The following is a 45,022-nucleotide window of genomic DNA, read 5'->3' on the forward strand; positions in this document are numbered from 1 at the left end:
TAACAACTGCGTCATTGGCCCGCGGTTCGCGGGCCTTTACGCATGCGGGACGATGGACTTATCGAAGCCGTAGCCCCAGATAATGTCCGGTGTCCGGTATAATGTAGCCCGGCCGCGGGCATAACGGCGCAATAGGCGGCGGGAGAAAGTCCAAGATGGCCTCTGCAGCGGAACAACTGGCAGCCAATCTCAATTTCGGTGCGTTTGCCAAGGCCGACGAACTGAAGAAGCGCATCTGGTTCACCCTGGGTGCGCTGCTAGTTTATCGGCTCGGGACCTATATCCCGCTGCCCGGCATCGACCCCAACATCTGGGAGCAGGTGTTCCGCTCCCAGGCGGGCGGCATCCTCGGCATGTTCAACATGTTCGCCGGCGGCGGCATTCACCGCATGGCGATCTTTGCGTTGAACATCATGCCGTACATCTCGGCCTCGATCATCATTCAGCTTCTGACCACCGTCTCGCCCCAGCTCGAGGCGCTGAAGAAGGAAGGCGAGTCCGGCCGCAAGCTGCTGAACCAGTACACCCGTTATCTCACGGTGATTCTCGCGGCGTTCCAGTCCTACGGCATCGCGGTGGGCCTCGAAGGCGCCGGCAACGTCGTCAGCGACCCCGGCATGTTCTTCCGCCTGTCCACGGCGATCACGCTGACCGGCGGCACCATGTTCCTGATGTGGCTGGGCGAGCAGATCACCTCGCGCGGTATCGGCAACGGCATCTCCCTGATCATTCTCGCCGGCATCGTCGCCGAGCTGCCCGCGGCGCTCGCCAACATGCTCGAGCTCGGCCGTCAGGGTGCGATGTCGACCGGCCTGATCCTGGTTGTCATCATCATGGCGGTCGCCGTGATCGCCTTCATCGTGTTCATGGAGCGCGCCCAGCGCCGGCTCTTGATCCAGTATCCGAAGCGCCAGGTCGGCAACAAGATGTTCGAGGGCCAGTCCTCGCATCTGCCGCTCAAGCTCAACACCTCGGGCGTGATTCCCCCGATCTTCGCCTCCTCGCTGCTGCTGCTGCCGACCACGGTTGCGAACTTCAACGCGGGCAGCGGGCCGGAATGGTTCCAGTGGATCACCACCCAGCTCGGCCACGGCCGTCCGCTGTTCCTGATCATGTATCTGGCGCTGATCGTGTTCTTCGCCTTCTTCTACACAGCGATCGTGTTCAATCCGACCGAGACCGCGGACAATCTGAAAAAGCACGGCGGCTTCATTCCGGGCATTCGTCCCGGCGAGCGCACCGCGGAATATATCGATTACGTGCTGTCGCGCGTCACCGTGCTTGGCGCGGTCTATCTGGCGATCGTCTGCTTGATCCCGGAAATCCTGATCTCCTACGCCTCGGTGCCGTTCTATTTCGGCGGCACCTCGCTGCTGATCGTCGTCAGCGTCACCATGGACACGGTGGCGCAGGTGCAGGGCTATCTGCTGGCGCATCAGTACGAAGGCCTGATCCGGAAGTCGAAGCTGCGCGGCCGCCGCCGTTAAGCGCGGCGTCCTCTCGGGCGGCGCGACTGCGCCCCCGATTCGCCGCGCGAGCAACGCGCGGCGCCTGCAGGGATGGCCAGCGAGCCATTCGGTCGCATCGGCAGAGCGGGCTCTCCCTGTAGCGCAAACACTGATCTCAAAGGCCTTCTTGGCGTCCGGCCATTTGCTCCCCTATGATATGGGTAGCGGTGCGGCGGCGATTATGATTTGCACTGTAGTTGGACTTCAAAACACGGGTGCGCGACGTATCGCTCACCAATGCGGGGGGCGTACGCCGATGAGAATCATACTTCTGGGACCGCCGGGATCGGGCAAGGGGACCCAGGCGCAACTGCTGGTGCAGCGCTATGGCATCGTCCAGCTCTCGACCGGCGAGATGTTGCGCGCGGCCGTTGCGGCCGGAACGCCGGTCGGACTCAAGGCCAAGGAGATCATGGCCAGCGGCGGCCTCGTGCCCGACGATGTCGTGGTCGGAATCATCTCCGACCGGATTGATCAGCCGGACGCCAGAAACGGTTTCATCCTCGACGGTTTCCCGCGTACCGTGCCGCAGGCCGAGGCGCTGGATGAGCTGCTCAAGCATAAGCACCTCAAGCTCGACGCCGTGATCGAGCTCCGCGTCAACGAGAGCGCGCTCCTGAGTCGTGTCGAAACTCGCGTCGCCCAGATGCGGGAGCGCGGGGAGGAGGTCCGACTCGACGACACTCCGGAGGTTCTGACCAAGCGACTCGCCAGCTATCGCAACCAGACGGAACCGCTGATTCACTACTATTCCGAGCGGCGGAAGCTTTCGACCATCGACGGCATGATGGCCATCGACGAGGTCACCCGCGCCATTCATCGCCAGCTCCTGGCGCTCGGGGCGGTCGAGCCCAAGACGCATGGCAGGACCCGCGCCCGGAGCGCGGCCAAGGCGACCCTGGCCAAAAAGGCGAGAGCGGCGAAGAAATCGGCCAAAAAGCCGACCAGAACAGCCAAAAAGGCTGCGAAATCCGCCAAAAAGGCCAGCAAGAAGGCCGTGATGGGTGCCAAGAAGGCGGTCAAGAAAGCCGGCAAGAAGGCGACCAACAAAAAGACGACCAAAAAGACTGCCAAGAAGGCTGTCAAAAAGGGTGCCAAAAAGACTGCAAAAAAGGTCACGAAAAAGCGAGCCAAGCGCTAGCGGCGGTTGACGAAAGCCCCCTGAATCCCCTAATAAGCCCCGCATCCAAGTCGGATAGTTTAAAACGATGCCGGGCCCCAAAGACCAGGGGTGGGCGTCGTGTTCGCGTTTGTGAACACCTGCCCGAGAAACCAAGCACTTAAAGCCAGATTCCTGACGAGGGATCGGCGACAGGAGAGAAGGCCGTGGCCCGTATTGCCGGCGTGAACATTCCGACCAACAAGCGCGTTCTGATCGCGCTCCAGTACATCCATGGCATCGGCCAGAAGATTGCCGGTGAGATCATCGAGAAGGTGAAGATCCCCGAGGATCGTCGCGTCAATCAGCTCAGCGACGCCGAAGTGCTCCAGATCCGCGAAGTGATCGACCGCGACTATCTCGTCGAGGGCGACCTGCGTCGTGAGGTCGGCATCAACATCAAGCGTCTGATGGACCTCGGCTGCTATCGCGGCCTGCGCCATCGTCGCGGCCTGCCGGTGCGCGGCCAGCGTACCCACACCAATGCGCGCACGCGCAAGGGCCCGGCCAAGGCCATCGCCGGCAAGAAGAAGTAAGTTTTCGAATCCAGATCGCGGCGTGTGGCGAAAGGGGATGACCCGTTCGCCACACGCCTTTCGTTCCATCAGGTGTAGCCGCTGGCACTACGGCGGCGTTTGAGATCTCCAGGAAAGGTACTCTATGGGCAAGGAAGCCACCCGCGTTCGTCGTCGTGAGCGCAAGAACATCGCCTCCGGCGTCGCGCACGTGAACTCGTCGTTCAACAACACGACCATCACCATCACCGACGCGCAGGGCAACACGATTGCCTGGTCTTCCGCCGGCACGATGGGCTTCAAGGGCTCGCGCAAGTCGACCCCGTATGCCGCGCAGGTTGCCGCCGAGGACGTGTCGAAGAAGGCGCAGGAGCACGGCATGCGCACGCTGGAAGTCGAAGTCGCGGGTCCCGGTTCGGGCCGTGAATCGGCGCTCCGCGCGCTCCAGGCCGCAGGCTTCACCGTCACCTCGATCCGTGACGTGACCACGATCCCGCACAACGGTTGCCGTCCCCGCAAGCGTCGGCGCGTTTGATACCAAATTGCGGGCGCTCTGACGCCCGCAATGACTTTTTGCAAAGCCGTGGGAATGATCTGCGGCCTTTCTCCAACGCCAGTGTCTGCAGCAGCAGTTTGACTGGCCTGTATGGGTGAAACAGTGACAATCCAGAAAAATTGGCAAGAATTGATTCGGCCGAACAAGCTCCAGGTGCAGCCCGGCAGCGATCCGACCCGTTTCGCGACCATCGTCGCCGAGCCGCTCGAGCGCGGATTCGGCCAGACGCTCGGCAACGCGCTGCGCCGCATTCTGCTGTCCTCGCTCCAGGGCGCAGCGGTTCAGTCGGTGCATATCGACGGCGTGCTGCACGAGTTCTCCTCGATCGCGGGCGTCCGTGAGGACGTCACCGACATCGTGCTCAACATCAAGGACATCGCGATCAGGATGCAGGGCGAAGGCCCCAAGCGCATGGTCGTCAAGAAGTCCGGCCCGGGCGCTGTCACCGCTGGCGACATCCAGACCGTCGGCGACGTGGTCGTGCTCAACCCGGACCTGCAGATCTGCACCCTGGACGAGGGCGCCGAGATCCGCATGGAGTTCACGGTCGCCACCGGCAAGGGCTACGTGCCCGCCGAGCGCAACCGTCCCGAGGATGCGCCGATCGGCCTGATTCCGGTCGACAGCCTGTACTCGCCGGTCCGCAAGGTCTCCTACAAGGTCGAGAACACCCGCGAGGGCCAGATCCTCGACTACGACAAGCTGACCATGACGATCGAGACCAACGGCGCGCTGACGCCGGATGACTCCGTGGCCTACGCCGCGCGCATCCTGCAGGATCAGCTCAACGTGTTCGTCAACTTCGAAGAGCCGCGCAAGGAAGTCGCCCAGGAGATCATCCCGGACCTCGCCTTCAATCCGGCCTTCCTCAAGAAGGTGGACGAGCTCGAGCTGTCGGTGCGTTCGGCCAACTGCTTGAAGAACGACAACATCGTCTACATCGGCGACCTCGTGCAGAAGAGCGAAGCGGAAATGCTCCGCACTCCGAACTTCGGCCGCAAGTCGCTGAACGAGATCAAGGAAGTGCTGGCCCAGATGGGTCTGCATCTCGGCATGGAAGTGCCGGGCTGGCCGCCGGAGAACATCGACGAGCTCGCCAAGCGCTTCGAGGATCACTACTGATCTGAACTACAACAGGCAAAGGCGCGAATTCATCGCGCCTTTGCGGGCGAACGCAGGCAGCCCACCTGAGCAACAAGTCCGACGAACCGTCGCGACGAATGAAATTCAAGGAATAGAAAAATGCGTCACGGCAAGGTTCATCGCAAGCTCAACCGCACCGCGGAGCATCGCCGCGCGATGTTCGCCAACATGTGCGCCGCGCTGATCAAGCACGAGCAGATCGTCACCACGCTGCCGAAGGCGAAGGAATTGCGCCCGATCGTCGAGAAGCTGATCACTCTCGGCAAGAAGGGCGGGCTGGCCATGCGCCGCCAGGCCATCTCCGAGATGCGCGACAAGGATCAGGTCAGGAAGCTGTTCGACACGCTCGCGCCCCGCTACAAGGATCGCCAGGGTGGCTACACCCGTATCATCAAGGCCGGCTTCCGCTACGGCGACAACGCCCCGATGGCCGTGATCGAGTTCGTCGATCGCGACGTCGATGCCAAGGGCCAGGACTCCGGTCCGGTGCAGGAAAAGGAAGCCGAGGCGGCGTAAGCCGACCGGTAGCGAGTTTTCAGAAAGCGGCGCCCTTGGGCGCCGCTTTTTTGTATGACGCGGCGACGTCTCATGGCGCGCATCGTTTCGACGCCATGGTCGCGTTTCTCAGGACGCTTCCGCCTCGCAACTGAATCCTCACGCGTCGGTGAGGGGCGATTGCGGCCGCCCTTGCAGCGCACGATATCTCCGTCAGCATCAATGGAGACATCGCATGAACATCGACCTTTCCGGAAAGACCGCCCTCGTGACCGGCTCGACCGCCGGCATCGGCCACGCCATCGCCAAGGGTCTTGCCGGCTCGGGAGCTAGCGTCGTGATCAACGGACGCGGCCAGGAGAAGGTCGATGCGGTCGTGCGCAAGCTGCAAGGTGTGGGCGGGAAGGTCCGCGGCATCGCCGCCGATGTCTCGACCGCTGCGGGCTGCAAGGCACTCGTGGCGGCGCTGCCTGAGGTCGATATCCTCATCAACAACGCCGGCATCTTCGAGCCGAAAGACTTTTTCGACATTCCGGACGAGGACTGGAGCCGCTTCTTCGAGGTCAACGTCATGAGCGGCGTGCGTCTCTCGCGCGCGTATTTGAAGGGCATGCTTGGGCGTAACTGGGGCCGCGTCGTCTTCATCTCCTCGGAGTCCGGGCTCAACATTCCCGTCGAGATGATCCACTATGGAATGAGCAAGACGGCCCAGCTTTCGGTCGCGCGGGGCTTGGCGCAGCTAACCCGCGGCACCGGCGTCACCGTCAATTCCGTGCTGCCGGGCCCGACCATGTCTGAAGGCGTCGAGACGTTTGTAAAGGATCTTGCCAAGCAGAACGGCCAGTCACTCGACGAGGCCGCGGCCAATTTCGTCAAACAGCATCGCCCAAGCTCGCTGCTCCAGCGCTTCGCCAGCGTCGACGAAATCGCCAACATGGTGGTTTATGCGGCTTCGAAGGAAGCCTCCGCGACCAACGGCGCGGCGTTGCGTGCCGAGGGCGGCATCGTCAACACGATTGCGTAAAGGCTGCAGTGCAGCGTCAAGCGCGGAATCGCAGGGTGGGTTGCGCCGTGCGAACTGTGCTTCGCGCAGTCGCAAGGCTAAGCCACCCTACGCAGCATTATCTACCACCCCTCCAGCACGATCTTGCCGCGCGACTTGCCGCTCTCGAGCAGCGCATGCGCGCGCTTGAGGTTGGCGGCGTTGATCGTGCCAAAGGTCTGGTCGAGCGTGGTGCGCAGCACGCCCTTGTCGATGAGGTCGGCGACATCGCCCAGCAGATGATGCTGCGCGATCATGTCGGCGGTCTGGAACGAGGAGCGCGTGAACATCGATTCCCAGTGCACCGAGATCGCCTTGCCCTTGAACGCGCTCACGGTGAATTCCGGGGGATCGTCGATCAGGCCGAACTTGCCCTGTGGTGCCATCACGTCCGCGATCGCCTTGTAGTGCTGGTCGGTGAAGGTGAGGCTCGCGACCAGCGCGACCGGCGGCAGCTTCAGCTTCTCGATCTGCTCCTTCATTGGCTGGCCGTGGTCGATCACCGCATGCGCGCCGAGATCGAGGCACCATTTTTGCGATTCGGGCCGCGTCGCGGTCGCGACCACCGTCAGCCCGGTGAGGCGGCGGGCGAGCTGGATCAGGATCGAGCCGACGCCGCCGGCGCCGCCCGTGATCAGCAGCGTGCGCGGATCGACACTCTTGCCGGGCACCGCACCGAGCCGATCGAACAACAGCTCCCAGGCGGTGATGGAGGTGAGGGGAAGGGCGGCGGCTTGCGCGAACGACAGGCTTTTCGGCTTGTTGCCGACGATACGCTCGTCGACCAGATGGAATTCGGAGTTGGTGCCCTGGCGCAGGATCGAGCCGGCGTAAAACACCTCGTCGCCCGGCTTGAACAGCGTGACGTCGGGACCGACGGCGTCGACCACGCCGGCCGCGTCATAGCCCAGAATCTTCGTCTCGCCCTCGGGCGGGGCGGCGCGCTTGCGCACCTTGTAATCGACCGGATTGGCCGAGATCGCCTTCACGGCCACGCGGATGTCGCGCCCCTTGGGTTCGGGCTTGGTGGTCTCGAAATCGATCAGCGCGTCCTGATCCTCGATCGGAAGCGACTTTTTGTAGCCGACGGCCTTCATGGCTTGTCTCCATCAGATGGCGTGCTCGCCTGCCGTCCTAACTGTCGCTCTGGCTCTAATTTGGCAAGTACTGTAAATTCGGGGATATAGTCCCTGTTTGGATACTATTGGGAAAACACACATGAAACGGCGCGACTTCGCCCGTCGTCCCGGATGCTCGGTCGAGGCGACGCTCGATCTCATCGACGGCAAGTGGAAGGGCGTGATCCTCTACCACTTGCAGGACGGCACCCAGCGTTTCGGCGAATTACGCCGCCGGGTGCCCGGCATCACCCAGCGCATGCTGACCAAGCAGCTTCGTGCGCTGGAGGAGGACAAGCTCGTCATTCGCAAGGTCTACGCCGAGGTGCCGCCGCGCGTGGAATATTCTCTCTCCGAGCTCGGCGAGAGCCTCAAGCCCGTGATCGACATCCTGAAGGCCTGGGGCGAGAGCCATCAGCAGCGGCTGTCCTGCGCGCCGGCGCCGGTCGTCGTGAAGAAACCGAAGCGCGCCGCGTAGATTTCCGGGAGCGGACGGTGTCGCTCCCGGCAGAGATCATCTCAAAACGCGAACTGCGTGCGCATCGCGACAGCGTCGAACTTCGAGCCGACATCGGCGGCCGAGACCGGTGAGGCCTGTTTCGATACCGTGCCATGCAGATAGTCGAGCATGAAGCGAACGTTGCCGTTGACGTACCAGTTCAGGGCCGCCGTGTAGACGGTCTGCCGGCCGCCTGCGATGCCGGTGGCCGTTCCGAATTGATCATTGAGGTCGATGGTCGAGAAGCGCCCCGCGATTTCCCATGCGCCCCAGCCGCCGCCATCGAGCGAGAACGGGTGCGCCGGCTTGACGCCGCCATAGGCCGCGTTCGCCGCGTTGTAGCTGCGGCCCTCGCCCGTCAGCACGTAGCCGGCCTGTGCATAGCCGCCCTGGAATTTGAGGCTCGGCGCACCCAGCGGCGGCAGGCCGGTATTGGCGCTGCGGTCGATGTTGTACCAGAAATACTCGCCCTGCAGGATCAGCGGTCCGTAGGTGGCGGCCGCTTCGACGCTGTAGACCTGCGCGCCGGAGGCATTGGCGATCGCACCGGTGGTAGCCAGTGCCGTCGGATCGATGCGCAGTTCCGGGCGGTCGCTGAGCGTGACCGTCTGCGCACCCGTCACCATGTTGCGCGGCGGCTGGATCAGCCATTCGGCGTTTCCGCCGAGATGGAGCGAGTAATCCTTGCCGCTGACGACCTGGCCGGCAACGCGGGCGACGGCGCCATACTGCTCGGAGGCACCGTTCGGTGCCACGCTGGACGCGGAATGGATCGCACCGGTCGAGGGTCCCGTGACATAGCCGCCGATCCAGAGCTGGTCGTTGTACCAGCGCGTGCCGACGGCGGAGCGGAAGTCGCCCGCGGCGATGCTGGTCGCGACGATGCCCGCTGAGGCGCGCTCCATGAACATGATGTCGTTGGAGCTCGTGGCCTCATCGAGGGTGTAGGGCAGGTCCATGATGCCGCCTTCGATGGCCATCTTGCCGCCGAACGGTTTCAAGCCGGTGTAACTGAGATAGGCGTTCTCGACGCCTGAGACGCCGCCGCCGGGTAGCGAGCCGGGCGCAGAGCCGCCAAATCCGTCGGAGGAACCGCCGAAGTCGTAGACCAGCGCGAAATTCCAGTCGTTGAAGAATTTGCCGGCGAGACCGATGCGCGCGCGACGGACGTTCTCGCCGCTGTCGAGCTTTTGCGGCACGGTCGCCGCCGTGTTGGGCCGATAGTCATAGCCGCCGACATCCCAATGCACGCGGCCGGTGATCCCCACACAGTTCGCCCCATCGGCGGTGCAGATGGTCGGCCGGTTATTCGGCATCGTCACCACGACGCCGGACGCTGGCGCCGGTCCCTTGAGCGGGATCGCCGCGTTGGCATTGGCAACGACGGCCTTCGCTTCGGAACGCGCTTCGGCTTTCGCCTCCGCCTTCGCTTCGGTCCTGGCCTTGGCCGCAGCCGCGGTGTTCGCGGCGGTCTGGCTCTGGAGCTTGTCGAGCTTCTGCTCCAGCATCTTCAACTGCTGCTTCAGGAGCGTGATCTCCTGATCGCTGCTGCTCGCCGATTGGGCCTGGGCCTGCGAGGCCGCCAGCGCGCCGGCGAGACCGATCGCCGTGGCTGCAATTCTGATCCTGCTCACGTCATGACTCCATCGGTTGACGAACTTCCTCAAGTCGCAACGGAGAGCCTAGGTATGATCGATGACTGCCCCGCGACTCTGCGCCCGGTTGCGCGGTTCCCACTGATGTAAATTCGCCGCAACCGAATCCGCCTTGCACCACCATGCAAGATGACGTGCATCATGCCAATCCACAGCCCCGGCAAATTGCTATTTCGCACGCAGGGCTTGCAGGCCGGACACACCAAAAGGGGGCTGAATATGCCGCGGGGCACCCTTCTATTAGCGGGCGAACGCGCCTATATTCCGGCGTCTTTTCCGAGAGGTAGGAATGTTTCGATCGACCTGGGCCGCCGTCGTCACGGCACTGTGCATAGCCTTTTCGGCCAACTTCAATCCGGCCGCCGCGCAGGACCGCCGTGTCCCGTCCTCGCCCGCCGAACTGCGGCTGTCCTATGCGCCGATCGTGCAGCGGGTGCAGCCGGCGGTCGTCAACGTCTATGCCGCCAAGGTAGTGCAGAACCGCAACCCGCTGCTCGACGATCCGATTTTCCGCCGCTTCTTCGGCGCGCCCGGCCAGCAGCAGGAGCAGGTGCAGCGCTCACTTGGTTCGGGCGTGATCGTCGATGCGTCCGGGCTCGTCGTCACCAACGTCCATGTCATCGAAGGCGCCGACCAGGTCAAGGTGTCGCTGTCGGACAAGCGTGAGTTCGAGGCCGAGATCGTGCTGAAGGACTCTCGCAGCGATCTCGCGGTGTTGCGTCTCAAGGACACCAAAGAGAAGTTTCCGGCTCTCGAATTCACCAATTCGGACGAGCTGATGGTAGGCGACGTCGTGATGGCCATCGGCAATCCCTTTGGCGTCGGCCAGACCGTGACCCACGGCATCATCTCGGCGCTGGCGCGTACGCAGGTCGGTATCACCGACTACCAGTTCTTCATCCAGACCGACGCGGCGATCAATCCCGGCAATTCCGGCGGCGCGTTGGTCGACATGAACGGCAGGCTCGCGGGCATCAACACCGCGATCTATTCGCGCTCCGGCGGCTCGCAGGGCATCGGCTTCGCAATCCCCGCCAACATGGTGCGCGTCGTCGTCGCCTCCGCAAAGGGCGGCGGCAAGGCGGTGAAGCGGCCGTGGCTTGGCGCGAAATTGCAGGCGGTGACGCCCGAGATCGCCGAAAGCCTCGGCCTGCGTTCGCCCACCGGCGCGCTGGTCGCAAGCGTCGTTCCGAACGGACCGGCGGCCAAGGCCGGGCTAAAATCCTCCGACCTGATCGTCTCCATCGACGGCCAGACCGTGGATGATCCCAACGCCTTCGACTATCGCTTCGCCACACGGCCGCTCGGCGGCACGGCGCAGATCGACGTGCAGCGCGGCGGCAAGCCGGTCAGGCTGACGGTCGCGCTGGACGCCGCGCCCGATACCGGCCGCAACGAGCTCGTCATCACCGCGCGCTCGCCTCTCCAGGGCGCGAAGGTCTCGACCATCACCCCGGCACTCGCCGACGAGCTGCATCTGGACGCCGACACCGAAGGCGTCGTGGTCACCGATCTCGGCGGCGACAGCGCGGCCGCGAATGTCGGCTTCCAGAAGGGCGACGTGATCCTGGCGGTCAACAACCAGAAGATCAGCAAGACCAGCGACCTCGAAAAGGCGGCGGCCGAGCGCCAGCGCATCTGGCGCATCACGCTGGTGCGCGGCGGGCAGCAAATCAACGTCACGCTGGGCGGATGAGTCCGAAGCGACCACAGGAGACGCCAACTCTCTTTGCCGCGGCGGGGCTCGATCACGAGGCTCCGCATCCGCTGCCGGATCGGCTGCGGCCGCGCGCGCTCTCGGAGGTCGTCGGCCAGGATCACATCCTGGGTCCCGACGGCGCGCTGACGCGCATGCTGGAGACGCGCACGCTGGGGTCGCTGGTATTCTGGGGCCCGCCCGGCACCGGCAAGACCACGGTAGCGCGGCTGCTCGCGGACGCCACCGATTTGCATTTCGAGCAGATCTCCGCGGTGTTCTCCGGCGTCGCCGATTTGAAGAAAGCCTTTGAGGCCGCGCGTGCCCGCCGCGAGATGGGCAAGGGCACGTTGCTGTTCGTCGACGAGGTGCATCGTTTTAACCGCGCCCAGCAGGATTCGTTTCTGCCCGTCATGGAAGACGGCACGGTGGTGATGGTCGGCGCCACTACCGAAAACCCGTCCTTCGAGCTCAACGCGGCGCTTCTGTCCCGGGCGCGCGTGCTGGTGTTTCGCTCGCTCGATGCGGCCGCGATCGAAAAGCTGTTCGCGCATGCCGAGGAGGTCGAGGGCCGCAAGCTGCCGCTCGACGAGGAAGCGCGCGCCGTGCTGGTTCGCATGGCCGATGGCGACGGCCGTGCGTCGCTGACGCTCGTCGAGGAAGTCTGGCGCGCTGCGCGCAAGGACGAGATTTTCGACGCCACGCAGTTGCAGGAGATTTTGCAGCGTCGCGCGCCCATCTACGACAAGTCGGCCGATGGCCATTACAATTTGATCTCGGCGCTGCATAAGTCGGTGCGGGGCTCCGATCCCGATGCCGCGCTGTATTATCTCGCACGCATGCTCGATGCCGGCGAGGACCCGCTGTTCCTGGCCCGGCGCGTCGTGCGCATGGCAGTGGAGGACATCGGCCTTGCCGATCCGCAGGCGCTCGTCATTGCTAACGCCGCCAAGGATGCCTTCGACTTCCTCGGCCATCCCGAGGGCGAGCTCGCCATCGCGCAGGCCGTGGTCTATCTCGCCACCGCGCCGAAATCGAACGCCGTCTACACCGCCTTCGGCACGGCGATGCAGGTCGCAAAGCAGGCCGGCTCACTGCTGCCGCCGAAGCACATCCTGAATTCCCCGACCAAGCTGATGAAATCGGAAGGCTACGGCGCATCTTACGAATACGACCACGACACCCCGGACGCGTTCTCCGGCCAGGACTACTTTCCGGAAGCCCTGGGCCGCCAGACCTTCTACGACCCGCCCGAGCGCGGTTTTGAACGCGAGATCCGCAAGCGGCTGGATTATTGGGCCAAGTTGCGGAAGGAGCGGGGTGGCTGAGGCCAGAAGCGCCATTTCGTCGTGACGAAAGGGCACTTTTGGGCTAGGCAGGCACCATGAGCCGCCGCATCAAAAGAACCGATCCAAAGCCCCGTTCGCGCGATGAGCGCAAGGAAACACGCCCGTTCAAGGCGCGCAGCGCGAAGACAGCTGGGCCGCGGCCGGGCGGCAAGCCCGGCGCGAAGCCACCGCGCTTTGCGGCCGAGCGCATTGAGCGGCGTGTGTCGGAGCCTGCGCTGGAACAGGCTGCGCCGCCAAAGCCGGTCGAGGCGCTGCTGCCAACCAAGGTGGAGACCGTCAAGGTTACGGCCGACGAGAACAACATGCGCGTCGATCGTTTCCTCGAAGCGCGCTTTCCCGGCCTGTCGTTCTCCCACATCCAGCGCGTCGTCCGCAAAGGTGAGCTGCGGGTCGACGGCAAGCGCGTCGACAGCAAGGACCGGCTGGAGGAGGGCCAGAGCGTCCGCATTCCGCCGCTGAAGCTCGACACGCCGAAGGCGCCCAATCCGCAGTCGGAGGCAGCGCAAAAGACGCTTGCCGCGCTGAAGGAAATGACGATCTACGAGGACGACGACGTTCTCGTCCTGAACAAGCCGGCCGGCCTCGCCGTGCAGGGCGGCTCTGGCATGACGCGGCACATCGACCAGATGCTCGAGGTGATGCGCGATTCCAAGGGTCAGAAGCCGCGCCTCGTGCACCGCATCGACAGGGAGACATCGGGCTGCCTCCTGGTCGCGAAGACCCGCTTCGCCGCCTCGCATCTGACCGGTGCGTTCCGCTCGCGGTCGGCACGAAAAACCTATTGGGCGCTGGTGCCGGGCCTGCCGAAGCCGAAGCAGGGCCGCATCTCGACCTTCCTTGCGAAGGAAGAAAGCGAGGACGACACCATCATGCGCATCGCCCAGCATGGCGACGAGGGCGCAAGCCACGCGGTGACATACTATGCGGTGGTCGAGACTGCCGGCAACAAGCTGACCTGGGTGTCGCTGAAGCCGGTGACGGGGCGCACCCACCAGCTGCGCGCCCACATGGAACATATCGGCCACCCCATCGTCGGCGATCCCAAATATTTCAACATCGAGAACTGGCAACTGCCGGGCGGCCTGCAAAACCGGCTGCATCTGCTGGCGCGCCGTATCGTCATTCCGCATCCGCGCGGCGGCGTGATCGACGCCACCGCGCCATTGCCGCAGCACATGCAGCAGTCGTGGAATTTGCTCGGGCTCGATGCAACCAGATTTGATCCGATCGAGAACGCGCCGGAAGAGTAGTTGGGCTGTCTTATTGGCTCGCAAGTTGGCGGGCTAGGTTCATTCTGATCAATTTGCGAAACCGGTCGGACGCCACTACGGGATCCTGGCGACGAAACATCGCGAGAATGTTGAATACTAAAAAGAATGGGGTAGTGAGCATTCCTCTTGGAGACCACCATCCCGCCAAGAGGCAACACAATAGATCCTCCTTCTGCCGCTGATGAGCACATGTCTGGCAAGCAACGAAAGAACTCGTTTGCCACGATGAATATACGAAGAAGGACTGTATTTTGTGAGACTCGTAGATGTCGACATTACGGTTCTGACCGCAATTCGGGCAAGGTCCCGCGTGCTCCCGCGCAATAATTGCATCCAACTTGTCGGAGGGAAAACCGTCGAGGCAGCTGAGCAACGCCTTTCCTCTTGAGTGACAAAGCCCATTACAATAGCGATACGATCCGTCCTTTATTGCCCAGCCTCTATAAGTCCCACCGCAATAGTCGCATGTAGCCATTGCTTGCCCCCATGAATGCATGGCCGGCGAACAGAACGCCAGATAGGCTAGACTACCTCAATTCCGAAACTGCTCGAGAAATATCGGCAAGCTGTCATCCGGGCTCTCGATACCAGTGATCAGCCAACCCTCGGGCCCGTTGACCAGGATGAAGTTCAGCGTGACCGGCCGGCCGCGGTTGTCGAAATTCGCCGCGACATAGGTCGTGTCGTATTGCATGCGAATGATCGCGATCGCGACGGGGCCGAGCTTCCAGCTCGGGCTCTGCACCAGGAAATCGTAGGGCTCGACCCGCGGCATGGACCACACGTTGCGTAAGGAGGGTCGAAGAATTGCGGGGCGGTGGCGGCATCCCGTGGCAGGCCTTTCGAACGCTCCGGCGCGCCCTGGCCGTAATGAGCGTAGACGTTGCGGACCACCGATTCCGGAGTCCGAAAGCCGGCCTCCGCCGTGGCCTGCCAAAACCCGGCGAGCAGAGACACAATGCCCGCAAGTTCCCTCATACCTCCCGCTCGCTTTATCGGCGGCCGGTCTTACCTTACAAGCCTAGCATTGAGTGATCGGGACCGAAAACGAGATGCGCGAATTGTTCGATGAAGCTGCGGGGCGCCCCCCGCTTGATCCGCAGGAATCGGTCCGCCAGGCCGCGCGCGCGCCGCAGCGCAAGCGCTTCTACAAGGAGGCCGGCGTTGCTGAGGCCGAGGGCGGCTTCGCCATCACGCTCGACGGCAAGCCGATCCGTACGCCGTCCGGCCGCCAGGTCGTGATCCCGTCGCGCGCGCTGGCCGATGCGGTCGCCGCGGAATGGGCGGCTCAGGGCGAGACGATCAATCCCATGACCATGCCGCTGACCCGGATCGCCAACAGCGTGGTCGAGGGCGTCGTGGATCGCGTCGATCTCGTCAGCGACGATCTCGCGAAATACCTTCGGACTGATCTGCTGTTCTATCGCGCCGGCGATCCGGAGGGGCTGGTTGCCCGCGAGGCCGCACATTGGGACCCCGTGCTGTTCTGGGCCGCGGAGGCGTTGGGCGCGCATTTCATCCTGTCCGAGGGCATCATGCATGTGAAGCAGCCGGACGAGGCGGTCCAGGCCGCGCGCGCTGCGCTGCCGCGGGATGCCTGGTCGGTCGCGGCGCTCCATGTGGTGACGACCCTGACCGGCTCGGCGCTGCTGGCGCTGGCGCTGGCCCACGGCGTCCGCGATGCCGGCCAGGTCTGGGCGGCCGCTCATGTCGACGAGGACTGGAACGTCGAGAAGTGGGGCGCGGACGAGGAGGCGGCCGGCCGCCGGGTCGCCCGCCTGCGGGATTTCGAGGCTGCCGTGGCGGTTTTGACTGCGGTGAAGCCGCCCACGGCCGAAGGTCCTTAACGAGAGGTTTACGAGGCGTCCCTTAGGATGGGCGTTCCCTGGGCCGCCCCAAGATGCCGACGCCGATAAGCTCGATTGTTCCCGTCAGCACTGCCAGCCCTGTTGCTGATGCGGCGACGCCTGATCTTGTGCTGCAGGCCGGCAGCGTAGTGGACGCAAAAGTCGTCAGCGTGCTCGCCGCCAATCTGGTGCGGATCGCGATCGCCAACCTCTCGATGGATGTGATGTCCGAGGTGGCGCTGTCGCCCGGGCAAAATCTCCAGCTCGCGATGTCGCAGAACGACGGCACCATCCGGCTCGCCATTATGGGCGGGGCAGGCGAGGCGACGGCCGATCAGGTCACGCTGACGCCGGCTGCGGCCTCGCTGGTGGACAGCCCGTCGCTGGTGCCGTCGGCGGGCGCGGCCCGCAATACCCTGAGCTCGTCCGAACAGGTCGCCGTCACAACGGCCTCGGCCGAGGCCGTTACCAAGCAGGGCAGTCAGGCGCCGCTGTTCGCCAATCTGGCAGCGGTCGTCACGGGCAGCGATCTGCCGGGAGGGCTGAAGCAGGCGGTGCTGGGCGTGCTGGCGCAGCAGACGCCGCTCGACACCGGGCTCGATGGCGGCGACATCGAATCCGCCTTCCAGAAGTCCGGCCTGTTCCTCGAGGCGTCGCTGGCCTCCGGCGCGACGCCGTCCTCTGGCACGATGCCCGACCTGAAGGCGGCATTGCTGGTGCTGCGACAGACGCTGACGACGCTCGATACCGCGACCCCACAGGGTGCCGCGACTCCTGCCGGCAGCCCAGGGACACCGCAGGCCGCTGTCGCGCCGGCTCCGGCATCAGGTGAGGCCGCGCCGACCGCATTGCCGTCAACCGAACTCGACATCGCCCAACCACCGCGCGGCGCCAATCTCGCGGCTACCATACTGGCCGATATCGCCGGCAACTCTCCGCAGGCCGCGATGCCACGAACCATGACCGCAGGCCTGGCCGCGAGCCTCCTGCAGGAGATCACGCAGAGCCTGCCGCGCATGACCGGCAACGTGCCGGGCTCAAACAAGGCCGTGCCTGACGGACATGTTTTCGAAGCCGCCTCGCGCGCGACGCCACCGCCGGTTCGCGGCGCGTTGCCGTCGCCGCAATCGATTGCCTCGCCATCACTCGCACCGGATACTCCGCTTGCTGCGACCGTGCATCGGCTGCTCGACGACACCGATGCCGCGATCGCGCGCCAGACCTTGCTCCAGGTTGCTTCGCTCCCTGATCGCATTGACGCCAGCGGTCACAGGATCGATCCGAGCGTGCCGCAGTGGAATTTCGAGATTCCCTTCGCAACGCCGCAGGGCACCGCAATGGCGCAGTTCGAAATCTCGCGCGACGGCGGCAATGAATCCGCCGATCCCGCCAAGCGCGCATGGCGCGCGCGCTTCACGCTCAATGTCGAGCCGGCCGGCCCCGTTCATGCTCTGATTACGCTCAACGGCGACAAGACTTTCGTGCGGATGTGGGCGGAGCGGCCGACGACGGCGCAGCAGCTCCGCGCAGGAATCGGCGAGCTCAACCAGGCCATGACCAGGGCCGAGCTCAAGCCCGGCGACATCCTGGTCCGCGATGGTACCCCGCCACAGCCCGCACCGGCCCGCGCCGGCCACTTCCTGGATCGCGCCACATGAGCGACCCGTCGAAGCTTGCGATTGCGCTACATTACGAGAAGGGCAGCAACGCGCCGGTCGTCGTCGCCAAGGGCAAGGGCACGATCGGCGAAAAGATCGTCGAGATCGCCAAGGCCAACGACATACCGATCGAGGAGAACGAGATCTTGGCTGGCGCGCTGTCCAAGGTCGAATTCGGCGAGGAGATCCCGCCCGATCTCTACAAGGCCGTCGCCGAAGTGCTGGTGTTCGTGCTGCGGCTGTCGGGCAGGCGGTAGAGCATGATCCGGACCCGAAGGGCCGCGTGAGCGCAAAGTGTGCAGCGGTTTTCCGAAGAGATCATGCTCAAGAAATAACCTGTCATCGTTTCACCACGATAGCGACCGCATGGTCGCGGCCATCTTCATCGCGTAACGGACACCGCCAGTGCTCACCCGCCGTTCCACCCTCGGCTTTCTCGCCGCAGCTGCCGCTTTGCCATCGCGTGCATTCGCCCATGTCGCGCCGCCACGCAACGAGATCCGTGACAGCCTCGCAAAGCGCTTCACCGACCTCGGCACGGCCGGGACGTTCGTCGGCTACAAGGTCGAGGACTATCTGATCGTCGCGAGCGACAAGGAACGTTCGGGCGAGGCGAAGCTGCCGGCCTCGACCTTCAAGATTCCGAACTCGCTGATCGCGCTCGAAACTGGCGTCGTCGCCGATCCCGACAAGGACGTATTTCCCTGGGATGGCGTGAAGCGTCCGATCGAGGCCTGGAATAAGGATCACACGCTACGCAGCGCGATCGCGGTGAGCGCGGTACCGGTCTATCAGGAGATCGCGCGCCGCATCGGGCAAGAGCGCATGCAAAAGTATGTCGATCTGTTCGACTACGGCAACCGCGACATCGGCGGCGGCATCGACCAGTTCTGGCTCACCGGCGCCTTGCGCATCGATCCGGTCGAGCAGGTCGATTTCGTCGACCGGCTGCGCCGCCGCGCGCTGCCGATTTCCAGGCGCAGCCAGGATCTCGTCGCGGACATCCTGCCGGTGACCAAGGTCGGCGATAGCGTCATCCGCGCAAAGTCCGGACTTCTCGGCGCCGAGCGCGGCGAGCCGTCGCTTGGCTGGATGGTGGGCTGGGCCGAGAAGGGTGCAGCGCACACCGTGTTCGCGCTCAACATGGATTGCAAAGAGCCGCGTCTGGTTGGTGAGCGCATGCCGCTGACGCAAGCCTGCCTTGCCGAGATTGGCGCGATCTAGCGCTACCGCGCTGAAGCGGCTCGACTAGCATCCCGCGGGTCAACAAAAAAACCGGGAGGACAAAATGAACTCAGCGCCACTCTGGCTGCCGTCGCTCACGCTTGCCGCAGCTGGCGGCTGGCTCGCCGCCACGATGTTTGCAGCGCCTGCCACCAGCAAGGAGCCACGCTTTCCGCAGCTCACGATGGACCAGCTCGACGCCAAGCAGAAGCCGCTCGGCGAGCAGATCATGAAGGTGTCGAGCGTCGGCATCGGCGGTCCGTACAATCCGATGATCCGCAGTCCCGTGCTCGGCCAGCGCCTGTTCGATCTGTTCTATTACCTGCGCTGGGAAACCTCGGTCCCGAGCAAGCTCAACGAGTTTGCGATTTTGATCATCGGGCGGCAGTGGCGCTCGCAGGTCGAGTGGTACGCCCATGCGCCGCTCGCGGCCAAGGCGGGTCTGTCGGCCGACATTATCGCGGAGCTGAAGGCCAACAAGCGGCCGTCGAAGATGGCCGAGGACGAGACCGTCGTCTACGACTTCGTCACCGAACTCACCACGACCAAGAAGGTCGGCGACGAAACCTATGCGCGCGCCAGGAAGGTCTTCAACGATCAGCAGATCGTCGACCTCACCGCGCTCGCAGGCAACTATGTGATGGTCGCCATGCTGCTGGCGATGGCGGAAGAGACGGTGCCGCCGGACAAGCAGGAGCCGTTCAAGGCGGGTGAGCCGTAGGCTCGTCATTGCGCGAGGAGTGGGTCAGGCGTCCTTCTGCCGGCCGATCCGGCCGAGATGGGTGAAGCCGAACCCGGCCGCATATTTCAGGCCATAGCCGAGCGCCCGGTCGAGGCCGATATGGGCGAGCCAGATCAAGGCGATGGACAGGGTGAGCGGCGAGGCGAAGCCAAAGCCAAGCGTCATCAGCGTGACCGGTGCCATGTAGCTGTGGGCGGCGTTGTAGACCAGCGCGCCGAATTTGGCGTCGGCAAGATAGGCGAGAAAACTCAGATCGGGGACTAGAAAGAGCAGGGCAAAGACTGCCCAAGAGCCGTCCCAGGTGCAGTAGAGCATCACCATCCCCACAAACAAGGTCAGGCCCTCCAGCCGCAGCAGGATGTTGACGCCGCCCGTCGCCGCGCCCGTCTCAGCCGTTCCTTCGGTCATGCTCGCCTCCCAGGCAAAACTTTGTAATTCCTTGCGCTTTGGCGCTGCGGCAAGGCAGCTCTGCGGCGCCGAAAGCGGCTTTCCGGCCCGCAAAATGCCGTGTTAGAACCCCCGGCAATCGCATTTAGGCTAAGAACTGGCGGGAGCAAATGAAGAATATCCTGGACGCCCTTGAAGACCGTCGCGCCGGCGCAAAGCTCGGCGGCGGGGAGAAGCGCATCGAGGCGCAGCACGCCCGCGGCAAGCTGACCGCGCGCGAGCGCATCGAGCTCTTGCTCGACAAGGGATCGTTCGAGGAATTCGACATGTTCGTCGAGCACCGCTCCATCGAGTTCGGCATGGAGAAGAACAAGGTGCCCGGCGACGGCGTTGTCACCGGCTGGGGCACTGTCAACGGCCGCAAGACGTTCGTCTTCGCCAAGGATTTTACGGTGTTCGGCGGGTCGCTCTCTGAAACGCACGCGCTGAAGATCACAAAACTTCAGGACATGGCGATGAAGGCGCGGGCGCCGATCATCGGCCTCTATGACGCGGGCGGCGCCCGCATCCAGGAGGGCGTAGCTGCCTTGGCCGGTTATTCCTACGTGTTCCGCCGCAACGTGCTCGCCTCGGGCGTGATCCCGCAGATCTCAGTCATCATGGGCCCGTGTGCCGGCGGCGACGTCTATTCGCCGGCCATGACCGATTTCATCTTCATGGTGAAGAACACCAGCTACATGTTCGTCACCGGCCCGGACGTGGTGAAGACCGTCACCAACGAGGTCGTCACCGCGGAAGAGCTCGGCGGCGCTTCGGTGCACGCGACGCGCTCCTCGATCGCGGACGGCGCCTTCGAGAACGACGTCGAGACGCTGCTGCAGATGCGACGCCTGATCGACTTCCTGCCGTCCAACAACACCGACGGCGTGCCGGAATGGCCGAGCTTCGACGACATCGGCCGCGTCGACATGTCCCTGGACACGCTGATCCCTGACAATCCGAACAAGCCCTACGACATGAAGGAGCTGATCCTGAAGGTCGTGGACGAGGGCGACTTCTTCGAGATCGCGGACGCCTTCGCCAAGAACATCGTCACCGGATTCGGCCGCATCGCCGGCCGCACGGTGGGCTTCGTCGCCAATCAGCCGATGGTGCTGGCCGGCGTGCTCGACAGCGATGCTTCGCGGAAAGCCGCGCGCTTCGTCCGCTTCTGCGACGCCTTCAACATCCCGATCGTCACCTTCGTGGATGTGCCAGGCTTCCTGCCGGGCACCGCGCAGGAATATGGCGGCTTGATCAAGCACGGCGCAAAGCTGCTGTTCGCCTATTCGCAGTGCACCGTGCCGCTGGTGACCATCATCACCCGCAAGGCCTATGGCGGCGCCTTCGACGTCATGGCCTCGAAGGAAATCGGTGCGGACATGAATTATGCATGGCCGACCGCCCAGATCGCCGTGATGGGCGCCAAGGGCGCGGTCGAGATCATCTTCCGCGCCGACATCGGCGACCCCGACAAGATCGCGGCCCGCACCAAGGAGTACGAAGACCGCTTCCTGTCGCCGTTCATCGCCGCCGAGCGCGGCTACATCGACGACGTCATCATGCCGCACTCGACGCGAAAACGGATTGCAAGGGCGTTGTCGATGCTGAAGGACAAGAAGGTGGAAACGCCTGCGAAGAAGCACGACAATTTGCCGTTGTGAGGAACTTACAGCGGCTATTCTGTACAAAATCGCGTGGTGCCCCTGAACGGACTCGACTATATTGGTGCGATGACTGACGCTCTCAAGAAACTAATCGAAGCTGCGAAGACCGCCAATCCGTCCCCCGAACACCGGGAGGAGCAGCGGCGCAGCTTCGTATATGGCAACACCCATTTCGAGAATTCGCTTATTACGCGCGAAATGGTGGACCGTGAGGCCGAAAAATTGGCCAAGGAAAAGAAATGACAAGCGAAGAGCGTGAACGGCGCGATAGCCGTGCTCGAACCTGAGTTAATTACAGATCCTCAGCAGAAGGCCGCTGCGGAAGCTCGGAACGGGTTCCGCCAATACGACGCAGCCATTGGTGCGATCCATACGGCCTTTGAGCGGGGCTCATTCAAGCTCCGCCCCTCACTCATCCTCGGTTTGCAGCGAGAAGCCTTAGCAGGCATCAGCTCCTATGCTGGAAACTATCGCCCCGGTGGCGTTGCCATCGAGGGAAGTAAGCATGAGCCCGTCGGTGCACATCTGGTCCCCGAACTTGTTGAGGACATGTGCGACTACGTCAATGATCACTGGGAAGCTAGCACGCCGATCCATCTCGCCGCTTACGTCATGTGGCGGCTAAACTGGATTCATCCGTTCGCGGATGGGAACGGTCGTACCTCCCGAATTGTCTCATATGTTGTGCTTTCGGTTCGCGCTGGTGCGGTTCTGCCAGGCACGCCAACGATACCAGATCAAATCATCGACAACCGAAAGCCCTATTTTGACGCGTTGGATGAAGCAGATTTGGTCTTTCGCGGCGGAGGCCGGACCGATGTTTCGAAGATGGAAGATTTGTTGGCCTCACTGTTAGCGAACCAACTTGCGGAATTCTATAAATCGGTTGGGGGCAAGCTACCTAGCTAAGCGAAGGACTTTGCCGCTAGGCTTTATTCGCAATCGAGCTTCCCAAATTTTGAAATCCGATGACCGAAGACGATCCGACCGACGAGATTTCAGACATTGAAGACCGGATCGCGGCGCTGGCCGAGATTGCCGAGCGATGCCGGAAGTATATTCTGGCGTCCAAGATCGCCATTGGTGGCGGGGCTGCACTGTTGCTGATCACGATCCTCGGTCTGTTCGGGACAGGTCAGACCGCCGCGCTGGGATCAGTAGCTCTCGTGCTCGGCGGGATCGTCTCGCTCGGCTCGAACGTCAGTACGCTGCGACAGACTGACGAGGCCATCGGTGCTGCGGAGGCGCGCCGTTCAGCTTTGATCAGCAGCTTCGACCTTCGCGTGGTCGCCGATACGCCGATGAAGCTCGTGTAACGAGCTGCCTTATGCCGCGGCCTTGTGCGTCAGCACCTGCAACTCCGTGCGGCATTCGGCTGCGAGCGCCTGAAGGCGTTGCGCGGTTTGTTGGTCGAGGATCGCCTTTGCCAGGCGCTCGGCGCGGGCAAGCTGGTCTTTGAGATATTCGATGCGGGCCATGTGTCACCTTCCGCCCTGATAATTGAAGCCGTTTGCTTCGTTCCGATGGTCGCGATCGTATGGCCAATGCCGGGCGAGTTATGTGAGGCACGTCACGCAGATCGTACGGCGTCCGCCGCGGCGAAATGCGCCATCTGGTCGGCGCGGGCCTTGACGAAGGCGGGGCGCGCCGTAGCGCGAGTGACGTAGGCGCGGCAGGCCGGATGTTCCGCCAAACCGTCGAAGCGATCGACGGGGCGCAGCACGTCCGACATCAGGATGTCGGCGATGGAGAAGGAGCCCGCCAGCCATTCGCGGCCGGCCAGCACGGGCTCAAGATGCTTGAGGCGGAGCTTGAGGAAGCCGTCCACGAATTTCCACGCCGGCGTATCGCCCGCATCGCCCATGAACTTCAGCATCGACCAGGGCAGGCTTGGCATCTCCACCGAATTGAGTGCGGCGAACACCCACGCGATCGATTCGCTGCGGCCGCGCGGATCAGTCGGGATCAGCTTTGCGCTGCGTTCGCCGAGATGGAGCAGGATCGCGCCGCTCTCGAAGATCGAGATGTCGCCATCGGTGAGCCACGGCACCTGCCCAAAGGGCTGGTGCGCGAAATGCGCAGCGTCGCGGTCACCGAACGGCACGCTCGCAACGCGATACGGCAAGGCAGCTTCTTCAAGGGCCCAGCGCACGCGAAGGTCCCGCACGAAGCCGCGCGGCATCTCGGGAACCCAATCGAAGGTGGTCAGGGTGAGGTCGGCCATGTGGTGTCTCCGTGCTGTCTGGGCATAGGACGGATGAAGCGGATGCGTTCCGACAGTGATGCCAACTCTTTTGTCGTCGGCGCCGTAACCGGTTAATCTCACCCCACAAACAGGAGGAACTCCGATGCCGTCAGCCTTCTTCGTCGTTCGCGCCACCGTCACCGAAGCCGGCAAGCGCGCCGCCTTCGACAGATGGTACGAGACGGAACATCTGCCCGACGCGGTGAAGGCGTTCGGTGTGAGCAAAGCCTGGCGGTTCTGGAGCCTGGACGATCCCTCACTGCATCAGGCCATGTATCAGTTCGACGACGAGGCCAAGCTCGCGGCGATGCTGAAGGGCGATGCCTTGAAGCAGCTGGTCGCCGATTTCAACCGAGATTGGCCCGACGTGAAGCGCACACGCGAAACGCTGGTGCTGGCGCAGGAGTTTGGGAAATAGCGCACCGGCGTTGTAGTCCGGCGTCGGAGCTACGAAACCTCTCACTTCGCAACTGACCTGAATGCGGGATTCAGCTTTGGTTCATGTCGTGACCACGACACTGCCTCTGCATCACTTGCTCGATAGCCAGAGGACATGCCATGGAGCGCCGGAACTTTTTGAAATTTGCAATCGGTGTCGCTGCCGGAGCCGCCGCGTTCACCACCGCCGCACAGGCCGCGCCGCTGGCGACGCACCCGCTCGGTGATCCCGGCATGCCGCAGCGCAATCCGGACGCTCATCCCGCAGTCACCAGCAGCGATGAAGCGGCGCAATTGAAACCGGAACAGGTGCATTGGCGCGGCCACGGCCACTGGCATCGCCGTCACTGGGGCTGGCGCCGCCGGCGCTGGCATCGCCGCCATTGGTAACCGCTCGTCGATCGACGTCGGGACGGGGGATCGCGGTTGCGACCCCCGTTTGATTCGGAGCCGCTTGCAGGAATGCGGACCAACTGTTTGGAGACGTCTCAAAAAGAAAATGGCCGCGCAGGCTTTCGCCGCGCGGCCATTTCGCTATGCGAAAAAAACGAGATCAGAGCGGGCGGCAGCGGCCGGCGTACCAGCGGAAGCCGTAGGGGCACACGCGCGCGCGCGGCACGACCACGACAGGGGCCGGCGCAACCACGATCGGACGGGGGCGGACAACGACCGGACCGCGCATCGGCCGGCAACCGCCATAGGCGCCGCGATGCCAGCCGGGGCCGCAACCGCCTGCGGCGCTGGCCGCCTCGCTGAAACCAACGACCGCGCTGGCCAGCATCACGGCGGCAAACAGGTATTTCATTTGATCTTCCTTCTCGTCTTTGGGGGTAGGCTTTGGGGGCAAGCTTTGGCGGGCAGGATTGGGGCAGGTTCTAGGAGGGCTTGGCGCTTTCGGCGCACAATGAATCAAAGACACGATTCGACACGTTAAAGCTCGCAACATGCCGACACGACGCGACGCAAATCTGCCAATCATGACCTGAATGAGGCATGAACGTTCCCCACAGGCGCCTCAGGCGACGGCAATGGCGTTAGCGGCCGAGAAAGCCCAGCACCAGCTCCTTGTACTTCTCCGGTGATTCCAGGAAGACGAGATGGCCGGTGTCCGGGATCACCTCGGCCCGCGCGTTCGGCATCTTCGCAGCCATCGCCTTAGCCAGTTCGGCGTTCTGCCCCATTTTCGCGCGCAGCGCCTCCGGTGCGTTCGGCCGGCCCGGCGCGTTGTGGTCGTCGGCACCCATGATGAACAGCGTCGGCTCGGTGATCAGCGCGACCTCGTGCGCCACCGGCTCGCGATAGATCATCTGGCCGGAGCTGACAAAGGCGCGCAGCCAGCGTGGATAATCAGGACTGCCCTTGATGTTGAAGCGGGCGTCGATGAACGGCGTGATCGCGTCCGGCGGCAGCTTGATCGCGTAATTGGTCTGGAGCTGCTTGCGATAGCCTTCGGCCGTGAGCTTGTCTTCGGTCTGGAAAATCTTCTCGGTCGGTGCCGGCGGCACGTAGAGGCGGTAGTCTTCCAGCCCAATTGGGGCGGTCAGAACAAGGTGAGCGACGCGGTCGGGATAGGCGCGGGCGATGCGCACGCCCAGCATGCCCCCAAGCGAATGGGCGACGATCTCCGCTTTTTCGATCTTGAGATGATCGAGTAGCGCCATCGTATTGCGTGCCAGTGTGTCGAAATGCAGCTCACCCGTCGGCTTGGAGGATTTGCCGAAGCCGATCTGGTCCGGCACCACGACGCGGAAACCGGCCTCGCTCAGCATCTTGATGACAGGCGCCCAATAGCTCGACGGGAAATTGCGCCCATGCAGCAGCACGACGGTGCGGCCGTTCGGCCGCGCAGGCGCAACATCCATATAGGCCATGCTGAGCTGCTCGCCGTCATTGGTCACAGGCAGCAATTGCACGGGGTAGGGATAGGCAAAGCCTTCGAGCGCGATGCCGTAGGGCTCGCGCGAGGCGGTGTCGGCGGCGCGAGTGGAGGTGAGCGGAGAGGCGATGAGGGCGGCGGCGAGCGCGGCCAAAGCGAAGCGGTTCATGGGAGTCTCTGAAGGTCACCGAACGATCGAAGGTCACGGAACGATCGTTCGCATAAAGACGTGGATGGCCTGGTCAAGCCCGGCCACGACGAGAGACGTCGTTCACACGGACTTGTGTTTATTCCCGCCCATCACCGAACAACGCCGCAAACTGCTTCTCGCCGTTGCGCGTAAAATTCACCACGCGGCTGCCGGGCGTGGCGTCGCGGGCGGCCCATTTCAGGTCGGCGAAACGTTGCATCATGGCGGCACCAAGCGTGCCGGCGAGATGGTGGCGCCGCTCGCTCCAGTCGAGGCAGGCCTTGCAGACCGGCCGGCGCGGATGGGTGAGCATGTCGGGCGAGATCTGCAAATGCTTGGCCAGGAAGCGCTCGCCCTCCGCCGTCAGCTCGATGTCCTGCTTCTTCTGCCTGACCAGGTTTTGCGCGCGCAGGGTGTCGAGCATCTGCACGCCGAGATCGCCGGCGAGATGGTCGTAGCAGATCCGCGCACGCCGCAGCGCCGGATCCTTCGGCCCGGTGCGCACCCGCATATGGCCGGTCCGCGCGGCGAGGCCCGCAAGGCCTTCGAGCACGCCAGCGACGTCGTCGTCGGTGAGGCGATAGTAGCGGTGGCGGCCCTGTTTCTCCGGCTCGATGAGGCCACCGGCCTCAAGCTTGGAAAGATGCGAGCTTGCGGTCTGCGGCGTGATGCCGGCCTCCTGCGCCAGCTCGCTCGCGGTGAGCGCGCGGCCGTTCATCAGCGCCGTGAGCATGTTGGCGCGGGCGGGATCGCCGACCAGCGAGGCGATCATGGCAATGTCTGGGCCTGACTTCATACTTCGATGATAGCCGAAGCATCGCGGTCGGGCAAGCGCGTATTCTTTCACCACGTCGTCATTGCGAGAAGCGAAGCGACGAAGCAATCCAGCATGTCTCCGCGGAGGCACTCTGGATTGCTTCGCTTCGCTCGCAATGACGAAGAAAACAGGAGCTCATCATGTCCGTCACCGTCTTCATCCGCTACCAACTCGATCCGTTCAAGCGCGCGCAGTTCGAGGAGTATTCGAAGCGCTGGCTCACCATCATCCCGAAATGCGGCGGCGACCTGATCGGCTATTTCATGCCGCACGAGGGCACCAACAACATCGCGTTTGCGCTGATCACCTTCGAGAGTCTGGCCGCTTACGAGGCCTATCGCGCCCGGCTGCGTCAGGATACCGAAGGCATGGCAAACTTCCACTTCGCCGAGGAGCACAAATTCATCCTCGCCGAAGAGCGCACGTTTCTGCGCCAAGTGATCTTGTAGGTGGTATTATAGGCCATCAATGACAGGAGAGATGCCCATGATTGCCGTGATCTTCGAGGTTTGGCCGAAGCCGGAACACCGCCAGGATTATTTCGACCTCGCGGCCGACCTCAAGCCCATCCTGCAAACCATCGACGGCTTCATCTCGGTCGAGCGTTTCGAGAGCCTGACCGACAAGGGCAAGATCCTGTCGATATCGTTCTGGCGGGATGAGGCGGCGGTTCAGGCGTGGCGCAACACGATGGAGCACCGGCGCACGCAAGCGAAGGGCCGCGCAAAAATCTTCGCCGATTATCATTTGCGTATCGCCAGCGTCATCCGTGACTACAGCATGAATGATCGCGAGCAGGCGCCGAAGGACAGCCGCGCGGTGCACGACGCGCACTAGCGCTCGCGGCGGCACGTCCCCATCTCTGCGCGACCAACAAGGGAGAGAAACATGCCGGTGACAATTGCTGACAAGCGCGCGATCTTCAGGAAGCTGCACGAGAGCGGCTGTTTCATCCTGCCCAATCCGGTCGACGTCGGTAGCGCCAAAGCATTGCAGCATCTCGGTTTCAAGGCGCTTGCGTCGTCGAGCGCGGGCTTTGCATGGACCATCGGCAAGGCCGACAACCGCGTCTCGGTCGAGGACGTCTGTCAGCATCTGGCAGCATTGAGCTCCTCCGTCGACATCCCCGTCAATGCTGATTTCGAGGGCGGCTTCGCGGTCGAACCCGACAAGGTCGCGGACAATGTCGAGCGCTGCGTGCGCACCGGCGTTGCCGGTCTCTCGATCGAGGACTCCACGGGCGACAAGGACAAGCCGATCTACGAGCGCGCGCTCGCGGTCGAGCGTATCAGGGCTTCGCGGAACGCGATCGGTGACAGCAACACGCTGCTGGTGGGCCGCTGCGAGGCATATCTGTGGGGCGTGACGGACCTCAAGCTCGTTATCGACCGGCTCGCCGCTTACGCCGATGCCGGCGCCGATTGCCTTTACGCGCCGGGCCTGAAGAGCCGCGAGGACATCGCCGCGGTGGTGAAGGCGGTGCATCCCAAACCGTTCAACCTGTTGATCGGCGGCTCCGGGCTGTCATTGCAGGAAGCGGCCGATCTCGGTGTGCGCCGGATCAGCGTCGGCGGCTCGCTCGCACGCGCCGCCTGGGGCGGCTTCATGCGGGCCGCCAAGGAAATGGCGGAGAAGGGCACCTTCGCGGAACTCGGGAGCGGCTATCCCGGCGGCGAGCTCAACAAGATGTTCAGCTAGAGCATGATCCGGAGAAGTGTGCAGCGGTTCTCCGAAAAGATCATGCTCAGACGGTAGAGGCAAACGAAAACGGCGGGACGTGAGTCCCGCCGCTGTTGCATGTTGTTGCAAATCGTTACTTCGCGCCGTCAGACGGCTTCTGGGTATCCGGGGCCGGCTTGCTCGGCGCGGCGCCCGTGGTCACGCCAGGCCCGGTGTTGGTGCGCGGCGGCGTCACGTCGCGCATGCCGGGAGGTGCCGCCGGATTGGCCGACGGCGCCTGCTGCGCAGTCTGCGTCGCCGGCGCGTTGCTCGCCTCGTTGCCGGTGTGTGTGTTGTTCAGGCCGTAGAATACGGCACCCAGCACCAGCGCAATTGCTACTGCAAACATCGCAACCTTGCCGCTGGAGGCAGGGCCTTCACCAAGCTCGGGATCGGCCTGAAGCTGGGCATCCCGTCGCGCCGCGTTGCGATACTCATCATCGGCGAGATTCGGGCGATACGGATCGTTGGTAAAACGGTCGTCAGCCATCGATTTGGTCTCCTCGATTATTGCGCTCGGACAACCCTCAGGTGCGAGATTCTGTTCCATTCCCCATTATGCTTTCGTCGCATGTTGCCCCCATGCCGGGAATCGGGAACCTGTTCGCCTGGGAACCCGAAGCGTAAGTTCCGTGGCATAGGAAGGAACTGAACGATGTGGAGCTTGCCGCCGAGCGATAGCGTGCTGCACCTGCTGTCGCTGGTCGCGGTCGCAGCGCAAGGCATGAGCGCCGCGCTCGCAGCCGGCCGCCGCAGCATGGACTGGCTCGGCGTCTGCTTCCTCGGCTGCATCACGGCGCTCGGCGGCGGCACCTTGCGCGATCTCTTCCTGGGTCACTATCCGCTGGCCTGGGTGCAAAACCCAATCTACCTCGCGCTGGCCGGCGGCGCCGCTTTCCTCACCATCCTGATGGCGCGCCTCGTGCACCGGCTGAAGGTGGCCTTCATCGTGCTCGATGCCATCGGCCTCGTCGTCTTTACAATGACGGGCTGCGATATCGCCTGGCAGATGGACGCCACGCTGCCGATCGTCATCGTCTCCGGCATGGTGACCGGCTGCGCCGGCGGCGTGTTGCGCGACGTGCTCTGCAATGACGTGCCGCTGCTGTTCCGCTCCGAGCTCTACGCCAGCGTCTCGGTCGTTACCGGCTTGTTCTATGCGACCGCCTTCGGCCTCAAGCTCAACACCGAGCTCTGGACCATTTTGACCTTTATCCTCGGCATCAGCTTCCGCCTGCTGGCGGTGCGCTACAAATGGGAGATGCCGAAATTCGTCTTCACGGAAGATGAGGAGCGAAAGCCCTGACTACGGCTCCTGCCTCCGCGCCTTGGCGACCTGTGATGCCGTCACCAGCGGCGCGGCATTGCCCCAGGAATTGCGGATGTAGTTCGTCACCGCCGCGATCTCTTCGTCGGACAATTGCTTGCCATAGGCCGGCATCTCGCCGGTGTTGGGCGCGCGCTGCGTCGTCACGGTTTGGGCGCCGTCGAGGATGATGCGCAATGTCGAGGACGGATTGACCGATTGCAGCAGCGCGTTGCCAGGCAGCGGCGGATAGATGCGCGGCGCGCCGGAGCCGTCGGCCTCGTGGCAGGCAATGCAGAGTTTGGCGTAGACCGCCTGGCCGGCCTTCATCTCGGCATCGTCAGGCGGCGTCACGATCGTCTCGCGCCGTGCCGGCGGCAGGCCCTTCAGGTAAACCGCGATCGCACGCACATCGGCATCGCTCATTTTCGAGGTCGAGTTGACGACCACCTCTGCCATCAGCCCGCCGGCATGGCTCCTGGCGTTGCGCCCGCTCTGAAGATATTCGGTGATGTCCTCGACGCTCCACGACTTCAGCCCGGCGCGGGGAGCGCCATCGAGTCTTGGTGCGTACCAGCCGCCGACCTTGTTGCCCGAGAGTGCTTGCGCCTGCTTGTCCGCGCCAAAATAGTTCTTCGGCGTATGGCAGGCGCCGCAATGGCCGAGCCCGGTGACGAGATAGCCGCCCCGATTCCACGCCGCGCTCTGGCTCTGGTCCGGCTCGAACAAGCCGGGCTTGAAATACACCATGTTCCAGATCCGCATCAGGCCGCGATAACCGAACGGCCAGCGTAGCTCCGGCGGCTTGTTCCGGCTCGTGACGGCCGCGAGCGTTCCGAGATAGGCCCGGATCGCCAGCGTGTCGTCTTTCGTCATCCGCGTGAAATAGGGATAGGGGAACGCCGGATAATAGTTCGAGCCGTCGGGTGCGACGCCGGTGCGCACAGCGCGGGTAAAATCGGCATCCGTCCAGGCGCCGATGCCGGTGTCGCGGTCCGGGGTCAGGTTCGGCGCGTAGATTGCGCCAAAGGGCGTGTCGATGCGCTTTCCGCCCGCGAACGGTTTTGCGGGATCAGCGGTGTGGCAGCCCGCACAATCGCCGGCCTCAACCAGCACCTTGCCGTAGGCGATCAGCTCCGGCGACGGCTCTGAAGCGAGGGCCGCGCTCGTAACCGCACTGCACAACGCCAGACCCACGAGAGCCAAGCCAGCCAGAATCGTCCGCATCGAAAGCCTCTCCTGCGACCCATCGACGTCGTCCCGCGTGACGGGGGCGTCAATTCGTTTCGCGACGGCGGGGGTATCGTGACACAAATTGACAATCGCCGATGCCATTGCAGCCACGAAATTGCGATTATCACCCGGCGCCGTCTCTGGGCCAGATTTGTGATGCGGAGCGTGAAATATCCGACATAGAGTGGCAAAGATGGTCGGCGCGCCCTAGCTAAAAACAACGGGCAGGCAACGGCTTAAGCAGCCAAGCGCTCAAAAGGGCGGAAGAGGACATAATGGGCATCAACCAGGGTCCGATCAGTCTCGATCAGAAATACACCCAGGACACGGGACATATTTTCACAACCGGCATTCAGGCGCTGGTCCGCCTGCCGATGGCCCAGATCCGGCGCGACCGTGCCGCGGGGCTGAACACCGCGGGCTTCATCTCCGGCTATCGCGGCTCGCCGCTCGGCGGCTATGACCAGCAGCTCTTCGCCGCGCGCAAGCATCTCGAGCAGTACAACATCAAGTTCCAGCCCGGCGTGAACGAGGATCTGGCCGCGACCGCGGTCTGGGGCTCGCAGCAGCTCAACCTCTCGCCCGGCGCCAAATATGACGGCGTGGTCGGCATCTGGTACGGCAAGGGCCCCGGCGTCGATCGCTGCGGCGACGTGTTCCGTCACGGCAATGCCGCTGGCTCCGCCAAGAACGGCGGCGTCTTGTGTCTCGCCGGCGACGACCACGGTGCAAAATCCTCCACCGTCCCGCATCAGTCCGACCACGCCTTCATGTCGGCGCTGATGCCCTATCTCTACCCCTCGAGCGTCCACGAGATGATCGAGATGGGCCTGCTCGGTATCGCGATGTCGCGCTACTCGGGCTGCTGGGTCGGCATGAAGGTGATCACGGAGACGGTGGAGACCACCGCCGAGATCGACCTCACGGACGAGATGACGCCGTTCGTGATCCCGACCGATTTCGAGATGCCCGAGGGTGGCCTCAATCTGCGCTGGCCCGACGACCGCTTTGCCCAGGACCGCCGGCTGCAGGACTACAAGGGTTTTGCCGCGATCGCCTTTGCGCGTGCCAACAAGGTCAACCGCATCACCATGGATTCGCCGAACGCCCGCTATGGCATCATGGCGTCCGGCAAGAGCTACGAGGATATCCGGCAGGCGCTGCGTGAGCTCGGCCTCACACCCGAGGTCGCGGCCAAGATCGGACTTCGATTGTACAAGATCGGCATGCCCTGGCCTCTGGAGCCGGAAGGCGTCAGGCAATTCGCTGTAGGCCTCGAGGAAATCTTCATCATCGAAGAGCGCCGCGAGATCGTCGAGAATCAAGTGAAGCAGGAGCTGTTCAACTGGCGCGACGATGTCCGTCCCCGCATCATCGGCAAGATGGACGATCACGACAAGCGCTTCCTTCCCTTTGCCGAAGAACTCAGCGTCGCCTCTTTGGCCAGTTCGCTGACCGAGCGTCTGCTTCGACTTGATCTCAATCCCGAAATTGCAACGATGCTGCGCGCCAAGGCCGATTGGTTCAACGGCCGCCAGGCTTCGCAGATGCAGGCGACCGCGCCTGTCGCCCGCACCCCGTATTTCTGCTCCGGCTGTCCGCACAACACCTCGACCAAGGTGCCCGAAGGCAGTCGCGCCTTTGCCGGCATCGGCTGCCACTTCATGGCGTTGTGGATGGATCGCTCCACCGAGACCTTCACCCATATGGGCGGCGAGGGCGTGCCGTGGGTCGGCGTTGCCCCCTTTACCAAGGAAGAGCACGTGTTCGCCAATCTCGGCGACGGCACGTATTTCCACTCCGGCAGCCTCGCGATCCGCCAGGCGGTCGCCTCCGGCGCCAACATCACCTACAAGATCCTCTATAACGACGCGACCGCGATGACCGGCGGCCAGCATGTCGACGGCGAATTGTCGCCCCAGCAGATCACCTTCCAGCTCCACAGCGAAGGCATCCGCGAGATCTATCTGGTCTCGGAAAATCCCGACGCCTATCCGGCGAGCGAGATCGCGCCCGGCGTCAAGACCGCGCATCGTGACGAGCTCGACGCGGTCCAGAAAACGCTGCGCAAGGTCAAGGGCGCCTCCGCGATCGTCTTCGTGCAGACCTGCGCCGCCGAGAAGCGCCGCCGCCGCAAGCGCGGCACACTGGAGGATCCGGCACGCCGTGTGCTCATCAATCCCGCGGTGTGCGAAGGCTGCGGCGATTGCTCGGTGCAATCGAACTGCATTTCGGTCGAGCCGCTGGAGACCGAGTTCGGCCGCAAGCGCGCCATCAACCAGTCGACCTGCAATAAGGATTATTCCTGCGTAAAGGGCTTTTGCCCGTCCTTCGTCACCGTCGATGGTGGCAAGATGCGCAAGCGCGCGCCGGCGGGCGTCGGCGATATCGGCGATCTGCCTGAGCCGGCGTCGCGCCCCAATTTGGACAAGCCCTACAACATTGCGGTCGGCGGCGTCGGCGGTACCGGCGTGCTGACCATCGGCGCGCTGCTCGGCATGGCCGCCCATATCGAGGGCAAGGCCTCGATGATCCTCGACATGTCCGGTCTGGCGCAGAAGGGCGGGGCGGTGCTCAGCCATGTGCGCCTGTCCGACCATCCGGCCGAGGTGACTTGCTCGCGCATCGTCACAGGCACGGCCGATGTCGTGCTCGCCGCCGATGAGGTGGTCGCGGTCGCCAAGGACACGATCTCGCTCTGCGACACCAGCCGCACCCGCGGCATCATCAACAGCCACGTCATTCCCACCGCCGACTTCATCCTCAACCGCGACTTCAACTTCCAGACCCGCAAGTTGAATGGGTTGCTGGAAACGGCGCTGCACAAGGACTCCGTGTTCTTCGACTTCACCAAGCCGGCAGAGCAGCTGCTCGGCGACAGCATCGCTACCAACATGATGATGATGGGCTACGCCTATCAGAAGGGGCTCTTGCCGTTGTCAGCGGAGTCGATCGAGCAGGCGATCGAGGTCAACGGCGTCTCGATCAAGATGAACAAGGAAGCTTTCCGCCTCGGCCGTCTCGCGGTCGCGGACCCCCGGCGTCTCGCCGGTATGTTGAAGGGAACGGACGAGGTCATCGCGCCCAAGACACTGGACGCAATGACGCTCGACGAGATCGTCGAGCACCGCGCCAAGCATCTCACCGCCTATCAGAACGGCCGGCTGGCCAAGCGTTACCGCAAGCTGGTGGACCAGGTCAGCGAAGCCGCCAGGCAGGGCGGCTATGACGAGGCGCTGACCCGCGCCGTCGCGGTCAACTACGCCAAGCTGCTGGCCTACAAGGACGAATACGAAGTCGCGCGCCTCTTCACCGACGGTGCTTTCGAAAAGCAGCTCCGCGACCAGTTCGAGGGCGACTTCAAGTTCAGCTTCAATCTGGCACCGCCGATCCTTAGCCGTGGCGTCGATGCGCTCGGCCGCCCGAAGAAGCGCGCGTACGGCCCGTGGATGCTTCCGATGTTCCGCGTGCTTGCGAAATTCAAGGTGCTGCGCGGCACGCCGCTCGACATCTTCGGCCGCAGCGCCGACCGCAAGCTCGAACGCGACCTGATCACCGGCTACGAGAAGGACGTCGCCACCGTGCTCGGCCTGTTGTCGCCGCTCACGATCGACACCGCGGTGGAGCTGCTCTCGTTGCCCGACCGCATCCGCGGCTACGGCCCGGTCAAGGAGAAGGCCGTCGCGGACGCCAAGGCCCGCTACGCCCAGCTCGCCGCGGATCTTGCCAACCCGCCGCCCGTGCCGAGGCAGATCGCGGCGGAGTAGAACTTTGCAGGGTGGGTTCGCTTAACCCACCCTGCGAAATCCTGTTTGAAATCAACCACCGTTCTACTGTGCATGGGGTTGTTTTCGATAAAAACGGGCTTTCGATAAAACGAAACCGCTTGTGCCGTCGGGCAAAACACCTTTACGACCTGGACCGAACGAAGCTCTCGTGTCCCGGCGCGCAGCGCAGCGCTTCTTTAGCGGTGCGCTGCAGAGCCGGGGCCCATGTCGCAACGATTTGCGTGGCCACATGGGTCCCGGCTCTGCGCGGCAACGTTGAGGCGTTGCAGCGCGTCCGGGACACGGGCGCATCATTTGCGCCAAGCCGCCGCCCTCTCGCCCGACGGAATATTTCCGCGCTTGCCAATCAGGCCACCGCGGTTCAGAAAAACGGAGCAAGAAGAAACGCCAGCGGAGACCTGAAGTTTTGACCATCAAGGGCAAGGCCTACATTGCCGGGATTTTTGAACACCCGACCCGGCATGCGCCGGACAAATCCACCGCTCAGCTTCATGCCGAGGTCGCCAAGGGCGCGATCGAGGATGCCGGGCTCAGCAAGGACGATGTCGACGGCTATTTCTGCGCGGGCGATGCGCCCGGCGGCGCCTGGCCGATGGTCGATTATCTCGGCCTGAATACCAAAAAGCTCCGCCACGTCGATTCCACCGAAACCGGCGGCTGTTCCTACATCATCCATCTCGGCCACGCCGCCGAGGCGATCGCCGCGGGCAAGTGCTCGATCGCGCTGATCACGCTGGCAGGGAAACCGCGCACCGGGGCGATGCCGCCGCGTGCGGCCGGCGCCGAGGCCGATTTCGAGATGGCTTACGGCGCGACCACGCACAATGCCTACGGCATGTGTGCCATGCGCCACATGCACGACTATGGCACCACCAGCGAGCAGCTCGCCTGGATCAAGGTCGCGGCTTCGCATCACGCGCAATACAATCCGCATGCGATGCTCAAGGACGTCGTCACCGTCGAAGACGTGCTGAACTCGCCGATGATCTCAGATCCGCTGCATCGCATGGATTGCTGCGTCGTCTCAGATGGCGGCGGTGCGCTGATCGTGACCACGCCCGAGATCGCCAAGAGCCTCAAGAAGCCGCTGGTCAGACTGATCGGACATGGCGAGGCCATGAAGGGCCCGCGCGGCGGCAAGGATCTCGACCTCACTTACTCCGCCGGGATCTGGTCCGGCCCGCGTGCGTTCGAGGAAGCCGGCATCACGCCGAAGGACATCAAGTACGCCTCGATCTACGACAGCTTCACCATCACCGTGCTGATGCAACTCGAAGACCTTGGCTTCTGCAAGAAAGGCGAGGGCGGCAAGTTCGTCGCCGACGGCAATCTGATCTCGGGCGTCGGCAAGCTGCCGTTCAACACCGACGGCGGCGGCCTCTGCAGCAATCATCCCGTCAACCGCGGCGGCATGACCAAGATCCTTGAGGCGGTCCGCCAGTTGCGCGGCGAGGCGCATCCGAAGGTGCAGGTTCAAAACTGCGATCTCGCGATCGCCCACGGCACCGGCGGATTGCTGGGCGTGCGCCACGCTGCCTCGACTGCTATTCTGGAGCGCGTGTGATGAGCGAGACAAAGAAATATCCGGCCCCGGCGACGAACCCCGAGACCGCCGCGTTCTGGGACGCGGCCAAGCAGGGCAAGTTCATGATCAAGCGCTGCACCGCCTGCGGCGAAGCGCACTACTTCCCGCGCGCGATCTGCCCGTTCTGTTATTCGGACAAGACGGTGTGGGAGGAGAGTTCGGGCGAAGCCACGATCTACACTTACAGCTTGATGCGGAAGTCGCCGACCGGTCCTTACGCAATCGGTTACGTCACGCTGAAAGAGGGACCTTCGCTCCAGACCAACTTCGTCGATTGCGATCTCGAGAAGCTGAAGATCGGCCAGAAGGTGAAGGTGGTGTTCAAGCCGACCGACGGCGCGCCGCTGCCGTTCTTTACGCCGGCGTAGGGCGGTCCTCATCCTGAGGAGCTTGCGAAGCAAGCGTCTCGAAGGATGGCCACGACAAAGAAAGCGTTTCGGGCATCCTCATGGTTCGAGGCGGCGCAAGAGCGCCTCCTCACCATGGGGATGAGAACCATCCGGAAGGAAACAAACAAAATGTCCGCCAGATACGAAGAGCTCAAAGGCCTGAAAAACATCGGCCAGAAATACGCCTACAGCGATCGCGAAGTCATGCTCTACGCCTACGGCATCGGCCTCGGCGCCGATCCGATGGACGAGAACGAGCTTGCCTTCGTCAACGAGGGCACGTTGACGCCGCGGCCGCTCAAGGTGGTGCCGACGTTCGCCTCCGTTGCGGCGTGGGGCGCAGGGCCCGGCGAAATGAACCTCAATCGCGTGATGGTGGTCGACGGCGAGCGCGACATCACCTTCCACCAGCCGCTGCCGGTCGCCGCGCACATCACCGCCGATTCCTCCGTCGTCGAAGTCTACGACAAGGGCAAGGACAAGGGCGTCGTCATCAGCCATCAGACCGTGCTCAAGAACGAGAAGGGCGAGAAGCTGGCAACGCTGGTCGCCTCGCGCTTCGCCCGCGGCGATGGCGGCTTTGGCGGGCCGAACCTGACGCAACCCGATCCGCACAAGATCCCGTCGCGCTCACCCGACAAGACCATCGACATCGTCACGCGCCCCGACCAGGCGCTGGTCTATCGCCTCTGCGGCGACCGCAACCCGCTGCACTCCGATCCCGAATTTGCGAAGAAGGCCGGCTTCCCGCGCCCGATCCTGCACGGCATGTGCACCTACGGCATCACCTGCCGCGGCGTGCTCCAGACCTATGCCGACTACGACGCCTCCGCCTTCCGCCAGCACGTCGCGCGGTTCTCCTCGCCGGTCTATCCCGGCGAGACCGTGACAATGGACCTCTGGAAGGACGGCAACACGATCTCGTTCGAAGCCAAGGTGAAGTCGCGCGGCGTCACCGTGATCAAGAACGGCAAGACGGTGTTGGGTTAGAGGCGGTTTCGCGCCCCGGACGCAGCGTTGCGCTTCTTCAGCGGTGCGCTGCAGAGCCGGGGTCTAGCGAGCCCAAGCAAAGAAAGAGCTGGATCCCGGCTCAGCGACGCAGCGTTGCACGCTGCATCGCGTCCGGGACACAAAAAAACGACAGGGAGACGCCACCATGGGACTACTTGACGGCAAGGTCGCGCTGATCACCGGCGCGGGCGGGGGGCTCGGTGAGGCCTATGCAAAGCTGTTCGCGCAGGAAGGGGCCTCCGTCGTCGTCAACGACCTCGGTGGCCCCCGTGACGGCTCCGGCGCTGACAAATCGATGGCGCAGCTCGTGGTGGATGCGATCAGGGCCGAAGGCGGCAAGGCCGTCGCCAACGGCGCCGACATCTCCACGATGGAAGGCGGCCAGTCGCTATTCGACGACGCCATCAAGCATTTTGGCCGCGCCGACATCCTCGTCAACAATGCGGGCATTTTACGCGATCAGACCTTCTCCAAGGCCAGCGAGTCCGACTGGGACAAGGTCATCAAAGTGCATCTGAAGGGCACCTTTTGTTGCACCATGCCGGTGTTTCGCTGGATGCGGGAAAACGGCGGCGGCGTCATCGTCAACACCTCCTCGACCTCCGGCCTGATCGGCAATTTCGGCCAGACCAATTACGGCGCGGCCAAGGGCGGCATTTGGGGCCTGTCCAACGTGCTGGCGATCGAGGGCCGGAAATACAACATCCGGATCTGGACGCTCGCGCCGGGCGCGCTGACCCGCATGACCGCAGACCTGCCCCGCTATAAGGAGAACCCCGGTGCGGCGCTGGGGCCGGACGGCATCGCGCCGGCCGTGCTATACATGGTCAGCGATTTGTCGGGCGATCAGACCGGCAAGGTGCTGGGCGTATCCGGGCCCCGCGGCGTGCGCGAAATGCGGATGATGGAGATGGACGGCTGGAAACCGCCGCACACGGGGTGGAACGCACGGGACATCGCTGAGCATGCCAAGGAGATCTTCTTCTCCGAGGAGCAGATCAAGATGGGCGCGCGACGGTTTTAGGCCATGGTCTCCCGGACCCCGCAACGCGCGAGCCCGGGGATCACGAACAAAGGATACAGGGACTGATGAAACTCACTGCCGACGCCAAGGGCACCTTCGCAATCGCGCCGACGCCGTTCCACGACGACGGCCGGATCGACGAGCGCTCGATCGACCGCTTGACCGATTTTTACGAGGAGGTCGGCTGCGACGGCGTCACGGTGCTGGGCATCCTTGGTGAGGCGCCGAAGCTCGATGCCGCAGAGGCCGAGCAGGTGGCGGTGCGCTTCGTCAAGCGTGCCAAGAAGATGCAGGTGATCGTCGGCGTCTCCGCGCCGGGCTTTGCCACCATGCGCTCACTTGCCAAAGCCTCGATGGACGCCGGTGCGGCCGGTGTGATGATCGCGCCGCCGCCGTCGCTCCGCACCGACGTCCAGATCGTCGGCTATTACAAGCAGGCGGCCGAGGCGATCGGTCCCGACGTGCCCTGGGTACTCCAGGACTATCCGCTGACCTTGACGGTGGTGTTCACCCCCGCCGTGATCCGCAAGATCGTCATGGACAATCCAAACTGCGTGATGCTCAAGCACGAGGACTGGCCGGGCCTGGAAAAGATCTCGACGCTGCGCAACTTCCAGAAGGACGGCTCGCTGCGACCGCTCTCGATCCTCTGCGGCAATGGCGGCACGTTCCTCGATTTCGAGATGGAGCGCGGCGCCGACGGCGCCATGACCGGCTACGCCTTCCCCGAGCTTCTGATCGACGTCGTGAACCTCTCGAAGGCCGGCAAGCGCGACGCCGCGCATGATCTGTTTGACGCGCATCTGCCGCTGATCCGCTACGAGCAGCAGCCGGGTGCAGGCCTTGCCGTGCGCAAATACGTGCTGCAGAAGCGCGGCATCATCGCCTCCAGCGCGCAGCGCAAGCCCGCAGCGAGCATCACGCCGGCGGCAAAGGCAGAGGTCGAGTACCTGCTGTCGCGCGTCGCTCGAATCGACAAGCGCGCCAATCTTGGGCCGCAATCCAGCGCCGCAGGTTAAGTTGAATGGCCGAGGCCTCAGCATCACGTCCCGCGTCGACGATCCTCCTGCTGCGCGACGGCGCCGCAGCGAAGGAAATCGAAGTCTTTATGATGGTCCGCCATCATCAGATCGAGTTCAATTCGGGCGCGCTGGTGTTTCCCGGCGGCAGCGTCGATGCCGGCGATCAGGAGATCGTCAAGCGCTCCGACCTGTATTCGGGCGGCGAGGGCCTGAGTGAATCGGACCGCGGATTTCGTATCGCCGCGATCCGCGAGACCTTTGAGGAGAGCGGCATTTTGCTGGCACGGTCCAAGGATTCGGGCACGCCTGTTGACGCCAGGCGCGCCGGCGAGATCGCTGATGCGCATCGCGTCGCGCTCAACGAGCACAAGGTCAGCTTCCTGAGCATTCTGGCCGACAACGGTCTCCAGCTCGCGCTCGATACGCTCTTGCCTTACGCGCACTGGATCACGCCCGAGGGCATGCCAAAACGTTTCGACACCTGGTTCTTCCTCGCCGCAGCACCGCCCGACCAGCTCGGCGCGCATGACGGCCGGGAATCGACCGACTCGATCTGGGTCTCGCCGCGCGAGGCGGTTGAGGGCGGCGAGAGCGGCCGCTTCAAGCTGCCGTTCCCGACCACACGTAATTTGATCCGGCTCGCCAAGCAGTCGAGCGTGAGCGCGGCGCTGGAGCACGCCCGCGGCATGTCCGTCGTGACGGTGATGCCTGTCATGACCAGGACCGAAACCGGCCGCCAGCTCCGCATCCCCCGCGAGGCCGGCTATGACGGTGAGGTGTTCGAGGTCGGGGCGGTCGGCTAGAACACTTCGATACACAACGAAGTATTGGCGAGGGCAGGCGCGCTAGTTTCCGTCTCTGACAACGGAACGGAGCGCGCGACATGGACAACCGGCAGGACAACAACGTCGCCGTCGAGCTGGCGCTGCTGGTCGCGCTCGCAACGCTCTGGGGCGGCTCCTACACCTTCATCAAGCTCGGCGTTGCCACCATTCCGCCGATCACGCTGATCGCAGCGCGCACCACGATTGCGGGCCTGCTGCTGCTCGCGATCATGTGGGCGAGGGGCATCAGGATGCCGACAGACGGCGCGACCTGGCAGCGCTTTGCCTTCCAGGCCGTGCTCAACAGCGTCATTCCCTGGACGCTGATCGCCTGGGGCGAGCGCCATGTCGACGCGTCGCTCGCGACCATCCTCAACTCGGCCGGCCCGATCTTCACCTTCCTGCTCACGGCCGTTGTGACCCGTCACGAGGCGACGACCCCGCGAAAGCTGGTCGGCGTGGTCTCCGGCATGGCCGGCATCCTGTTGATCGTCGGCGTCGATGCGTTCCATGATATCGGCAGCGGTCTCGTCGCGGAGGCAGCGATCGTCGCCGCCACCATCTGTTATGCCTGTGCCGCGATCTTCGGCCGCAGCTTTAAGGGCCTCGATCCCATGGCGCCCGCGGCCGGCTCGCTGCTGGCGGGGGCGGCTGCACTGATCCCGGCCTCGCTGATCGTCGAACAGCCCTGGACGCTGTCTCCCTCCCAGAGCTCGGTGCTGGCGCTGCTCGCGCTTGCGACCTTCTCGACCGCCGCGGCCTTCGTGATCTATTTCCGCCTGATCCAGACCCTGGGCTCGGTCGGCACCACCGCGCAGGCCTATCTCCGCGTGCCCATCGGGGTTGCCATCAGCGTCGCCTTCCTCGGCGAGAGCCTGAGCCGGACCGCCTGGATCGGCCTTGCCTGCGTCGTCCTTGGCGTCGCCGCCATGACCATCCCGGCCCGGCGGCCGGCCAGCGTCAAAACGTCATAAAGCCGGGGCCAAGAAAGGCGGCGGGGCTGCAATATTAAGGATATTCGGCGGCTGAGGCGTGTTCCCCCGGGGCCGCAATACGTCGTATATTGCGCCTCCAGCAGCCCCGGTCCTCAAATCACGAATGTCCGCCGAATTGACGCCGACCCCTGAGAAAAAGCGAACATTCTCGCTCTCCATCGGCCAGCTCACCTTCGGCAGCTTCCTTCTGGTGCTGGCGGTGATCATCGTGACCTCGACCGCGAGCGTGATCGCGATCCGGCACATCGACACGACCTTTGCCGAATTGCAGCGGCTCCAGAGCGTCGGCGACCTCGCCGAGGACATCGACCGCCGCATGAACGAGTTGCGGCTCGCCGCGCGCGATTTCGTCACCGACCCCGGCGCCGGCACCCAATTCAAGCAGGTGGGCGAGGCGGCCTCGACGCTCAGCGACATCCTGAAGAAGACCCGCATCGAGCTTGCGCCCGAGCAGCAGGACATGATCGACGGGGTTACCGAAAGACTTGCGACCTATCGCAGCGGCCTGGAGCGGATCTCGACCCTGATTGATCGCCGCGCCCAGCTGCTCGCCGGCCTGCCGCCGCTGCGCGACCAATTCGATGTGGCGGTCGCGGGCACCGCCGACCGCGAGCTGGCCTCCCGCCTGTCGGAGGCGCAGAGCCGGATCGCGCTCGGACTGCTCGCGCGCAATCCGTCCGCGGCCGAGCAGGCGGCGCAGAGCATGCGGGCGATGGACATCGGCGATGCCAGGCTGAAGTCGTCCGTCAATAATTATGCCGGCGCCATCATCGCGGTCGCGGTCCGGGAACGGCAGATCGCCGATATCGATCGCGAGGTGCTGGGAACCGAGGGCCGGCTGATCGGGCGCGTCACCGAATTGCTGCGCGAGGTCAGTGCCCGGCGCGGCCACGTGCTGTCGCGCGACTTCGCCCGGACGCTGACGGAGGCGCGCTGGCAGAGTATCGTGCTCGGCACCATCGGCGTGCTGATCGGCATTCTCGCGGCCGGCTTCGTGGTGCGGCGGACGGTCCGTCCGCTCGCCCAGATCGCACGGTCGATCCGCGCGCTCGCAGCAGGCGAGAAGAACACCTCGATCCCGTCCGCCGACGTCGACAACGAGATCGGCGACATCGCCCGCGCGGCCGAAGTGTTCCGCCGCGCGCTGGAGGAGGCCGACACGGCGCGCGAGGCAGCGGTGCGCGCGCTGACCGAGCAGCGCCTCGCCGAAGAGAGCTACCGAAAACTGTTCGAGGGCTCGGTCGACGGCATTTACGTGACGACACCGGCCGGTGATCTCCTCAACGCCAATCCGGCGCTGGCGCGGATGATGGGCTATGACAGCCCCAAGCAGCTCATCGACAGCATCGACGACATCGCCCACACCATCTACGTCAATCCCGAGGCTCGCGTCGAATATCAGCGGCTGATGGCCCGCGACGGCATCGTGCGCGAGTTCGAATACCAGGTACGCCAGCGCAGCGGCAACATCCTGTGGCTGTCCGACAGCGCCACCGGCGTCCCCGACGAGGCGGGCAACATCGTCCGCTACGAAGGCACGCTGCGCGACATCACCGACCAGAAGCGGGCGGAAGACGCCATCGCCGAAGGACGGCGCCTGCTCCAGCAGGTCATCGACACCGTGCCGGCAGTGATCAACGTCAAGGACCGCGACCTGCGCTACGTGCTGATGAACCGCTACATGGCCGGCATCTTCGGCATCGAGCCCGGCGATGCGCTCGGCCGCACCACGGCGGATCTGATGTCGCGCTACGGTGCAGCCAAGACCGACGAGAACGACAAGCGCGTGCTCACGCTTCGAAAAGGTCTCGGCTTCTACGAAGAGGAGTACAAGGATTCTTCCGGCCACATGCGGCAATGGCTGGTCAACAAGCTGCCGCTGCTCGATATCGAGGGCGAGATCGAGCGGATCGTCACCGTGGCGCTCGACATCGGCGAGCGCAAGCGCGGCGAGCAGGAGATGCGCAAAGCCAAGGAATCCGCCGAGACCGCGCTGCGCAATCTGCGCGAGACCCAGGCCTCGCTGATAGAGGCGGAAAAGCTGGCGGCGCTCGGGCGCCTCGTCGCCGGCGTCGCCCACGAGGTCAACAATCCCGTCGGCATCAGCCTCACGGTTGCCTCCGCGCTGGAGCGCAAGACCGCGATGTTCACCGCCGAGGTCGAGCGCGGCGAGCTGCGCCGCTCTACGCTCAACGACTTCCTTCACACCAGCCGCGACGCGTCCTCGCAGCTCGTCTCCAATCTCAATCGCGCCGCCGAGCTGATCCAGTCGTTCAAGCAGGTCGCCGCCGACCGCAACTATTCGGATCAGCGCAGCTTCGATCTCGGTGACCTCACCGAGCAGGTAGTGATGAGTCTGCGGCCCGGCCTGCGCAAGCACAATTTGACGCTCAATGTCGAATGCCAGCCTGATCTGACCATGAACAGCTATCCCGGGCCGTACGGCCAGGTGCTGACCAATCTGTTTCTCAACGCGGTGGCGCACGCCTTCCCGGACGGACGGCCGGGGACCATCGACATCCAGGTGCGCGAGTCCGGCAAGGACAATGTCGAGATCACCTTCTCCGACAATGGTTGCGGCATGTCGCTCGACGTCCGCCGACGTGCATTTGATCCGTTCTTCACGACGCGGCGCGACCAGGGCGGCACCGGACTCGGGCTGCACATCGTCTACAGCATTGTCACGAACCGGCTCGGCGGACGGCTGGATCTCGATTCCGAGCCGGGCAGCGGCACACGCATCCAGATCATCCTGCCGCGCGTGGCGCCGCTCGAGCAGGCCGCGGAATAGCTGGAGCGTTTTCGGGCGAAGTGGATATCGGTTCGCGAAGAAAACGCTTCAAAACAAAATATGGAGCTTCGGTTCTGATTCAATCAGAACCGATAATGCCCTAGGGTCTGTTGGGATTCATCTGGAGTTTATCGCGGCCGCGGCCAGATAGATCATTGAAGTGAAGCTCTGGTCGGTCTTGTCGGCGCGCATTGCGATG

The 45,022-nt window shown here is 63.8% G+C and carries 46 protein-coding genes and 1 pseudogene (1 of these 47 only partly in view); 36 read left to right on the forward strand and 11 right to left on the reverse strand.

Annotated features, from left to right (window positions below; genetic code table 11):
- The 8 genes from rplO to IVA74_RS07440 form a co-directional block, all read left to right on the forward strand.
- A protein-coding gene (rplO, locus tag IVA74_RS07405) for a 50S ribosomal protein L15 (RefSeq protein WP_247341183.1) crosses the window boundary here: on the forward strand, positions 1 to 3 show its final stretch. The gene continues 483 nt to the left of window position 1, outside the view; the window shows 3 of its 486 coding nt (coding positions 484-486); its start codon lies beyond the left edge, outside the window; its stop codon occupies positions 1 to 3.
- Between the two features lie 152 nt (positions 4 to 155).
- Positions 156 to 1,487 (forward strand): preprotein translocase subunit SecY, encoded by a 1,332-nt coding sequence (gene secY, locus IVA74_RS07410; RefSeq protein WP_246916884.1) that lies wholly within the window; start codon positions 156 to 158, stop codon positions 1,485 to 1,487.
- A gap of 277 nt (positions 1,488 to 1,764) precedes the next feature.
- Positions 1,765 to 2,649 carry an adenylate kinase gene (locus IVA74_RS07415; protein WP_247341185.1) on the forward strand — a complete coding sequence of 295 codons (885 nt, stop codon included), beginning with the start codon at positions 1,765 to 1,767 and terminating at the stop codon, positions 2,647 to 2,649.
- 185 nt (positions 2,650 to 2,834) lie between these two features.
- Entirely contained in the window at positions 2,835 to 3,203 is a 369-nt protein-coding gene (gene rpsM / locus IVA74_RS07420) for a 30S ribosomal protein S13 (RefSeq protein ID WP_092034909.1), read from the forward strand.
- A 124-nt stretch (positions 3,204 to 3,327) separates the two neighbouring features.
- A complete protein-coding gene (gene rpsK / locus IVA74_RS07425) occupies positions 3,328 to 3,717 on the forward strand; it encodes a 30S ribosomal protein S11 (protein ID WP_007603045.1) in 390 nt (129 codons plus the stop codon).
- A gap of 111 nt (positions 3,718 to 3,828) precedes the next feature.
- On the forward strand, positions 3,829 to 4,860 hold the full coding sequence (locus tag IVA74_RS07430) for a DNA-directed RNA polymerase subunit alpha (protein ID WP_247341187.1): 1,032 nt from the start codon (positions 3,829 to 3,831) through the stop codon (positions 4,858 to 4,860).
- Positions 4,861 to 4,980: 120 nt separating this feature from the next.
- Positions 4,981 to 5,397 carry a 50S ribosomal protein L17 gene (rplQ, locus tag IVA74_RS07435; RefSeq protein WP_007603047.1) on the forward strand — a complete coding sequence of 139 codons (417 nt, stop codon included), beginning with the start codon at positions 4,981 to 4,983 and terminating at the stop codon, positions 5,395 to 5,397.
- Between the two features lie 214 nt (positions 5,398 to 5,611).
- Positions 5,612 to 6,400: an SDR family oxidoreductase gene (locus IVA74_RS07440; RefSeq protein ID WP_247341189.1), complete on the forward strand. Its 789-nt coding sequence runs from the start codon at positions 5,612 to 5,614 to the stop codon at positions 6,398 to 6,400.
- Positions 6,401 to 6,501: 101 nt separating this feature from the next.
- Here IVA74_RS07440 and IVA74_RS07445 read toward each other — a convergent pair whose 3' ends face one another.
- Positions 6,502 to 7,515: a zinc-binding alcohol dehydrogenase family protein gene (locus IVA74_RS07445; protein WP_247341193.1), complete on the reverse strand. Its 1,014-nt coding sequence runs from the start codon at positions 7,513 to 7,515 to the stop codon at positions 6,502 to 6,504.
- 121 nt (positions 7,516 to 7,636) lie between these two features.
- Between IVA74_RS07445 and IVA74_RS07450 the strand changes: the two genes are divergently transcribed.
- A complete protein-coding gene (locus IVA74_RS07450; RefSeq protein ID WP_247341195.1) occupies positions 7,637 to 8,014 on the forward strand; it encodes a helix-turn-helix domain-containing protein in 378 nt (125 codons plus the stop codon).
- Positions 8,015 to 8,055: 41 nt separating this feature from the next.
- Here IVA74_RS07450 and IVA74_RS07455 read toward each other — a convergent pair whose 3' ends face one another.
- Positions 8,056 to 9,669 carry an OprO/OprP family phosphate-selective porin gene (locus IVA74_RS07455; protein WP_247341197.1) on the reverse strand — a complete coding sequence of 538 codons (1,614 nt, stop codon included), beginning with the start codon at positions 9,667 to 9,669 and terminating at the stop codon, positions 8,056 to 8,058.
- Positions 9,670 to 9,979: 310 nt separating this feature from the next.
- Here IVA74_RS07455 and IVA74_RS07460 point away from each other — a divergent pair, with 310 nt between their 5' ends.
- Genes IVA74_RS07460 through IVA74_RS07470 form a run of 3 tightly spaced genes read left to right on the forward strand, consistent with a single transcriptional unit; the run spans position 9,980 to position 13,985 of the window.
- A complete protein-coding gene (locus tag IVA74_RS07460; RefSeq protein WP_247341200.1) occupies positions 9,980 to 11,386 on the forward strand; it encodes a DegQ family serine endoprotease in 1,407 nt (468 codons plus the stop codon).
- Complete coding sequence (locus IVA74_RS07465; RefSeq protein ID WP_247341202.1) at positions 11,383 to 12,714, forward strand: replication-associated recombination protein A; 1,332 nt, start codon at positions 11,383 to 11,385, stop codon at positions 12,712 to 12,714. Before IVA74_RS07460 ends, IVA74_RS07465 begins: the two co-directional genes overlap by 4 nt.
- A gap of 56 nt (positions 12,715 to 12,770) precedes the next feature.
- A complete protein-coding gene (locus IVA74_RS07470; RefSeq protein ID WP_247341206.1) occupies positions 12,771 to 13,985 on the forward strand; it encodes an RluA family pseudouridine synthase in 1,215 nt (404 codons plus the stop codon).
- Positions 13,986 to 14,538: 553 nt separating this feature from the next.
- On the opposite strand, the pseudogene IVA74_RS07475 reads toward IVA74_RS07470, so the two are convergent.
- Positions 14,539 to 14,984: pseudogene (locus IVA74_RS07475) on the reverse strand (hypothetical protein).
- A 74-nt stretch (positions 14,985 to 15,058) separates the two neighbouring features.
- On the opposite strand from IVA74_RS07475, the gene IVA74_RS07480 reads away from it, so the two are divergent.
- From IVA74_RS07480 to IVA74_RS07500, 5 genes are all read left to right on the forward strand, one after another.
- A complete protein-coding gene (locus IVA74_RS07480; protein ID WP_247341208.1) occupies positions 15,059 to 15,853 on the forward strand; it encodes an ATP12 family protein in 795 nt (264 codons plus the stop codon).
- A gap of 53 nt (positions 15,854 to 15,906) precedes the next feature.
- Entirely contained in the window at positions 15,907 to 17,511 is a 1,605-nt protein-coding gene (locus tag IVA74_RS07485) for a flagellar hook-length control protein FliK (protein ID WP_247341210.1), read from the forward strand.
- Positions 17,508 to 17,768, forward strand: a complete 261-nt coding sequence (locus tag IVA74_RS07490; protein WP_247341212.1) for an EscU/YscU/HrcU family type III secretion system export apparatus switch protein — start codon at positions 17,508 to 17,510, stop codon at positions 17,766 to 17,768. Before IVA74_RS07485 ends, IVA74_RS07490 begins: the two co-directional genes overlap by 4 nt.
- 148 nt (positions 17,769 to 17,916) lie before the next feature.
- The gene (locus tag IVA74_RS07495; RefSeq protein ID WP_247341214.1) at positions 17,917 to 18,735 is read left to right on the forward strand and encodes a penicillin-binding transpeptidase domain-containing protein; all 819 of its coding nucleotides are present in this window, start codon (positions 17,917 to 17,919) and stop codon (positions 18,733 to 18,735) included.
- 64 nt (positions 18,736 to 18,799) lie between these two features.
- Positions 18,800 to 19,456 (forward strand): carboxymuconolactone decarboxylase family protein, encoded by a 657-nt coding sequence (locus IVA74_RS07500; protein ID WP_247341217.1) that lies wholly within the window; start codon positions 18,800 to 18,802, stop codon positions 19,454 to 19,456.
- Positions 19,457 to 19,480: 24 nt separating this feature from the next.
- On the opposite strand, the gene IVA74_RS07505 is transcribed toward IVA74_RS07500, so the two are convergent.
- Positions 19,481 to 19,885: a DUF4260 domain-containing protein gene (locus IVA74_RS07505; RefSeq protein ID WP_247341219.1), complete on the reverse strand. Its 405-nt coding sequence runs from the start codon at positions 19,883 to 19,885 to the stop codon at positions 19,481 to 19,483.
- A 149-nt stretch (positions 19,886 to 20,034) separates the two neighbouring features.
- Here IVA74_RS07505 and IVA74_RS07510 point away from each other — a divergent pair, with 149 nt between their 5' ends.
- The 4 genes from IVA74_RS07510 to IVA74_RS07525 are packed head-to-tail and all read left to right on the forward strand — an operon-like array spanning position 20,035 to position 22,886.
- The gene (locus tag IVA74_RS07510; protein ID WP_247341222.1) at positions 20,035 to 21,567 is read left to right on the forward strand and encodes an acyl-CoA carboxylase subunit beta; all 1,533 of its coding nucleotides are present in this window, start codon (positions 20,035 to 20,037) and stop codon (positions 21,565 to 21,567) included.
- Between the two features lie 33 nt (positions 21,568 to 21,600).
- On the forward strand, positions 21,601 to 21,813 hold the full coding sequence (locus IVA74_RS07515; protein WP_247341278.1) for a hypothetical protein: 213 nt from the start codon (positions 21,601 to 21,603) through the stop codon (positions 21,811 to 21,813).
- A 12-nt stretch (positions 21,814 to 21,825) separates the two neighbouring features.
- Positions 21,826 to 22,479 (forward strand): Fic family protein, encoded by a 654-nt coding sequence (locus tag IVA74_RS07520; protein ID WP_247341224.1) that lies wholly within the window; start codon positions 21,826 to 21,828, stop codon positions 22,477 to 22,479.
- Positions 22,480 to 22,538: 59 nt separating this feature from the next.
- Positions 22,539 to 22,886: a hypothetical protein gene (locus tag IVA74_RS07525; protein ID WP_247341226.1), complete on the forward strand. Its 348-nt coding sequence runs from the start codon at positions 22,539 to 22,541 to the stop codon at positions 22,884 to 22,886.
- Positions 22,887 to 22,895: 9 nt separating this feature from the next.
- On the opposite strand, the gene IVA74_RS07530 is transcribed toward IVA74_RS07525, so the two are convergent.
- Together IVA74_RS07530 and IVA74_RS07535 are read right to left on the reverse strand one after the other, a co-directional pair.
- A complete protein-coding gene (locus IVA74_RS07530; protein WP_247341228.1) occupies positions 22,896 to 23,048 on the reverse strand; it encodes a hypothetical protein in 153 nt (50 codons plus the stop codon).
- Positions 23,049 to 23,140: 92 nt separating this feature from the next.
- Complete coding sequence (locus IVA74_RS07535) at positions 23,141 to 23,794, reverse strand: glutathione S-transferase family protein (protein WP_247341230.1); 654 nt, start codon at positions 23,792 to 23,794, stop codon at positions 23,141 to 23,143.
- 124 nt (positions 23,795 to 23,918) lie between these two features.
- On the opposite strand from IVA74_RS07535, the gene IVA74_RS07540 reads away from it, so the two are divergent.
- Both IVA74_RS07540 and IVA74_RS07545 read left to right on the forward strand, forming a co-directional pair.
- Entirely contained in the window at positions 23,919 to 24,233 is a 315-nt protein-coding gene (locus IVA74_RS07540; protein WP_247341232.1) for a hypothetical protein, read from the forward strand.
- Positions 24,234 to 24,373: 140 nt separating this feature from the next.
- Positions 24,374 to 24,643, forward strand: a complete 270-nt coding sequence (locus IVA74_RS07545) for a twin-arginine translocation signal domain-containing protein (RefSeq protein WP_247341235.1) — start codon at positions 24,374 to 24,376, stop codon at positions 24,641 to 24,643.
- A gap of 163 nt (positions 24,644 to 24,806) precedes the next feature.
- On the opposite strand, the gene IVA74_RS07550 is transcribed toward IVA74_RS07545, so the two are convergent.
- From IVA74_RS07550 to IVA74_RS07560, 3 genes are all read right to left on the reverse strand, one after another.
- Positions 24,807 to 25,058 carry a hypothetical protein gene (locus tag IVA74_RS07550; protein WP_247341239.1) on the reverse strand — a complete coding sequence of 84 codons (252 nt, stop codon included), beginning with the start codon at positions 25,056 to 25,058 and terminating at the stop codon, positions 24,807 to 24,809.
- Positions 25,059 to 25,287: 229 nt separating this feature from the next.
- Entirely contained in the window at positions 25,288 to 26,298 is a 1,011-nt protein-coding gene (locus IVA74_RS07555; protein ID WP_247341241.1) for an alpha/beta hydrolase, read from the reverse strand.
- A 118-nt stretch (positions 26,299 to 26,416) separates the two neighbouring features.
- A complete protein-coding gene (locus tag IVA74_RS07560) occupies positions 26,417 to 27,115 on the reverse strand; it encodes a winged helix-turn-helix domain-containing protein (protein WP_247341243.1) in 699 nt (232 codons plus the stop codon).
- Between the two features lie 161 nt (positions 27,116 to 27,276).
- Between IVA74_RS07560 and IVA74_RS07565 the strand changes: the two genes are divergently transcribed.
- The 3 genes from IVA74_RS07565 to IVA74_RS07575 are packed head-to-tail and all read left to right on the forward strand — an operon-like array spanning position 27,277 to position 28,834.
- Positions 27,277 to 27,585 carry an NIPSNAP family protein gene (locus IVA74_RS07565; protein ID WP_247341245.1) on the forward strand — a complete coding sequence of 103 codons (309 nt, stop codon included), beginning with the start codon at positions 27,277 to 27,279 and terminating at the stop codon, positions 27,583 to 27,585.
- A 37-nt stretch (positions 27,586 to 27,622) separates the two neighbouring features.
- A complete protein-coding gene (locus IVA74_RS07570) occupies positions 27,623 to 27,973 on the forward strand; it encodes an antibiotic biosynthesis monooxygenase (protein WP_247341247.1) in 351 nt (116 codons plus the stop codon).
- Positions 27,974 to 28,024: 51 nt separating this feature from the next.
- Complete coding sequence (locus tag IVA74_RS07575) at positions 28,025 to 28,834, forward strand: isocitrate lyase/phosphoenolpyruvate mutase family protein (RefSeq protein WP_247341249.1); 810 nt, start codon at positions 28,025 to 28,027, stop codon at positions 28,832 to 28,834.
- Positions 28,835 to 28,949: 115 nt separating this feature from the next.
- Here IVA74_RS07575 and IVA74_RS07580 read toward each other — a convergent pair whose 3' ends face one another.
- Positions 28,950 to 29,345 (reverse strand): hypothetical protein, encoded by a 396-nt coding sequence (locus IVA74_RS07580; protein ID WP_247341251.1) that lies wholly within the window; start codon positions 29,343 to 29,345, stop codon positions 28,950 to 28,952.
- Positions 29,346 to 29,510: 165 nt separating this feature from the next.
- Between IVA74_RS07580 and IVA74_RS07585 the strand changes: the two genes are divergently transcribed.
- Complete coding sequence (locus tag IVA74_RS07585) at positions 29,511 to 30,161, forward strand: trimeric intracellular cation channel family protein (RefSeq protein WP_247341253.1); 651 nt, start codon at positions 29,511 to 29,513, stop codon at positions 30,159 to 30,161.
- On the opposite strand, the gene IVA74_RS07590 is transcribed toward IVA74_RS07585, so the two are convergent.
- A complete protein-coding gene (locus IVA74_RS07590) occupies positions 30,162 to 31,388 on the reverse strand; it encodes a c-type cytochrome (protein ID WP_247341255.1) in 1,227 nt (408 codons plus the stop codon).
- A 281-nt stretch (positions 31,389 to 31,669) separates the two neighbouring features.
- Here IVA74_RS07590 and IVA74_RS07595 point away from each other — a divergent pair, with 281 nt between their 5' ends.
- The 9 genes from IVA74_RS07595 to IVA74_RS07635 all read left to right on the forward strand — a co-directional run bounded on the left by IVA74_RS07595 (position 31,670) and on the right by IVA74_RS07635 (position 44,823).
- A complete protein-coding gene (locus IVA74_RS07595; protein WP_247341257.1) occupies positions 31,670 to 35,161 on the forward strand; it encodes an indolepyruvate ferredoxin oxidoreductase family protein in 3,492 nt (1,163 codons plus the stop codon).
- A 427-nt stretch (positions 35,162 to 35,588) separates the two neighbouring features.
- Positions 35,589 to 36,746: a thiolase domain-containing protein gene (locus tag IVA74_RS07600; protein ID WP_247341259.1), complete on the forward strand. Its 1,158-nt coding sequence runs from the start codon at positions 35,589 to 35,591 to the stop codon at positions 36,744 to 36,746.
- The gene (locus IVA74_RS07605) at positions 36,746 to 37,135 is read left to right on the forward strand and encodes an OB-fold domain-containing protein (protein ID WP_247341262.1); all 390 of its coding nucleotides are present in this window, start codon (positions 36,746 to 36,748) and stop codon (positions 37,133 to 37,135) included. Before IVA74_RS07600 ends, IVA74_RS07605 begins: the two co-directional genes overlap by 1 nt.
- Before the next feature lie 150 nt (positions 37,136 to 37,285).
- Positions 37,286 to 38,146 (forward strand): MaoC family dehydratase, encoded by an 861-nt coding sequence (locus IVA74_RS07610; RefSeq protein WP_247341264.1) that lies wholly within the window; start codon positions 37,286 to 37,288, stop codon positions 38,144 to 38,146.
- Positions 38,147 to 38,312: 166 nt separating this feature from the next.
- On the forward strand, positions 38,313 to 39,191 hold the full coding sequence (locus tag IVA74_RS07615; protein ID WP_247341266.1) for an SDR family oxidoreductase: 879 nt from the start codon (positions 38,313 to 38,315) through the stop codon (positions 39,189 to 39,191).
- A gap of 65 nt (positions 39,192 to 39,256) precedes the next feature.
- Positions 39,257 to 40,210: a dihydrodipicolinate synthase family protein gene (locus IVA74_RS07620; RefSeq protein ID WP_247341268.1), complete on the forward strand. Its 954-nt coding sequence runs from the start codon at positions 39,257 to 39,259 to the stop codon at positions 40,208 to 40,210.
- Between the two features lie 5 nt (positions 40,211 to 40,215).
- A complete protein-coding gene (locus IVA74_RS07625) occupies positions 40,216 to 41,016 on the forward strand; it encodes an NUDIX hydrolase (RefSeq protein ID WP_247341270.1) in 801 nt (266 codons plus the stop codon).
- A gap of 80 nt (positions 41,017 to 41,096) precedes the next feature.
- Positions 41,097 to 42,011: an EamA family transporter gene (locus tag IVA74_RS07630; RefSeq protein WP_247341272.1), complete on the forward strand. Its 915-nt coding sequence runs from the start codon at positions 41,097 to 41,099 to the stop codon at positions 42,009 to 42,011.
- Positions 42,012 to 42,135: 124 nt separating this feature from the next.
- Complete coding sequence (locus IVA74_RS07635) at positions 42,136 to 44,823, forward strand: PAS domain S-box protein (protein WP_247341274.1); 2,688 nt, start codon at positions 42,136 to 42,138, stop codon at positions 44,821 to 44,823.
- The last annotated feature ends 199 nt before the right edge of the window (positions 44,824 to 45,022 follow it).

It is taken from the genome of Bradyrhizobium sp. 132 (assembly GCF_023074185.1).
GTDB lineage: Bacteria > Pseudomonadota > Alphaproteobacteria > Rhizobiales > Xanthobacteraceae > Bradyrhizobium.

Excerpts from the sequence above, each read along its gene's own strand:
- secY (WP_246916884.1), top strand. The coding sequence starts at position 156 with ATGGCCTCTGCAGCGGAACAACTGGCAGCCAATCTCAATTTCGGTGCG.
- IVA74_RS07415 (WP_247341185.1), top strand. The coding sequence starts at position 1,765 with ATGAGAATCATACTTCTGGGACCGCCGGGATCGGGCAAGGGGACCCAG.
- rpsK (WP_007603045.1), top strand. The coding sequence starts at position 3,328 with ATGGGCAAGGAAGCCACCCGCGTTCGTCGTCGTGAGCGCAAGAACATC.
- IVA74_RS07430 (WP_247341187.1), top strand. The coding sequence starts at position 3,829 with ATGGGTGAAACAGTGACAATCCAGAAAAATTGGCAAGAATTGATTCGG.
- rplQ (WP_007603047.1), top strand. The coding sequence starts at position 4,981 with ATGCGTCACGGCAAGGTTCATCGCAAGCTCAACCGCACCGCGGAGCAT.
- IVA74_RS07440 (WP_247341189.1), top strand. The coding sequence starts at position 5,612 with ATGAACATCGACCTTTCCGGAAAGACCGCCCTCGTGACCGGCTCGACC.
- IVA74_RS07445 (WP_247341193.1), bottom strand. The coding sequence starts at position 7,515 with ATGAAGGCCGTCGGCTACAAAAAGTCGCTTCCGATCGAGGATCAGGAC.
- IVA74_RS07450 (WP_247341195.1), top strand. The coding sequence starts at position 7,637 with ATGAAACGGCGCGACTTCGCCCGTCGTCCCGGATGCTCGGTCGAGGCG.
- IVA74_RS07460 (WP_247341200.1), top strand. The coding sequence starts at position 9,980 with ATGTTTCGATCGACCTGGGCCGCCGTCGTCACGGCACTGTGCATAGCC.
- IVA74_RS07465 (WP_247341202.1), top strand. The coding sequence starts at position 11,383 with ATGAGTCCGAAGCGACCACAGGAGACGCCAACTCTCTTTGCCGCGGCG.
- IVA74_RS07470 (WP_247341206.1), top strand. The coding sequence starts at position 12,771 with ATGAGCCGCCGCATCAAAAGAACCGATCCAAAGCCCCGTTCGCGCGAT.
- IVA74_RS07480 (WP_247341208.1), top strand. The coding sequence starts at position 15,059 with ATGCGCGAATTGTTCGATGAAGCTGCGGGGCGCCCCCCGCTTGATCCG.
- IVA74_RS07485 (WP_247341210.1), top strand. The coding sequence starts at position 15,907 with ATGCCGACGCCGATAAGCTCGATTGTTCCCGTCAGCACTGCCAGCCCT.
- IVA74_RS07490 (WP_247341212.1), top strand. The coding sequence starts at position 17,508 with ATGAGCGACCCGTCGAAGCTTGCGATTGCGCTACATTACGAGAAGGGC.
- IVA74_RS07500 (WP_247341217.1), top strand. The coding sequence starts at position 18,800 with ATGAACTCAGCGCCACTCTGGCTGCCGTCGCTCACGCTTGCCGCAGCT.
- IVA74_RS07505 (WP_247341219.1), bottom strand. The coding sequence starts at position 19,885 with ATGACCGAAGGAACGGCTGAGACGGGCGCGGCGACGGGCGGCGTCAAC.
- IVA74_RS07510 (WP_247341222.1), top strand. The coding sequence starts at position 20,035 with ATGAAGAATATCCTGGACGCCCTTGAAGACCGTCGCGCCGGCGCAAAG.
- IVA74_RS07525 (WP_247341226.1), top strand. The coding sequence starts at position 22,539 with ATGACCGAAGACGATCCGACCGACGAGATTTCAGACATTGAAGACCGG.
- IVA74_RS07530 (WP_247341228.1), bottom strand. The coding sequence starts at position 23,048 with ATGGCCCGCATCGAATATCTCAAAGACCAGCTTGCCCGCGCCGAGCGC.
- IVA74_RS07535 (WP_247341230.1), bottom strand. The coding sequence starts at position 23,794 with ATGGCCGACCTCACCCTGACCACCTTCGATTGGGTTCCCGAGATGCCG.
- IVA74_RS07540 (WP_247341232.1), top strand. The coding sequence starts at position 23,919 with ATGCCGTCAGCCTTCTTCGTCGTTCGCGCCACCGTCACCGAAGCCGGC.
- IVA74_RS07545 (WP_247341235.1), top strand. The coding sequence starts at position 24,374 with ATGGAGCGCCGGAACTTTTTGAAATTTGCAATCGGTGTCGCTGCCGGA.
- IVA74_RS07550 (WP_247341239.1), bottom strand. The coding sequence starts at position 25,058 with ATGAAATACCTGTTTGCCGCCGTGATGCTGGCCAGCGCGGTCGTTGGT.
- IVA74_RS07555 (WP_247341241.1), bottom strand. The coding sequence starts at position 26,298 with ATGAACCGCTTCGCTTTGGCCGCGCTCGCCGCCGCCCTCATCGCCTCT.
- IVA74_RS07560 (WP_247341243.1), bottom strand. The coding sequence starts at position 27,115 with ATGAAGTCAGGCCCAGACATTGCCATGATCGCCTCGCTGGTCGGCGAT.
- IVA74_RS07565 (WP_247341245.1), top strand. The coding sequence starts at position 27,277 with ATGTCCGTCACCGTCTTCATCCGCTACCAACTCGATCCGTTCAAGCGC.
- IVA74_RS07570 (WP_247341247.1), top strand. The coding sequence starts at position 27,623 with ATGATTGCCGTGATCTTCGAGGTTTGGCCGAAGCCGGAACACCGCCAG.
- IVA74_RS07575 (WP_247341249.1), top strand. The coding sequence starts at position 28,025 with ATGCCGGTGACAATTGCTGACAAGCGCGCGATCTTCAGGAAGCTGCAC.
- IVA74_RS07580 (WP_247341251.1), bottom strand. The coding sequence starts at position 29,345 with ATGGCTGACGACCGTTTTACCAACGATCCGTATCGCCCGAATCTCGCC.
- IVA74_RS07585 (WP_247341253.1), top strand. The coding sequence starts at position 29,511 with ATGTGGAGCTTGCCGCCGAGCGATAGCGTGCTGCACCTGCTGTCGCTG.
- IVA74_RS07590 (WP_247341255.1), bottom strand. The coding sequence starts at position 31,388 with ATGCGGACGATTCTGGCTGGCTTGGCTCTCGTGGGTCTGGCGTTGTGC.
- IVA74_RS07595 (WP_247341257.1), top strand. The coding sequence starts at position 31,670 with ATGGGCATCAACCAGGGTCCGATCAGTCTCGATCAGAAATACACCCAG.
- IVA74_RS07605 (WP_247341262.1), top strand. The coding sequence starts at position 36,746 with ATGAGCGAGACAAAGAAATATCCGGCCCCGGCGACGAACCCCGAGACC.
- IVA74_RS07610 (WP_247341264.1), top strand. The coding sequence starts at position 37,286 with ATGTCCGCCAGATACGAAGAGCTCAAAGGCCTGAAAAACATCGGCCAG.
- IVA74_RS07615 (WP_247341266.1), top strand. The coding sequence starts at position 38,313 with ATGGGACTACTTGACGGCAAGGTCGCGCTGATCACCGGCGCGGGCGGG.
- IVA74_RS07620 (WP_247341268.1), top strand. The coding sequence starts at position 39,257 with ATGAAACTCACTGCCGACGCCAAGGGCACCTTCGCAATCGCGCCGACG.
- IVA74_RS07625 (WP_247341270.1), top strand. The coding sequence starts at position 40,216 with ATGGCCGAGGCCTCAGCATCACGTCCCGCGTCGACGATCCTCCTGCTG.
- IVA74_RS07630 (WP_247341272.1), top strand. The coding sequence starts at position 41,097 with ATGGACAACCGGCAGGACAACAACGTCGCCGTCGAGCTGGCGCTGCTG.
- IVA74_RS07635 (WP_247341274.1), top strand. The coding sequence starts at position 42,136 with ATGTCCGCCGAATTGACGCCGACCCCTGAGAAAAAGCGAACATTCTCG.